Consider the following 52,010-nt stretch of genomic DNA (forward strand, 5'->3'; position numbering starts at 1 on the left):
CCTCGCGCGGGGTGCGGCCGGGATCGCCGCCCCGCGGACGGGACGGGCGAGCGCGCGGGGCGGGCCCGCCGGACCGCGGGGCGGCGCTGGCGCCGCGCGGGTCGCGGGAGCGGCCGTCGCGGGAGGAGCTCACCTGCGCCTCCCGCTGCACGGAGCGGCGGGACGGCGTCTGTGCCGGCCGTCGGGCCGGGCGGGCCGCGATTGCGGGCGTCCTGCGCGGCGGGGGCGCACCGGGCTCACTCCGAGCCCGCCTCGGGCTGGGCGCCGGTACCGGGCAGTCCGGAGTCGGCACCGCCGTCGTCGCCGGTGACGCGGCGCTCGTCCAGGTCCAGGAAGAGGGGGGCCTCGCCGGGCCGCATTCCCATCTCCTCGGCCTCCTCGGCGATGCGCTCGGAGGACTCCAGGCGCACGACCTCCTCGCGCAGCGCCTCCTCCCGATGGGCGAGCCGCTCGTTGCTCGTCTGGAGCTCGGAGATGGTGAAGGCGTCGGCCACCAGCACGGTGCGCAGCGCCAGCAGGCTGATCAGCGCACCGCTGAGCAGGCCGATCACCAGCAGCACGAAGGGCATGCGCGGCGCGCGCGGGGCGGGCCGCGCAACGGCGGGCGCGCTGCGGCGGCGGGCCGGCGCGGTGCGCGGCACGGTCCGACGCGCCGGAGGGGCCTCGGCGGCCTTCCGGGTCCGTGCGCTCTCCTCGGTGGCGCTGCTCATCGTGGTCCTCCCCGCTGTGTCTCCCGCTGGGTCCGCGGCCGGCCGACCGCCTCCGCCGCGGACGTGCTCACGGCCGGCGGACGCGCTCGGCGGCGCGCAGTCGCGCCGAGGCCGCGCGCGGATTGGCTTCGTTCTCCTCGTCGGCGGGGGATTCGGACCCCCGGGTCAGCAGCCGCAACTGGGGGCGGTGGTCGGGCAGCGGAACCGGAAGGTCCTGGGGTGTGGTGTCGGTGGCGAGCCCGCTGAGGGTCCGCTTGGTGATGCGGTCCTCCAGCGAGTGGTAGGAGAGCACGGCGATGCGCCCGCCCACGGCGACGCGGTCGACGGCGTCCGGCAGCGCGCGGGCGAGGATCTCCAGCTCGGCGTTGACCTCGATGCGCAGGGCCTGGAAGGTGCGCTTGGCGGGGTTGCCGCCGGTGCGCCGGGTGGCCGCGGGGATGGCATCGCGCACCAGCTCGGCCAGGTCGCGCGTCGAGTCCAGCGGCGCGGCGGCGCGGCGGCGCGCGACGGCCTGGGCGATGCGCCCGGCGAAGCGCTCCTCGCCGTACTCGCGCAGGATGCGCGTGAGCTCGGCGACCGAGTAGGTGTTGAGGACGTCGGCCGCGGTGCGCCCCTGGGTACGGTCCATGCGCATGTCCAGCGGGGCGTCGTGGGAGTAGGCGAAGCCGCGCTCGGACTCGTCGAGCTGCGGCGAGGACACGCCCAGGTCGAGCAGCACGGCCTGGACCTCGCGGATGCCCAGGCCGTCGAGGACGGCGGGGATGTCGTCGTACTCGGCGTGGGCGAGCTCGACCCGGTCGCCGAAGGGCGCGAGCCGGGTGCGGCTGCGCTCCAGGGCCGTGGTGTCGCGGTCGACGCCGACGAGGCGGAGCCGGGGGTGCGCGTCGAGGAGGGCGGCGGCGTGCCCGCCCAGGCCGAGGGTGCCGTCGACGAGGACGGCCCCGGGCTCGCTCAGGGCGGGCGAGAGCAGTTCGACGATGCGGTCGAGCATGACCGGCGTGTGTCCCGCACCGGGTCGGCCGCCGGTGTCTGCCATGAGCACAGTGCCCCCTCCTCACTGACCGCCCCGTGCCGCCGCGTGCGGCCGGCCGTCCGCGGACGCTCCCCCGATGTCCCGCGGCGGCCGCGGGCCGCTCCCCCGCCGCCGGTGCCTCCGCGCTCCCCTGCGGGGCATCGGCCGCGAGCGGAGTCGGCCCGACCGTGGTCGGCTCCGTCGTCTCCTGCTTCCGGCCTTCCGGCGTTGCCGCCGGTGCCGACCGTGCGTCCGGCAGCTGCTAGCGCGGCCTCACGGCGCACTCGCCCGCGACCGTCCGGCCGAGCCTCCAGGCGCGTGGCCTGCTGGCCGCGCTGCTGCGCGGCCGCCACCTGGCGCCGGGGAAGATGCGTCAGCTGACTGCGGCTCGCGCCTGAAGGCCTGGGTCCGGACAGGACGTGGTCGGCGTGGCTCGGCGGACCGGTGTGCGCGGGTGTCGAGGCCGGCACCGCGGTCGCGCGAAGTCACAGCACCCCCGGCAACACCTCCTCCGACAGATCCGCGAATGCCTGCTCCTGGTCGGCTTCGTAACGGGCCCACGCCGCGGAGTCCCAGATCTCCAGGCGCGTGTTGGCCCCGATGACGACACAGTCGCGTTCCAGGCCGGCGTAGGCGCGCAGGCCGGCGGGAACCGTGATGCGCCCCTGCTTGTCGGGAACCTCGTCGGAGGCGCTGGCGAAGAACACCCGGCTGTAGTCGCGGACCGCCTTGGCGGTGACCGGCGCCGAGCGGAGGGCCTCGGTGATGCGCTGGAACTCGTCCAAAGGAAAGACGTAGAGGCAGCGCTCCTGTCCCTTCGTGATCACCAGTCCCCCCGACAGTTCGTCGCGGTACTTCGCCGGAAGGAACAGGCGTCCCTTCTCGTCGAGGCGCGGTTCGTGGGTCCCCAGAAACAAGGCCCACCTCCCAAGCCCCCGGCAGAGCAGTCTCCTGCTCCACGATGCTCCACTGTACTCCACTCTTCCCCACGGTCAACAGTTTCAATCGCCGCCGCGGCACAGACCGCCGCGAGAAAGCGCAGGTCAATGCGGGTGGAGCGGAGTGGAGCGCCCGGGGCGCCCCGCGGCGGGCGCGCCACCGCGCCCCACACGCGCGGTGGCGCGTGTGACACAGCGCTCGGCACGCGGGCGCCCGCCGTTTTTGGGATTTGATTTGCTTTCGCCGACTTTGGCTCTAGCCTCGATTCCATCGGCTCCGGCTCCTGTCGAGAGGGGACACGTGTCACTGGGCACGCGGCAGAACACACAGGGAGACGGGATCCCGGACGGCGACGACGGCGTCATCGCCGTCGCGGAACGGATCCGCGACGCCGTCCAGACCGTGATCGAGGGCAAACCCGACGTCGTACGGATCGCGCTGACCGTCCTGCTCGCCGAGGGCCACCTGCTCATCGAGGACATTCCGGGCGTCGGCAAGACGATGCTGGCCAAGGCACTGGGCCGGGCGGTCGACTGCTCGGTGCAGCGGGTGCAGTTCACACCGGACCTGCTGCCGGCCGACATCACCGGCGTCAGCGTCTACCACCAGGACCGGCACGAGTTCGAGTTCAACCCGGGCCCCGTCTTCGCCAACATCGTGCTGGGCGACGAGATCAACCGCGCCTCGCCCAAGACCCAGTCCGCCCTGCTGGAGTGCATGGAGGAGATGCAGGTCAGCGTCGACGGCGAGACCCGTCAGCTGGAGCGGCCCTTCATGGTGGTGGCCACGCAGAACCCCTCCGACATGGAGGGCACCTATCCCCTGCCCGAGGCCCAGCGCGACCGGTTCACGGCCCGCATCGCCGTGGGCTACCCCGCGCCGCAGGCCGAGCTGGACATGATCGACGCCCACAGCTCGGACTCGCCGCTGGACCGGCTGGAGCCGGTGGCCACGGCCGCCGACGTACGCGCCATGGTCGACCGGGTCAAGGGCATCCACGTCGCCCCGGGCGTACGGCGCTACGCCGTCGACCTGGTCACGGCCACCCGCACCTCCTCGGCGCTGCGGCTGGGCGCCTCGCCGCGCGCCACGATCCACCTCGTCCGGGCCGCGCGCGCCTACGCCGCGCTGGAGGGGCGCCACTATGTCGTGCCCGACGACCTGCAGGCCCTGGCGGTGCCGGTGCTCGCGCACCGGCTGCTGCCCAGCCCCGAGGCGCGCATGGAGCGGCGCTCGCCCGAGCAGGTCGTCTCCGAGATCGTCGCCCGCCTGCCCATCCCCAGTCCGCGCTGAGCCCGGAGAGCGCGCGTGAGACTGCTGCCGGCCTTCACCGTCCGCGGCTGGGGACTGCTCAGCGGCGGGGGCGCGCTGATCGTCAGCGGCCTGGTCATCGGCGAGCGCGACCTGGTGGGCTTCGGCGTGCTGGTGTTCGCGCTCCCGCTGCTGACCTCGCTGACGTTGTGGGGCGCGCCCGGCCGCGTGGTGCACAGCCGGGCGCTCCAGCCGGCCCGCACCCCCGCGGGCGCCGACGCGCGCGTACTGGTGCGCGTGGCCAACGCCTCGACCGCGCTGCCGGTCGGCGGCCTGCTGGTGCACGACGACCTGCCGTTCCAGCTGGGCCAGGCTCCGCGGTTCAACATCGGCTTCCTCGGACCGCGCGCGGTGCGCGATGTGACCTACCGGGTGCGTCCCGAGATCCGCGGCTCCTACCCCGTCGGGCCGCTGGCCCTGTCCTTCACCGACCCGCTGAACTGCCTGCGGCGGCGGCGCTCCGTCGGCGGCCCGATGACCCTGCTGGTCACCCCGCCCGTCGTGGCCCTGCCCCACGTTCCGGTGCCCGGCGGAACCGCCGAGGACGGCGACAGCGCGGCGCGCTCGCTTGCCGGCGGTACGGACAACGACCCGGTACCGCGCGGCTACCGGCACGGCGACGACATGCGCCGGGTGCACTGGCGCAGCACCGCCCGCCACGGGGAGCTGATGGTCCGCCGCGAGGAGCACCGGCTCAGCGACCGCAGCGCCGTGCTGACCGACCTGCGCGCGGCCGCCCACGCCGGCGCGGGGCCCGACTCCTCACAGGAGGCCGTGGTCAGCGCCGCCGCGTCCGCGGCTCTGCACCTGCTCGGGCGCGGGCACGAGATGCGGCTGCACACCGACAGCGGCGAGGTCGCCGCCGCGACCGGGGCGGACGTGCTCGACGCCCTGGCGGTGGCCCCGCCCTCCTCCGCCACCGGCCTCGCCGGCGCCGCCGAGGCGATCGCCGGCTCCCACGTCAGCGGCCAAGGACTGCTGGTCGCGGTCCTGGGCGCGCTCTCGGCCGACGACATCGACGCGCTCTCCCGGCTCCCGGGCGGCCGGGGCCGGCACACGTGCGTCGCGCTGCTGTGCACCCGCGCCGCCTGGTCCGATCCCGACTCCGCGCGGCGCTCGGCCGACGCGCTGCGCGAGGCGGGCTGGCTCGCGGCCGAGATCGGCTCGGTGGAGGACCTGCCGCAGGCGTGGGGCTCGGCGGTGCCGGGCCGCGCCGGGGCGGTCGGCCGGTGAGCGGAGCACGCCGGCGGCCGAAGCGACCGCAGCCCGCGGACGCGCCCACGCCCGCTGCGCCGGTTTGCGCCCGGCGCCGGGCGGCGGTGCCGCGCCCGTCCCCCGCACGAACCGACTCCCCGGTTAGGAGGAACGGCGCACACCCCCGCCACCGCCGCCGGCGGACCGGTCAGGGGACCGCCGGCACACGATGATCGCAAAGGCCGCGCTGACCGTGGCGACCGCCGCCGCGCTGCTGCTCGCGCTGCCCGCGCTGGCGCCGCTGATCTCGGGCGGCTCCTGGTGGGGGCCCTCGGCCGCCGTGGTGGTCGCCTGCGCCCTGACCGGACTGGTCCTGCGCGCCGCTCGGCTGACCGTGGTCGTGATCCCGATCCTGCAGGCCGCCGTGGCGCTGGCCGTGCTGACCGCCTCGTTCGTGTCCTACGCGGCTCCGCTGGGCTTCGTGCCCATCCCCTCGGCGCTGGGCGAGCTGGTCGCCGTGTTCACCGAGGGCCGGGCGCAGATCGGCACGGAGACCACGCCCATCCCGGCGACCCCGGCCCTTGCGCTGGTGATCGCCGCCGCGATGGCGCTGCTGGCGATCGTCTCCGACTTCCTGGCGGTGACCGCGCGGGCGGCCGCCGTGATGGCGCTGCCCCTGGCGGGTCTGCTACTGGTGCCGCTGCTGGTGGACGACCAGGGCGTGGACGGCGCCGCCTTCGCCTGCGCCGCGGTGGGCTACGTGGGCGTGCTGGCGGTGGACGGCTGGGTGCGCGGGTCCGGCTGGGGGATCGCCGTGCGCCCCGACCACGACACCGCCGCGCCGGTGCTGGGCGGCGTCCAGCACATCGCCGCCACGGCCGGGGTCGCCGCGGCCGCCGTGGCGCTGGCGCTGCTCGTCCCGCCGGCCGTGCCCGGGCTGACGTCGAGCTCGCTGTACGCGCTGGCCGACGGCACGCGGCTCGGCGGCGAGACCATCACCACGACCCACCCCCTGGTCAGCCTGCGCCGGGACCTGACCTCCACCTCCGACCGGCCGGTGCTGAGCTACGAGACCGACGCCGAACGGCCGGACTACCTGCGCATGTACGCGCTGGACGCCTTCGACGGCCAGACCTGGACCATGTCGCGGCTGCGCGCCGAGGGCGACGGCGACCTCGGCGACGAGCTGCTGCCCTCCCCGCCCGGCCAGAGCCGGATCGACAGCCGGCGGGTCACCACCGAGGTCGCCCTCGCCGACCGCTTCGAAGCCGACTTCCTGCCGATGCCCTATCCGGCGCGGGAGCTGTCGGCCGCCGGCGAGTGGTACGCCGACCCCGAGACCCTGATGGTCTTCACCACCGGCGCCCCCGCCCGGGGCGACAGCTACGAGGTCACCAGCCTGGTGAACGAGCCCGACCCCGACACGCTGGCCGCGGACCTGCCCCCGGGAAGCGACCTGGACGAGCGCTACCTGGAGGTCCCCGACGGCGTCGACGAGCGCACCGCGGAGCTGGCCGAGTCGATCACCGCCCGAGCCGGCACCGCCCACGAGAAGGCCGTGGCGCTGCAGGACTGGTTCAGCGCCGCGGGCCGGTTCGACTACGACCTCAGCCCGCCCTCCATCCCGGAGGGCGAGGACCCGCTGAGCTACTTCCTGTTCGAGAGCCGGGTGGGCTACTGCGAGCAGTTCGCGGGCGCGATGGCGCTGCTGGCGCGGCAGGCGGGCATCCCCGCGCGCGTGGCCATCGGCTACACCGCCGGCACCCGGACCGGCGGCGACTCGTGGGAGGTCACCGAGTCCGACGCCCACGCCTGGCCCGAACTGTACTTCGAGGGCGCCGGGTGGCTGCGGTTCGAGCCCACGCCCGCCTCCTCCGGCGGCCAGGGCACCGCCACCGTTCCCGACTACGCCGACACCGTCCCCTCGGCGCCGCAGGGCGGTGCGGGCCCCGGTGCGCAGGCGGGCCGGCCGGGCGCCGATGCGGCGCCGTCGGCGCCCCAGGAGCAGGAGGAGCCCACCGCGTCCTCGGACAGCCCGGAGCCGACCGAGGAGGACGAGAGCGGATCCGGCGGCGGTCCCGGCGAGGGCCGGGGCGCCGGATGGTGGTGGGCGGCGCTGGTCCCCGCGCTGCTGGCCGTCGCGGCGGTCCCCGGGCTGGCGCGGGTCCTGGTGCGGCGCACGCGGTGGGTCCGCGCGGGCACACCCGCCCGGCGCGCCCGCGCCGCGTGGCGGGAACTGCGCGACGACTGCCGCGACCTGGGCCTTTTTTGGAGCCCGGCCGAGTCGCCGCGTGCGGTGGCGGGGCGGCTCGCCGCCGACCACGGGCCGGGCCCCGCGGCCGAGGCGGCGCTGTGGCGCCTGGCGATGGCCGAGGAGAGCGCCCACTACGCACCGGAGTTCCGCCAGGAGGGCTCGCCCTCCGACGACAGCCGGCTGGTGCGCTCAGCGCTGCGGGCGTCCCGCGGGCGCGGTGCCGCGCTGCGGGCGAGCCTGCTGCCCGGCTCGCTGCTTCCCGCGCCGCTGGGCGCGCCGGAGGCGCCGCGCGCCCAGCGGCCCGGCACCGCGGCGGGCTGAGGCGCCGGCGGGCCCGGTGCGGGGGCGGTCCTCGGGACCGCGGTCCTCGGCGGCCGTCCCGGGTGCGTACACGAGAACGCGCCCGCCGGTCGGGGCCGGTGGACGCGTTCTCGTGTACGGGCGCTCGCGCGCGGCCGGGAGCCGGCCGCGGTGCGAGGGCTACTTGTCGCCGCCCTCCTGGCGGCGGCGCCACCGCTCCTCGAAGCGGTGCATCATCCCGGGGCGCTGCTGGCGCTTGCGCTGTTTGGGCTCGGCGGACTTGCCCTGCGGCTGCTGCGCCTGGGCCTGAGCCTGGGCCTCGCCTCCGCCGCCGGCGACGCGCCGCCAGGCGGACAGGCCCCACAGCAGGCAGGCCAGCATGACGATGAAGCCGATGACGCCGACGATGACCTGCTGGAGGATCGCGCCGCCCATGAGGAGCGAGATCCCGACGACGAACCCGATCGAGGCCTGCACGATCGATCGCTTGTAGTGCACGGCCGGGTTCGTCTTGCTCACGGTGTTGGCGAACTTCGGATCCTCGGCGTACAGCGCCTGCTCGATCTGGTCGAGCATACGCTGCTCGTGTTCAGAGAGCGGCACGGCGCCTCCCAATGACAGTCCCTGCGTGGGGTGAGGTGTGCTGACCAACAGGCCGTTGTTCAGTGGTATGCCCAGAATAAGGCGCCTTAGCGCCTACTGAAAAGAAAAGATGAGCGTGCAGCTGGCCCACATGGGCCACATTACCCTCACCGTCTAACCGCAACACGGCTGCGCTCGCCCTTCTGCCGTCCCCTGCACTACCGCGGGACGCCGCCGACCGGTCGGGCCGGCCCGGCATCCCCGCCCCTATAACGGATTCAACCATCCGAAAGTTGCAGTACTATACGTCATCCTCCTCACGCTTGGCCAAGGCCGCCGGTCGGATGGCCCCCGCCCCGAACCGCCGCGTGACCGCGTCCATGGCCTGTTCGGCCTCGCGCCAGCCGGTCTCGGGCTCGTCCAGGCTGAGCTGGCGGTGGGCTTCTGCGACCGGCGCCAGCCCCTCCATGCGCACCCCCACCAGCCGCAGCCGCACCCGCTCCAGGCCCGCTGCGGCGTAGAGCTCGCGCGCGGCGGCGCTGATCTCGTGCGCGACGTCGGTGGACTCGGCCAGGGTGCGCGAGCGGGTGATGGTGGTGAAGTCGGCCCGGCGCAGCTTCACCACGACCGTGCGGCCCACGTGCCCGCCGGCCCGCATCCGCCGGGCGACCTTCTCCGACAGCCGCAGCAGCTCCCGCCGGATGACCTCGGGGTCGTCGACGTCGCGGGGGAAGGTCTCCTCGGCGCCGATGCTCTTGTCGGGAGAGGACGGCACGACCGGGCTCTCGTCGCGCCCCTGGGCGAGGGCGGCCAGGCGGTCGCCCAGCGCCGTCCCGAACTCGCCGCGCAGGGTGGCCGCCGAGACGCGCGCCAGGTCGCCCACCGTGCGCAGGCCCAGCCGGGCCAGGGTCTGCTCGGTCTTGTCCCCCACGCCCGACAGCGCGCCCACCGGCAGCGGGTGCAGGAACGCGGTCACCCGGTCGGGGGGCACCGCCAGCAGGCCGTCGGGCTTGCAGCGGGTGGAGGCGAGCTTGGCCACCAGCTTGCTGGGCGCGGCGCCCACCGAGCAGGTCAGGCTCTGCTCGTCGCGCACCCGGCGGCGGATCTCCTCGGCGATGCGCACCGGGCCGCCGAGGCGGCGCCGGGCACCGGAGACGTCCAGGTAGGCCTCGTCCAGCGAGACGCGCTCGACCTCGGGCGTCACCGCCAGCAGGATGTCCATGACCGCCTCGGAGACCCGCTTGTAGTGGGCGCCGTCGGGCGGGAAGACCATCGCGTCGGGACACAGCCGCAGCGCGCGCACCATGGGCATGGCCGAGTGCACGCCGTAGGAGCGGGCGATGTAGTCGGCCGAGGAGACCACGCCGCGCGGCCCGGTGCCGCCGACGATGATGGGCTTGCCGCGGGTCTCGGGGTGCACCAGCCGCTCGACGCCGGCGAAGAACGCGTCCATGTCGATGTGCAGGACGGTGCAGCCGGCGGTGTCCTCGCTGTCGTCCTCCGGCAGCGGCTCGACCCCGCCGGGCCCGATCATCCCGCGAAGCGCCTGACCGCGCTCGAGCTGGCGTCGGCTCATGCCACCAGTGTGCCGCCGCCGGCGCGGGCCGCGCCAGCGGCCCCGCTCCCCGGCCGCGTCACAGCGGCTTGCGGGCCAGCAAGTGGATCTGGGTGGCGATCCCCGACAGCGCCGGGTGCACAGCGGCCGCCTTCTCCAGTTCCAGCAGCTGCTCGCCGATCCCGTGCTCGCCGTCGAGCACCCGCCCGGGCAGCAGATCGGCGAAGACCCGCACACCGCGGATGTCGGCGCGGCCCAGCCCGGCCCGCTCGGCGAGGCCGACGAGCCGGTCGGCGGTGAAGCGCCGCGGCATGGGGTCGCCGCTGCCCCAGCGGCCCTCGGGGTCGTCGAGCAGGTGGCGGGCGTCGGCCAGGTGGCCGGCGAGCGCCCGGTGCAGCACCCCGGCCAGGGCGTTGGTGGCCAGCACGCTGACGGCGCCGCCGGGCCGGGTGAGCGCGGCGACGTCGGCCAGGGCGGCCGCCGGCTCCTCGACGTACTCCAGCACGTTGTGCATCAGCACCAGGTGCGCGTGGGACTCGGGCAGCAGCTGCGCCAGGTCGCCGGTCTCGCCTTGCAGCGCGCGCACGCGCACACCGGCCTCGGCGGCGCGGCGCTCCAGGGCCGCCAGCGAGTCGGGGCTGGGGTCGACCACGGTGACGCGGTGGCCGAGCCCTGCGAGCGGGACGGCCGCGCCGCCGGTGCCGCCGCCGGCGTCGACGATGTCCAGGCCGTCGCTGCCGGCGGGCTCCTGCTCCGCCAGGGCGGCGCGCAGCACCTGCCAGACGACCTCGGTGCGGGCTGCGCTGGCGGCGCGGTGCGGGCCGGAGCCCGCGCCGGGGTCGCTCGGGACGGTGCCGCCGTGGGGCTTGTCGCTCAACACCGGCTCCCCTTCTGCTTGCTGGTCGAATGCCCGCCGACCGGCGGCGCCGGTCAGGGCGCGAGCTGGGCCTTGTTCTCCATCAGCCGCGAGAGCAGGCCGTTGATGAAGGACGGGGACTCGTCGGTGGAGAGCTGCCGCGCCACGGCGACCGCCTCGGAGATCGCGACGCCGTCGGGGATGTCCTCGGCCCACAGCAGCTCGTAGGCGCCCATCCGCAGGATGTTGCGGTCGACCACCGGCATGCGCTCCAGCGACCAGTCGATCGCGTAGTCGTCGAGCAGGGCGTCGAGGCGTTCGCGGCGCTCGTCGACGGCGAAGGCCAGCTGCACGGTGAACTCGTTGATCGGCGGCTCGGTCTGGGCGCGGCGGCGCTCGACGACGTCCTCGACCGGGGTGCCGCGGACCTCGGCCTCGTAGAGGATCTCCACAGCGCGTCTGCGCGCCTTGCGCCGCGCGCCTCCGCCACTGCTCATCGCTGCTCCGCCCGCGGGCCCCGGATACCGATCGCGGTCGGCGCCATCAGTTGACGCGGCCGAGGTAGTCGCCGGTGCGGGTGTCGACCTTCACGCGCTCGCCCGTGGTGATGAACAGCGGAACCTGGATGACCGCGCCGGTCTCGATGGTGGCGGGCTTGGTGCCGCCGGTGGAGCGGTCGCCCTGCACGCCGGGGTCGGTCTGGGTGATCTCGACCTCCACCGCGGCGGGCAGCTCGACGTAGAGCGGGGCGCCCTCGTTCACCGCGACGGTGACCACGGCGCTCTCCAGCAGGTAGTCGGCGTTCTTGCTGACCACCTTGGCGTCGACGGGCAGCTGGTCGTAGGTCTCGGTGTCCATGAAGATGTAGGACTCGCCGTCGCTGTAGAGGTACTGCATCTCACGGCGGTCCACATTGGCGATCTCGACCTTGGCGCCGGCGTTGAAGGTCTTGTCGACGACCTTTCCCGAGGTGACGTTCTTCAGCTTGGTGCGGACGAACGCTCCGCCCTTGCCGGGCTTGACGTGCTGGAACTCCACGACGTTCCAGAGTTCGCCGCCGTCGAGCTTCAGCGTCGTGCCGTTCTTGAGGTCGTTCGTCGAGGCCACTTGGGTCGTCTCTCCAGAGGGTCGGGCTCGGTCGGTGGCGGGCGGGCGCCCGCAGCGCGGCCGCGCGGGGCGGCCTGCGCCGTCGTCACCGCAGTCTAGTGGGTTTCACCGGTGCGGGCGTTCACACTGGCCCGCAGGTCTCAGGTGCCGATCGCGGCGTAGGCCGCGTCCAGCAGCTCGGGGGCGGGGCCGGACAGCACCGCGGGCTCGGCGAGCGCGTCGAGCACGATGAAGCGCAACGTGGCGCCGCGGGCCTTCTTGTCGACGCGCATGGCGCGCCGCAGCTCGGGCCAGGGTGCGCCGGAGTAGGCGGTGGGCAGCCCGACCGAGGCGAGGATCTTGCGGTGCCGTTCGACCAGGGCGGCGTCGACGCGCCCGTCCAGGCGCGCCAGCTCGGCGGCGAAGACCATGCCCACGGCCACGGCGTAGCCGTGCCGGAACGTGTAGTCCTCGGCCCGTTCGACGGCGTGGCCGAGGGTGTGCCCGTAGTTGAGGATCTCGCGGCGGCCGCTCTCGCGCAGGTCGCCCGAGACGACCTCGGCCTTGACGAAGACGGCGCGCTCGATGAGCTCGCGGGTGTGGCGACCGTCGGGCCGGGCGGCCCCCTCGGGGTCGGCCTCGACGAGGTCGAGGATGGCGGGGTCGGCGATGAACCCGGCCTTGACCACCTCGGCCAGGCCGCCGATGTAGTCGGCCGCGGGCAGGCCGGCGAGGGTGTCCAGGTCGCACAGCACACCGGAGGGCGGGTGGAAGGCCCCGACGAGGTTCTTGCCCTCGGCGGTGTTGATGCCGGTCTTGCCGCCCACGGCGGCGTCGACCATGCCCAGCAGGGTCGTGGGCACCAGGACGCTGCGCACGCCGCGCAGCCAGGTAGCGGCGACGAACCCGGCCAGGTCGGTCACCGCGCCGCCGCCCACGCCCACCACGGCGTCGCTGCGGGTGAACCCGGCCTGTCCCAGCCGGCTCCACAGCCCGGCGGCGACCTCGGCGGTCTTGGCGGCCTCGCCGTCGGGCACGGCCAGCGGGTGGACGCTGCAGCCGGCCGCACCCAGCGCGGTCAGCGCGGGACGGGCCAGCTCGCCCAGGCCCTCGGGGTGGACGACCGCGACCTGCTCGGCCCGCTCGCCCACCAGCGCGGGCAGCTCGGCGAAGACCCCGCGGCCCACCACGACGTCGTAGGGGTCGGCACCGCCGACGCGGATGCGGGTGGCGCTCATCGGATGCCCTCCCGGTGACGGGGCAGCCCCTCGACGATGGCGTCGACGACCTCCTCGGGGTGGTATCCGCTGGTGGGCACGGTCGCCCGCGCCAGGCCCTCGTAGACGGGCAGCCGCTCCTCCAGCAGCTTGCGCAGCCGGGTGCGGGGGTTGCCGGCCAGCAGCGGGCGCGGGGTGTCCAAGCCGACCCGCTTGGCGGCGTCGGCGAACTCCACCTGCAGGTAGACCACGTGGTGGCGGTCCAGATCGGCGGAGGTGCCGGGGTCGAGGACCGCGCCGCCGCCCAGCGCGACCACACCGGCCCAGGAGGCCAGGGCCTCGGCCACGATCTCGCGCTCCAGCGCGCGGAAGGCGGGCTCGCCGTCCTCGACGAACACGTCGCCCACGGACTTGCCGGCGCGCGCCTCGACCTCGGCGTCGGTGTCGAGCAGGTCCACGCCCAGCCGCTCGGCCAGGGCCCGGCCGACCGTGGTCTTGCCCGCGCCCGGCGAGCCGATCAGGACCGCGACCGGTGTGCTCATCGGTGTCTCCTCGGTTGTCGTCGACCGGGCCCGCCGCACCCGGCCGTGCGCGCTTTCTAGGGGATCTCCAGCGTATCCAGGTAGGCGCGGGCGTTGCGGGCGGTCTCGGCCAGGGAGTCGCCGCCGAACTTCTCCACGGCGGCCTCGGCCAGCACCAGCGCGACCATGGCCTCGGCCACCACGCCCGCCGCCGGCACCGCCGTGACGTCGCTGCGCTGGTGGTGGGCCCGGGCCGGCTCGCCGGTGGCCACGTCGACGGTGTCCAGCGCGCGCGGGACGGTCGCGATGGGCTTCATGGCCGCGCGCACCCGCAGCGGATCGCCGGTGGTCATGCCGCCTTCGACGCCGCCCGCGCGGTTGCTGCGGCGGCGCACGCCGCCGGGGCCGGGCTCGATCTCGTCGTGGGCGGCCGATCCGCGCCGGGCGGCGGTGCGGAACCCGTCGCCGATCTCGACTCCCTTGATGGCCTGGACGCCCATCAGGGCGCCGGCCAGCCGGGAGTCCAGGCGGCGGTCCCAGTGCACGTGGCTGCCCAGCCCCGGCGGCAGGCCGTAGGCGAGCACCTCGACGACGCCGCCCAGGGTGTCGCCGGCCTTCCTGGTGTCGTCGACCTCGGCGACCATGCGCGCGCTGGTGTCGGGGTCGAAGCAGCGCAGCGGGTCGGCGTCGACGCGCTCCAGGTCGCCGGGCTCGGGCTGCACGGAGTCGGGGACGCTGATGGTGCCCATCGACACGACGTGGCTGAGCACCTCGACGCCCAGGGCCTGGCGGCAGAACGCGCGGGCGACCTCGCCGATGGCGACGCGCGCCGCGGTCTCGCGGGCGCTGGCGCGCTCCAGCACGGGGCGGGCCTCGTCGTGGCCGTACTTCTGCATGCCCACCAGGTCGGCGTGGCCGGGGCGGGGCCGGGTCAGCGGCGCGTTGCGCGCCACTCCCTCCAGCTCCTCGGGGGGCACGGGGTCGGCGGACATCACCCGCTCCCACTTGGGCCACTCGGAGTTGGCGACCTCGACGGCCACCGGGCCGCCCTGAGTGAGGCCGTGGCGGACGCCCCCGACCAGGGTCACCTCGTCCTGTTCGAACTTCATCCGGGCGCCCCGGCCGTACCCGGCGCGACGGCGGGTCAGCGCGGCGGCGATGTCGTCCGAGGTGACGGCGACGCCGGCCGGAAGGCCCTCCAGTATCGCGACGAGTGCCGGTCCGTGGGACTCCCCCGCGGTCAGCCAGCGCAACATGCCCCGATCATTTCACGGGCCGAGCGGGCGCGGCACATCGCGTCGCCCGCCCGCCGGGCGGCGGTCAGAGCGGTGTGCCGGCCGGCACATCCGCCAGCAGCACGGCCAGCGCGCCGCCGATCATGAACGGGCCGAAGGGGATCTGGGTGCGCCGGGTGGCGCGGCGCAGCGCCAGGAGGACGATGCCGTAGGCGGCCGAGGCCGCGAAGGCCGCGACCGTGCCCGCCACGACCGCGCCGGGACCGGCCCAGCCGAGGTAGAGGCCGACGAGCCCGGCGATCTTGACGTCGCCCCAGCCCATGCCGCCGGGGTGGATGAACCACAGCAGCCAGTAGAGGGCGGCCAGGCCCGCCATCCCGCCCAGCGGGTAGGCCGCGGCGAGCAGGTCGGTGCCGGTGAGCGCGGAGGGGCCGGGACTGCGGGCCGCGCGCTCCAACACGGCGGCGCCGAGCACCAGCGGGACGGCCGCGGGGTAGGCGGGGCCCACGATCGCGTTGGGCAGGCGGTGCACGCGGACGTCGATCGCGGCCAGCACCGCGCCCGCGGCCGAGAAGAACAGCAGCGCGGTGCACCACAGCGGGTTGGCGGCGGCTCCCGCTGCCCCTTGGGTGGCGCCGACCGCCGCGAACAGCAGCGCGGTCGCGGCGGCCGTCGCGGCCGAGGACGGGATCCGCCGGGCGCAGGCGGGGCAGCCGCCGGTGCGGGCGTAGCCGCGCACCCGCACCGCCGGCAGCCACGGGACGAAGGGGACCGGCGCCCCGCAGTGCGGGCAGGCGGGCGGGGGCGGCGGGGTGTCGTCGTCGGGGCCGGGCTCGTGGCGGGCGAACAGGGGCACGAGCCGGCCGGACGCGGCGCCGTGCGCCGCACCGGCGGCGCCCAGCCCCAGCGCCAGCGCGATGTCGGCGATTGCGGGCATGGGCGGAAACTAGCGGATCGCCGCGCGCGGCGCCCGCGCGGGGCGGCGGCTGTGGACGGCGCGCGCGGCGGCGCGCCCGGACCGCGGCTCAGCCGCGCCGGTCGGCGCGCACGACGGCGCTCAGCTCCACGCCGCCGGGCAGCACCGGGGTGAGCTCGGTGGTGAGGCGGTCGGCGACGCGGCGCAGCGACTCGTCGTCGCGGCGCTCCAGCTCCAGGCGGATGCCGATCTCGGCGCGGTCGGACTCGTGGACGCGCACGCGCTCGATACCGAACTCGGTGTGGGTGACCCGGTAGATGAGGGCGAGGATCTGCGGGTCGTCCTTGGGAGCGGGCACGGTGCCGTGCTCGGCCAGGGTGGTCAGGAACCGGCCCTGGACGGCGTAGGTGACGGGCCCGGCGACGTCGACGACCACGGCGTCGGCCCCCTCGTCGATGGCCGCGCGGCAGGCCTCGACGGCGGTGACCGGCACCGGGCGGGCGTCCTCGCGCCAGGCGCGGGCGGAGTCGACCGAGGTGAAGGCGAGCACGCCGCGGCGGCCGTCCTCGCCGATCATCAGGGGCAGGGCGATGTCGCTGGACTTCTCGCGCGTGCGGCCGTCGTCGTCCTGCTCGGTCTCGCCGGCCACGGCCACCACCGGCACGAGCACGCGGGAGTCCCCCAGCGCCGCGAGCACCTGCCGGTCGCCGGCCTCGCCTCGGGAGAAGGCGTCGAGCCGCGCGGTGACGGCGGGATCGGGCGAACCGTCGTCGTCGCGGAATCGCTGTGCGCCGGAGATGGTGGGGCGGGTCACGCGGCTGAAGACTCCTGACTGTTCGGGACGGATCCACCCCGGTCGGGAGGTCCAGGACCAGCTTAGCCAACCGGGCGGGCCGTCAAGCGGGAAAACGCCGCCGGGCGAGCCGCGGCCGGGCGCCGCCCGGCGTACGCGCAGCCGAAATCGGGCCGGGCCGCATCGTCACTTTTCGGAAGTTCACTATTACACTATGTGACGCCCCTCGACAACGACCAGCAAGGGGAGCCATGGACCAGCAGCTCACTCCGGGGACCTGGCGGATCGACACAGTGCACTCGGTGATCGGGTTCTCGGTGCGCCACATGATGGTGAGCCGGGTGCGGGGGCGCTTCGAGACGTTCGACGCCGAGCTCACGGTGCCCGAGGACCCGCTGCAGTCGTCGGTGCGGGCGACCATCGACGCGACCTCCATCAACACCGACAACGAGCAGCGCGACCACCACGTGCGCTCCGCGGACTTCTTCGACACCGGCACGCACCCGCAGTGGACGTTCCGGTCCACCGGAATCCGCACCTCCGGCGAGGAATTCTTGCTGGACGGCGACCTCACCGTCAGGGGCAACACGCGGCCGGTGGTGCTGCGGCTGGAGTTCAACGGCGTGACGCAGGACCCCTACGGCCTCACGCGCGCCGGCTTCCACGCCGAGACCGAGATCAGCCGCAGCGACTTCAAGGTCGACATCGAGATGCCCATGGACGGCGGCGGCGTCGTGGTGGCCGACCGGATCAGGATCGACATCGAAGCGGAGTTCACGCGCGAGGCGGACTGAGCGCCCGCCGCGCCGCCGCGCGGCACGTCCGGGACCCGGCGGCCCGGCGCCGGGCCGGATATGCTCGGGGCGCCGCGCCGGCGGAGGCGCGCCGCACCCGGAATCCGGCACCCGCACAGCCACGCCGAAGGAGCGCCGTGCCCGAAACACCGTTCACGGCCGAGGTCGTCTCGGCGATCACCAGGCACATGAACGAGGACCACCCCGGCGAGACGCTGGCGATCTGCCGGGCACTGGGCGGGGTCCCCGGGGCCACCTCGGCGCGGATGACCGGCGTCGACAGCGAGGGCGGCGACTACGCGGCCGTCGTCGGCGGCACGGAGGCCGCGGTGCGGATCCGCTGGTCGGAGCCGCTGACCGAGCGCGCCCAGGTCCGCCGCGAGGTCGTGCGGATGTACCGCGAGGCCTGCGAGCGGCTGGGCGGGTCCCCCGGAGGAGAGGGCCCCGGCGACCACTGACCGCGACCGGCCGGAGGCGCCGCCTCCGCCGAGCCCCCCGCCCCGCGGATCAGGGACGAATCCGGGTCGCGGGCCCCTCCCGACCGCTCGGGACTCGCCTAGTCTGGAAAGCGCCAAAGCCCGGAGCGGCGCCGTTCGCGGCGCCGCCGCCGCGGTGTCAGCGTCAGCCCCGAGAGCGCCGCAACCACGATGGTCGATCCCGAGTCCGCAGATCCCGACTCGCCCACACGCAACATCGAGCCGGCCGCCGCCACCACCCGGCTCGACGCCGACCGCGCCCGCACGCGGTGGGTCACCCGCGTCCTGCACCCGCTCACCGGCGGGTCCGGCGACGCGCCCGGCACGATCGCCGACGCCGCCCGCACCCGCGCCCTGATGCGCCCCGATCCGGCGGCCGACACCGAGGGCGCGGCCGGCGGATCGGCCCGGCCGTGGTGGCGCCGCCTGCTGTCACCGCTGGTCTCGTGGCTTCCGCGGCTGGTCGCGCGGGTGGTCGTGGGTCCAGCGGGCGAGATCGACTACGCGGTGCCCGCCGAACTGCGCCGCACCTACACCGTGCGGGAGCGCATCGGCGCCGGCGGCGAAGCCGTCGTCTACCTCGCCGAGCCCGCCGGAGCGGGGCGCGGGCGCGAAGCGGAGGGCGCCCAGGCCCCGCAGCGCCGGGTCGCGCTGAAGGTCTACCGCCCCGGCCACGACATCAACCGCGAGCTGCTGGACCGGCTGCAGGCCCGCGGCGAGGGCGACCCGCACACCCCGGCCATCCACGGCTACGGCCGCGCGCGCAGCTCCTGGGGCGAGGACGTGGCGTGGGAGGCCCAGGAGTACTTCCCGCAGGGCTCGCTGCGGTCGGTGCTGGACCGGGCCCCGTTGGACGACGCGGCCGCGCGCGCCGTCGTGGCGGCCGTCGCCGACTGCCTGCACCACTGGCAGGAGCAGCTGCAGCACAACCACACCGACGTCAAGCCCGAGAACCTGCTGGTCCGCTCCGTGGACCCGCCCGTGTTCGCGCTGACCGACTTCGGCGGCGCGGTGCGGGCCACGATGAGCCGCGTCTACGGCGGCCTGGCCGTCACGGAGGCCTACGCCGCACCCGAGGTCGTCGAGGGGCGCCGCGAGGCCCCCGCGGCGTGGTGGTCGCTGGGCGTCATGGTGCACGAGCTTGTCACCGGCCGGCGGCCGGAGCGCGGCGAGAACTGGCTGACCGCGCGCAGCACCGAGGTCGACGTCTCGGCCGTCGCCGACGAGTCCTGGCGGCTGCTGGCGCGCGGGCTGCTCACCCCCGCCCCGTCGGCGCGCTGGGGCTGCGCCGAGGTGCGGCAGTGGCTGGCCGGGGAGCGCCCGAGCATCGTCCGGCCGCGCGGGCACGCGCCCATCCGCTTCGCCGACGCCTCCCACGACGACCCGCCCAGCCTCGCCTTCGACCTGCTGGACCGCTGGGACCGCGGCGAGGTGTGGCTGCGCACCCACTGGCCGACGCTGCGCACCTGGCTGGACCGCGAGGTCAACGACTACACCTTCGACCGCACCTACCTGACCGCCCTGGACGCCCACCCCGAGCGGGTGCACCTGGCCATCAGCGCACTGGCGGCCAGGTTCGTGCCGGGGATGCCGCCCCGCTTCCGCGGGTTGGAGGTCGGTGCGGAGGGGGTGCTGGCCCTGGTCCGGGGCGGATCCAGTCGGCACGCCGTGCTGCGGGAGGCCCTTGAGCTGGGGGCGCTGGACCTGGCGGCGCGGCACTGGTGCGGCCATCCCGGCTGCCGCGCCGAGGGCGCCGGCCGCTGCGCGCCGCTGGAGCACGTCCAGCACGAGGTGCCGCTGATCATGCGCCAGGTCGAGGCCGCCGCCCGAGGGCTGGAGTCCGGGCCCGCCTCGGCCGCCGGCGTCGCCGACCTGCCCCGCCACGCCTGGGACGGCGCGTGGGCGCTGGCCGCCGAACTGGTGCTCGACCCCGAGGCGGCCGGGCGCGAGCGCGGGCGCCTGCGCGCGCAGTCCTGGCACCCCCGACGGCGCAGCGCGGCCCCGCGCGTGGACTGGTGGCGCCACCAGCGCGACACCGGGCTGCGCCGCCGCTCGGACGCGCTCGCCGCGAACGCGGCCCTGGTCACCGCCTCGCTGCTGCTGCCCGTCGCCGTGCGGCTGGGCGCCGCCGAGCGCGAGCGCGAGCGCCAGGAAAGCCGCGCGCGGCGCCGCGACCGGTGGGCGGCGTTGTCCGACGCCGTCTCCGACCGGTGGCAGCGGGTGCGCGAACGCGCGGGCGGCCCGGGCGCCGCGCAGCCGCAGGATCGGGCCGGGGCGGGGTGGGGCACCGCGCCCTACGAGCGGCCGGGTGCGCCCTACGGGCGCCCGCAGACCGAGTCCGAGCAGCGCCGGGCGCGCCGCCGCGAGGAGCGGGAGCGGCGGCGCGTCAACCGCAGCATGCAACAGCTCGAACGGGCCGAGGGCGCCGGGCGCTGCCGCAGGTTCGCCTACCCGGCCGCGCTGGCCGGGCTCGTCGACGGCGTGGGGCGGGTGATGCGCGCCGACGGGTTCTATCCCGACCGGCCGAGCCCGATCGCCGACGCCTACGCGGGAGTGGTCGAGTTCGCCCGCAGCACCGTCGTCTCGGCGGCGGCGGGCGCCGCCGACGCGGTGGTGGGCCTGCTCCCCGCGGGCATCGCCGGCCAGTGGTGGCTTCCGGTGCTGCTGGGCGTGCTGCTCGTCGTGCTGGGCCGCACGGCGGCGGGCCGCAGGCGCGCCCGTACCCGGCTGGTGGCCTACCGGCTCGCGGTGGCCGGCTCGGTGCTGATGCTGCTTGTGGTGCTCTCCAGCGGGCTGCTGATGGTGGGCGCGGGTGTGCTGATCCCGCTGTACAACCTGCTCGGCTGAGCCGCGCGCCGGCTTCCGCGGCGCGGCGGATCCCGGCCGCGCACGCGCCCGCCGCGGGGGTGCCGCACGCCCGAGGGCGCAACGGCGGGCACTATCATCGCCCGGGACCGGTAGCGGAGCGGGGAAGGGCGGCAGTGTGGTGGGCGATGCGATCGAGTTGGCGGCCGGCGACTACCGAGCGGCCGTCGGCCGCCGCGGTGCGGCGATGTGCCGGCTGGCCTACGGCGGGCAGGAGCTGATCTGGCGCGTCCCGCCCGACGAGCCGCCGCCGGCCTCGCACGGGCTGCTCCTGGCGCCCTGGCCCAACCGGATCCGCGACGGCCGCTACACCTTCAAGGGCGTCGAGCGGCAACTGGAGGTCACCGAACCCCGGCGCGGCACCGCCCTGCACGGCCTGGCCTACGCCAAGCCGTGGCTGCCGGTGGAGATCGGCTCCGACCGCACCCGGCTGACCTGCGAGCTCGACGGGAGCGACCCGGGCTATCCCTACCGCCTCGAACTGACCGCGGACTACGAGCTGGACGCGGCCGACGGGCTGACGGCGACCCTGGGGGCCCGCAACACCGGCGACGCCCCCGCGCCCTACGGCATGGGCGCGCACCCGTTCGTGTCCGTCGCGGCGCCCATGGACGACGCGGTGCTGAAGCTGCCCGCCTCGCGCCGGCTGCCCGTCGACGGACGGCTGCTCCCCTCGGGCGCCCCGGAGCCGGTGGAGGGCACCGAGCACGACTTCCGCACGCCCCGGCCCATCGGGGCGACGGCCTTCGACACCGCGTTCACCGGCCTGGAGCGCGACGCCGACGGCCGGGCCTGGACGGTGGTCGCCTCCGGCGGCACGTCGGTGGGCGTGTGGGGCGACGCGTCCTGCGGCTGGCTCCAGGTGTTCAGCGCCGAGGGCCTGCCCGAGGAGCTGAACCGGCGGGGACTCGCGGTGGAGCCGATGACCTGCCCCCCGGACGCCTTCAACTCCGGCACCGACCTGACCGTGCTGGAGCCGGGCGAGCGGACGAGCTCCCGCTTCGGGATCATGCGGTTGGCGCAGGCCGGCTGATGCCGGCGGGCGTGTACTCGTCGTCGATTGTGATCGCTCACAACTGCGACGGGTAGAGGGCTCCCCCCCCCCGGCACCGACCGCGCCGGCGGGAACGGGCCGGCTCAGGTGGGCCGGCGCGGGGCGGAGCCGCGGCCTTCGAGGCAGGCCTGGAGGCGCTCCAGGTCCTCGGGGGTGTCGATGTCCTCGGGGCTGGCCACGTCGTCGCAGGGCACGTGGGTGACCAGATGGGAGTAGGCGCTCAGGAACGGGCGCGCTCCCACGTCGCCCTCGGCGAGGGCGTGGACGCTTGGCCAGTGCTCGCGGCCCAGCAGTACGGGGTTGCGCAGGTTGCCGGCGTAGGTGGCGACGGCCGCGCGGGCGCCGTCGGCGTGTGCCTCCAGCAGCCGCCGCACCGCCGAGGCGGTCACCAGCGGCTGGTCGGCCAGCGCCACGACGACGGCGTCGACGTCCTCGGGCAGGGTGTCCAGCCCCACCCGCAGCGACGAGCCCAGACCGCTCTGCCAGCCGGGGTTGTGTACCGACGCGGCGTATCCGACGTCGACCTCCACCGCCCCGGTGACGACGTGGATCGGTCTACACCCGCCGTCGCGCAGCGTCCGCGCGCCCCGGTCGACGAGCCGCTCCCCCGCGACCTCCACCAGCGCCTTGGGGCGGCCCAGGCGGGACCCCTCGCCGGCGGCCAGCAGCAGCCCGGCGATCGGCGCCGCGCCCGCGCCGCTTTCGCCCCGCTCGCGTGTCGTCATGCCGCGATAATGCCACGCCCGGGCGCCCGACCGTCCGGTGGCCGCGGACACCTGCGGGCTCGGGAACGCCGCGTCCTCAGGCGCACCGGCAAATCCGGGCGTATCGAGCTGCGGGGTTACACCGAAAGCTGTCCGCTTCCGGCCTCCGCACCCGGGGCGGGCCCGGGCGTGTCGCGGCGATTCGGGCGGGTTGCGCGGCTCCGCCGCCCCACCGCGCTGTCACCGCGCGCGGCCGGCCGGCACCCTCGGTTCGGCGCCGTCGGCGCCCGGGGCGGCGAGCGGCTCGGTGTGGATGCGGCCGGAGGTGGTGGACAGCGGGCGCCCGCTACCGCCCCACCGCGTCTGGATCAGCTCGGCGGCGATGGAGACGGCGGTCTCCTCGGGGGTGCGCGCCCCCAGGTCGAGTCCGATGGGCGAGCGGACCCGCGCGAGCCGCTCCTCGCCCACGCCCGCCTCGCGCAGCCGCGCCAGCCGGTCCTCGTGGGTGCGCCGGCTGCCCATCGCCCCGATGTAGCCGGCCGGGGTGCGCAGCGCCGCCTCCAGTACCGGCACGTCGAACTTGGGGTCGTGGGTGAGCACGCAGATGGCGGTGCGCTCGTCGATCTGGGCCTCGATCTCGGAGAGGAAGACGTGCGGCCACTTCACCACCACCTCGTCGGCGCGCGGGAAGCGCTTGGCGGTGGCGAAGACCGGCCGGGCGTCGCACACGGTGACCCGGTAGCCCAGGTAGGCGCCGATGTCGGCGACGGCGGCCGCGAAGTCGATGGCCCCGAAGACCAGCATGCGCGGGGCCGGGGCGAAGGACTGCACGAACACCTCCAGCTCGTCGCCGCGCCGCTGGCCGTCGGCGCCGTAGCGCAGGATGCCGGTGCTGCCCTGGGCCAGCATCCCGCGGGCGTCGTCGTCGACCGCGGACTCCAGCCGCCGGCCGCCCAGGTCCCCCTCGGCGCGGTCGGGCCAGATGACGCGCCGCGCGCCCAGGCGGCCGGGGCCGCCGGCGACGGTGGCCACGGCGACCGGGCGGTGCGACTCGATGTCGGCGATGACCGAGCCCAGGTGCGGGTGGCGCGCGGGGTCGACCGGCTCGACCAGCACGTGCAGCGTGCCGCCGCAGGTCAGTCCGACGGCGAACGCGTCGTCGTCGCTGACACCGTAGGTGGCGCGGGCGGGCTCGCCGCTGGCGATGACCTGCTGGCCCAGCTCGTATACGGCGCCCTCGACGCAGCCTCCGGAGACGCTGCCGGCCACCTCCCCTCCGGCGCCCACGGCCATGGCCGCGCCCGCTTCGCGCGGTGCGCTGCGGTAGGTGTCGATGACCGTGGCCAGCGCGAACGTGTCGCCGGCGGCGTACATGTCGGCGACGGCGGTGCGGATGTCACGCACGGGGCCCTCCTCTTCCGTGCCGACCGCCGATCACGGCGGTGGCGAGCTGTTCCAGCGCGTCCAGGCTGTGGCCGGACACGAACTCGTCGATGTGCGGCCAGGCGGCCCGCATCCCCGCGGTCAGGGGTGCGTAGCCGGGCTGGGCCTTGTGCGGGTTCACCCACACCACGCGGTGGGCGAGCCGGGACAGCCGGGCCATCTGGGTGCCCAGCAGCGCGGCGTCGCCGCGCTCCCAGCCGTCGGAGGCGATGACCGCCAGCGCGCCGCGGGCGGCGCCGCGGCGGCCGTAGACGTCCAGGAACTCCTTGAGCTCGGTGCCCAGGCGGGTGCCGCCGTTCCAGTCGGGGATCGCCTCGGCGACGGCGGACAGCGCGGTTCCGGGGTCGCGGATGCGCATCTGGGGGGTGAGGCGGGTCAGCCGGGTGCCGACACTGAAGGCCTCGGTGTGGCGGGGGTGGCCGCGCACCACGACGTGGGCCAGGCGCAGCAGGGCGTCGGCGTAGGGCGACATGGACCCGCTGATGTCCACGAGCAGCACGACCCGGCGCGGCCGGGTGGAGCGGTGGCGGCGCGGCAGCCGGACGGGATCGCCGCCGGTGCGCATGGCGGCGCGCAGGGTCCGGCGGTGGTCCAGCCGTCCGTGCGCCGCGGGTTCGAGGCGGCGGGTGCGGCGCCGCGGGCGGTCGGCGCTGATGCGCGAGACCAGGCGCGCCACCTCGGCGCGCTCGTCGCGGGTGAGGGCGGCGATGTCGGCCGAGCGCAGCACCTCGGCCTCGCCCGCGGCGAGCAGGCCGGCGGTGTCGGCGTCCTCGCCCTCGGCCGCCTCGGGCGCGTTCCACATGGCGGTCGCGGCGATGGTGCGGGGGCGCGCGGGCCGGGACGGCCCGGGCCGGGCGCCGCCGAAGTAGTGGGCGAAGCAGGCGTCGTAGCGGGAGAGGTCGGCGCCGCAGGAGCACAGGGTCAGCCGGCCGGCCCAGTAGACGGGTTCGGGCCGGGTGACGTCGAGGGTGTCGACGGCGTGCAGGAAGGCCGCCGCGCGGCCGGTGTCGGCGCCGACTCCGGCCGCGCGCAGGGTGCGGACGAACCCCAGCAGGGTCTCGGTGGTGTCGCGGGCGGCCGGGTCCACCTCCCTCACCCCACCGGTGCCTGGTCGTGCCCGTTGAACAGGGACGCGAGCTTGAGTCGGACGGCCTCGTGGTCCTCGCGGTGCTTGATGAGCGCGCCGAGGCTGCGGGCCGCGGAGTCGGGGTCGAGCTCGCGGGCGCCCAGCGCCACCAGCGCCGCGGTCCAGTCGATGGTCTCGGCCACACCGGGCGGCTTGACCAGGTCCAGGCCCTCGCCGGAGGGTGCGCGCAGCCGCTGCCCGGCGGAGGCGACCTGGCGGACGAGGCGGTCGGCGGCGTCGGGCAGCCGCCGGCGGATGATGGCCACCTCGCGGTCGAAGCCGGGGTTGGGCATCCAGTGGTAGAGGCACCGGCGCTTGAGCGCGTCGTGGACCTCGCGGGTGCGGTTGGAGGTGAGCACGACGACCGGCGGGGTCTCGGTGCGCACGGTGCCCAGTTCGGGGATGGAGATCGTGAAGTCGGAGAGGAACTCCAGCAGGAACGCCTCGAACTCGTCGTCGGCGCGGTCGATCTCGTCGACCAGCAGCACGCCGGGGCCGGCCGCGCTGGCCTCCAAGGCGCGCAGCAGCGGCCGCGCCAGCAGGAACCGGCGGTCGTAGAGGCCCGATTCCAGCCGCTCGGCGTCGGTCCCGCCGCCGGCGGCCTGCGCCGCGCGCAGGTGCAGCAGCTGGCGCGGGTAGTCCCAGTCGTAGAGCGCCTGGGCGGCGTCGATGCCCTCGTAGCACTGCAGCCGGATCAGGGGCGCGCCCATGACGGCCGCCAGGGCCTTGGCCAGCTCGGTCTTGCCGACTCCGGCGTCGCCTTCGAGGAACAGCGGGCGGCCCATGCGCACGGCCAGGAAGCAGGCGGTGGCCGCGCCGTCGTCGGCGAGGTAGTCGTGCTCGTCGAGCCGGCGGGCGAAGTCCTCGGGGCCGGTCGTCGCCTCAGCGGTCTCAGCGGTCCCCGGTGCGTCAGCCATCGTCGGGGCCTCCCCTCCTCCTACGGCCCAGGCTATGCGCTCGGAAGGCTACGGCGGGAGCAGCGGAGGCGACAAGATCCGGCGGTGCGGCGGGCGCGCCGAAGGGCGCTCCGGGTAGGCGGGGGCGCACCGGTCCCCGCCCCGCCCGCGTGTCGGCGGGGCGGCCTGCGGGAGCCGCCGGCGGGCCCGTCAGAAGGCGAGCCGGTCCAGCAGCGCGTCGGCGGCGGCGATCCCGGCGACGGCCGTCCACAGCAGCGTCGTGGCCCGCGCGTTGCGGCGACGCGGGCGGTGCCGGGAGCGCCCTGCGGTTTCGGGGCCCATACCCCCAGACAAGCACCGCTGCGGGCCCGCGTCCATCCCCGCCGGCGCGGGCGGCGGCACGCGGCCCGCCGCCGTCACCGCGGGCCGCCGGGCTCCTGCGCCTCGCCCCGGGAGTGCAGGAGGCGCTGGAAGTCCTCCAGGGCCTGACGTGCCCGGGCCCCGTCGTTGCTCTGGATGCCCATGACCCCCAGCGTGGAGCCGTCGGCCAGGTCGACGGTGGGCCAGGGCTCGCCCAGCGGCATGCGGGCGTCGATGATCTCGGGCCACTCCAGCACGTGGGTGCGGATGCTGTTGACCACGGTCACGCGGGTCTCGGTGGCCACCAGGCGGGGGCGGGCGAGCAGGTGCAGGACGCCCGCGCCCACGGCGCCGATGGCGACCAGGCCCAGCCGGTCCGACAGCCGCCAGTGGTCCGGCAGCACGGCGGCCAGCGCGACCATCGTCACCACGACGAGCGCGGCCAGCGCGTAGCCGACGATGCGCATGTTGCGGGGCCGCCAGGTCACCGGCAGCTCGGGGACCGGCTCGCGGTGCGCGTCCTCGTCCACTGTGTAGGTGTCTCCTCGCCTGGATCGTGCCCGTCCGGCTTCGGCGCCCCGCGCCGGTGCTATCCGGGTACCCGCTGGTCGGCGCCCGCACGCAGGCCGCGCAGCACGGCGGCGGTGTCGACGGCGGCCGTGGCGGCCTCCCAGCCCTTGTCCTCGCGGCTGCCGGGCAGTCCCGCGCGCTCGCGGGCCTGCTCCTGGGTATCACAGGTGAGCACGCCGTTGGCGACGGGGGTGGACTCGGCCAGCGCGACCTCGGTCAGGCCCTGCGTCAGCGACTGGCAGACGTAGTCGAAGTGCGGGGTACCGCCGCGGATCACCGCGCCCAGCGCGACCACCGCGTCGTGGGTGCGGGCGAGCTGCTGGGCGACGACGGGGACCTCGATCGCCCCCGCCACACGGACGACGTCGGGCTCCTCCGCACCCCAGTGCGCCAGGGCCGTGCGGGCGCGGTCGAGCATGGGGTCGACGACCTCGGCGTTCCAGCGGGTGGCGACGATGCCCACGCGCAGGCCGGCGGCGTCGACCCGGGACTCCTCCGGGCGTCCTGTTCCGCTCATCTCGATCGGGTTCCTTCCGGGCTGGTTGCGTGCTGGTGTGTCGCGGTCGCCGCCGCGGCGCCCCGCGGCGGCCGCGGGGCGGGCGGCGCGCCGCGCGGACGGCGCTCCGCGTCAGGTGGCGGCGACGATTCCGGGCAGGTCATGGCCCATCCGGTCGCGCTTGGTCTGCAAGTAGCGCAGGTTGTCGGCGGTGACGGCGCTGGGCATCGGGATCCGCTCCGTGACACCGACGCCGTGCTCGCTCAGCCCCTCCGTCTTCTTCGGGTTGTTGCTCAGCAGGCGCACCGAGCGCACTCCCAGGTCGGCGAGGACGGCCGCGCCGGCGCCGAAGTCGCGGGCGTCGGCGGGCAGGCCCAGCTCCAGGTTCGCGTCGACGGTGTCGGCACCGGAGTCCTGCAGCCGGTAGGCCCGCAGCTTGTGCAGCAGACCGATCCCGCGCCCCTCGTGGCCCCGCAGGTAGACGATGACACCGCTGCCCTCGGCGGCGACGGCGGCCATGGCGGCCTCCAACTGGGCGCCGCAGTCGCAGCGGTGAGAACCGAAGGCGTCGCCCGTCAGGCACTCCGAGTGCAGGCGCACCAGCGGATCGGGGGTGTGGGCGGGATCTCCCAGGACCAGGGCGACGTGCTCCGCACCGTCGGTCGTGCCCCGGTAGCCGACGGCGCGCCAGTCGCCGTGGTTGTTGGGGATGCGCGTCTCGACCACGCGCTCCACCAGCGGGCCGCGGGAGGCGGGGCCGGCCGCGGGCGCAGCGGGCGCACCGCCGCCGACGGCCTCGATGTGGCGGACCAACTGGTCGATGGAGACCAGCCGCAGCCCGTGCTCGTCGGCGAACTCGCGCAGCCGCGGCAGCCGGGCCATGGTGCCGTCGTCCTCGACGACCTCGGCGATGACCGCGGCGGGACGCATGCCCGCGAGCCGGGCGAGGTCGACCGAGGCCTCGGTGTGGCCGCGGCGGGCGAGGACGCCGCCGGGCCGGTACCGCAGCGGCAGCACGTGGCCCGGCCGGTTGAGGTCGCCGGCCCGGGTGCCGGGGGCGGCGAGCAGGCTGACCGTGCGGGCGCGGTCGGCGGCGGAGATCCCGGTGCTGATGCCGGTGCGCGCGTCGACGGTCACCGTGTAGGCCGTGCGCAGGCCCTCCTGGTTCTCCGACGTCATGAGCGGGAGGTCGAGCCGGTCCAGGTCCTCGCCGAGCATGGGCGCGCACAGCAGGCCCGAGGTGTGGCGGACCGTGAACGCGAGCAGCTCGGGGGTGGCGGATTCGGCGGCGAAGACGATGTCGCCCTCGTTCTCGCGGTCCTCGTCGTCGACCACGATGACGGGACGCCCGGCGGCGATGTCGTCGATCGCGTCGGCGATGTCGTCGAGGAGGCTCGGGAGGGCGCCGGCGGAGGGGGCCCCGGGGGCCCGGTCGGCGCCGGCGGGGGCGGGTTGCTCGGTGGTGGTACTGGTCATCGCTGCGGTAACTCCTCGGCCGTTGCCTGCGGTGCGTGGTGCGGCTGCGGGAGCCGCCGGCGGGGCCGCCCCCCGGTGCGGGCGTCCGCCGCCGGCCTGCCCGCCCATCAGGCGCCCGCCTGTGAGCGGGGCATCAGGCGCTCGACGTACTTGGCGATGACGTCGGCCTCCAGGTTCACCGGCGCGCCGATGCCCTTGGAGCCCAGCGTGGTGAGGTCGAGCGTGGTGGGGATGAGGCTGACGGTGAAGCTGTCGGTGCCGACCGAGGCCACGGTCAGGCTCACGCCGTCGACGGTGATCGAGCCCTTCTCGACGACGTAGCGCGCCAGGTCGGCCGGCAGCGAGAAGCGGACGGTCTCCCAGCGGGAGCCGGTGACGCGCTCGACGACCTCGGCCCTGGCGTCGACGTGGCCCTGGACGATGTGGCCGCCCAGGCGGTCGGACACCTTCGCGGCGCGTTCCAGGTTGACCGGGGACCCCGCGGTGAGCGCTCCGAGGCTGGAGCGGTCCAGGGTCTCCTTCATCACATCGGCGCCGAAGGTGTCGCCGGAGACGGCGGTGGCGGTGAGGCAGACCCCGTTGACGGCGACGGAGTCGCCGTGCCGGATGTCGGCGGTCACGACCGGGCCGCGCACGGTCAGCCGTACGGCGTCGCCCTCGAAGTCGCCCGCCTGCTCGATCCCGGTGATCTCACCGAGTTCCTCGACGATTCCGGTGAACACGTCCCATCCATCCCCTTACCCGGATCAGGCTCCGGGGATGGCGTGCGGGCGGTCGCACCGCCCTGGGAGGACCGGGGAGAGCGGGCAGGCGCCCGCGGCTCGACCGATCCCACGCGTACTGCCTCCCATCCGGACTTTCACCGTCGGTACCGGAGTTCCACCGGTTCAACCGGCCGATGGCATCGGCCGGGTCGCGGACTGTCACCGCCGGTTCGGACTTTCACCGACCCCGGAGCACGCGTTGGTTCAACGTTTCTGGCAACAGTGTGCCATGCCGGGTCATTCCCGATCGGCAGCGGGCCCGTCCGACGGCGCGTCGGCGGTCCGTCCGGCGCCCGCGGCGGGGCTCGCTCCGGCGGGGCGCTCGGCCAGGCCCATGCGCAGGAAGAGCTCCGGCGCGCCCAGCGCGGACCAGGCGCCCAGCACGGCGAAGACCAGGTACTCGCGCAGCAGCCCCGCGGTGCCCGCGGCCCCGGGGACGGCGACGTCGACCGCCACGAGGATCAGCACGGTCCCGGAGATCCCGATCACATAGCGCGCGGCGCGCGAGACCGCCGAGCCCGCCGTGCTGTACCAGCCGCGCACGGCCAGCGCCGACAGCCCGAGCACACCGCCGAAGAGGCCGCCGGCGACGCCCGCCATGTACTCCAGCGAGGCGTGGTCGAGCCCGGGCGGCACCGAGCCGGTCCACTCCTCGGGCGGGCTCCAGTCGGCGTGGAACAGGGCCTGCCACCCGGCGGCCGCGAGCAGCGCAACCAGCGAGGCGGCGAGCGCGAGGCCCGTCTGCGCGGGCAGGCCCAGGCGCCGCCAGCGTGCCAGCAGCGCGTCCTCGTAGCGCAGCGCGGCCCACAGCACCGCCGCGCCCAGCAGCCAGCCGGCCAGCACGTCGGTGACGAAGTGCGCGCCGAGGTAGATCCGCGTCAGGCCGACCGCCGCGATGGTCGCGGCGGCCGCCCACCACGCCCACCTCCGGCGAAGGCGCAGCGCCGTGTACCCCCACAGCACCAGGGACGTCGTGGCGTGGGCGGAGGGCGCACCGAAGGTGGTCTCGCCGGCCAGCGGGCGCACGGAGAGGTGGAACCAGGAGGGCCGCGCACTGTGCAGGACGATCTTGAGCAGGCCGGCGACCAGAGCGGCGCCGGTGGCGATCAGGTAGAGGCGCGCGCCGACCGCCGCGTTCAGGCTCCAGAACACCAGGGGCACGAGCACCACCAGCAGCGCCTGGGAGCCGAGGACGCTCACGGCCTCCATGGGCGCCTCAAGCCATCGGCCCCAGCTCTGGATCCACTCGACCACGACGATCTCGACGTCCCACACCGCGTCCATGCACACCTCGCGTATCGCGATCCAGACCTCGGATTGTCCGACTCGTTCCGATCAGTGGGGGCCGTCGACTACGCGGCGCCCCCACGCCGCGCGGCTACCCGGCGGCCTTCTGCGCCCGGGCCCGCAGCGCCCGGACCGCGTCGGCGGGGTCGTCGGCCTTGTACACCGACGAGCCCGCGACGAACACGTCGGCACCGGCCTCCGCCGCCCGCTCGACGGTCTCGTCGGTGATGCCGCCGTCGACCTGCAGCCAGACCGAGCCCCCGCCGGCCGCGATCAGCTCGCGGGCGCGGCGGAGCTTCGGCAGCACCAGGTCGAGGAACGCCTGGCCGCCGAACCCGGGTTCGACCGTCATCATCAGCAGCATGTCGACCTCGGGCAGCAGGTCGGCGTAGGACTCCAGGGCGGTGCCGGGGTTCAGCGCGAGCCCGGCCCGCGCGCCCTGCCCGCGGATCTCCCGCAGGGTCCGCACCGGCGAGCGCGCCGCCTCGGCGTGCACGGTGACGCTGCCCGCTCCGGCCTCGGCGTAGGCGGGCGCCCAGCGGTCGGGGTCCTCGATCATCAGGTGGCAGTCCATCGGCACGTCCACGGACTTCAGCAGCGACTCCACGACCGGCAGGCCCAGGGTCAGGTTGGGCACGAAGTGGTTGTCCATCACGTCGACGTGCAGCCAGTCGGCCGCACCGGAGACCGCCGCGGCCTCGTCGGCCAGGTGCGCGAAGTCGGCGGACAGGATGCTGGGTGAGATCTGGATTGCCACGCGGCCGAGTCTATTAGCGGATCGGCGCGGTTCCCGCGCCGCCCGCGGCTCCCGCGCCGCCTCAGCGCTTGCGCAGCAGCGCCAGGAACATGGCGTCGGTGCCGTGGCGGTGCGGCCAGAACTGGACGTAGCGCCCCTCAGGCCCCGCCGCGACGTCGGGCACCTCGCCGAGGTAGTCGGCGGCGCGCAGCGGTTCGGCGTCGGAGCGTTCGGCCAGGACCCCTTCGACGACGCCGCGCGTCTCGGGCAGGTGCGGCGAGCAGGTCACGTAGGCGACCACGCCACCGGGGCGCGCGGCGTCCAGCGCGCGGGCGAGCAGGCCGCGCTGCAGCGGCTCCAGGTCGGCGGCGGTCTCGGGCGTACGCCGCCAGCGCGCCTCCGGGCGGCGCCGCAGCGCGCCCAGGCCGGTGCAGGGTGCGTCGACGAGCACCCGGTCGAAGGCGCCGTCGCGCCACGCCGGGCGCGTGGAGTCGGCCACCACGGTGCGGCCGGCGTCGCGCGGCGAGCGCTCCACCGCCCCGGCGACCAACCCCGCCCGGGCGGCCTGGACCTCGACCGCCAGCAGGCGGGCGTCGCGCCCGCCCGCGAGCCCGGCCAGCAGGGCGGCCTTGCCGCCCGGCCCGGCGCAGGCGTCCAACCAGCGGGCGTCGGCGCCGTCGAGCCCGACGCGGGTCAGCGCGAGCGCGACGAGCTGGCTGGCCTCGTCCTGCACTGCGGCACGGCGCTGGCGGACCTCGCGCAGCTGCGCGGGATCGCCCTCGGGCAGGTAGGCGCCGTAGGGCGAGTACTGCGCGCGCGTGGCTCCGCCGCCGACCAGATCCTCGACCGCGGCCCGGCCGGGCTTGGCGACCAGCGTCACCCGCGGCCGCTCGTTGTGCGCGGCGAGCAGGCGCTCGGTCTCGGCCATGGCCCCGCCCGGCTCCGGGTCGGCTCCAAAGGCGCCGCCCGCGGCGTCCTCGCCCAGGGCCGCGGCCAAGGCCTCCACGATCCAGCGCGGGTGGCTGTGGACCACGCTGAGGTGGCCGACGGGGTCGGCGGTGCGGTCGGGCGCCACGATCGCGGTCCAGTCGTCGAGGCCGCGGCGGCCCACCTTGCGCAGCACCGCGTTGGCGAATTTGCCCCGGTGGTGGCCGACCACCCGGCGGGCCAGGTCGACGGTCGCGCTGACCGCGGCGTGCGGCGGAATGGCCGTGGAGAGCAGCTGGTGGGCGCCCAGCCGCAGGACGGGCAGCACCTCGCTGTCGACCGATCGCAGCGAGCGGTCGATGCAGGCGTCCAGGATCGCGTCGTAGGTGCCCTGGCGGCGCAGGGCGCCGTAGGTGAGCTCCGTGGCGAGCGCGGCGTCGCGCCCGTGGAGCCCGCGCTCGCGCAGCAGTGAGGGCAGCAGCAGGTTGGCGTAGGCGTCGCGGTCCTGCACCGCCCGCAGCACGTCGTAGGCGGTCCGCCGCGCCGGGTCCTTCGGAGCGGGCGGCGCGGTCTTGCCGCCCTTTCCGCCGCTCCCCCCGTGCTTGCGGGGCGAGGAGCGGTGGGACGGACGGGAACGGTCACTCACAGGGAACTCTGCCTTCAGCCTCACCGGGGGGTCTGCACTCGGCCCGCGCGCCGACCCACCGGCCACGGGCGCAGGGGCCGGTTGTGGGCTCGGGAACGGGGGGACCGCCCTGTCGAGGATACTCACTCTGCGTACCCGATGCCCCTCCGCGGCCGGGATCGCGCGGTCCCGCGCCCGGTGCGGGGACTCAGTCGGCCCCCAGGACGTCGGCGTCCGCCGGGTGCACGCCGCGGGCCCAGTCCACGGCGGGCATGCGCCGCTTGCCCTGGGGCTGGACCTCGCCCAGTTCCACCGGGTGGGTGGCGGTGCCGGCGAAGACGCGGTCCCGGGTGACGCCGATGCGGCCGGGCGGCAGCGCGTCGGCGCCGATGACCGGCCGGACCGGGCCGAGCTTCAGGCGCCGGCCGCGGAAGGTCGTCCACGCGCCGGGAGCCGGGGTGCACGCCCGGATCAGGCGGTCGACGCGCATCGCCGGTGCGGTGAAGTCGACCTCGGCGTCGGCGGGAGTGAGCTTCGGCGCGAAGGAGACGCCGTCGCCGCTCTGCGGGCGCGGCGCCAGCTCGCCGGACTCGATGCCGTCCAGGGTGCGCAGCAGCAGGCCGGCCCCCGACTCGGCGAGCCGGGCGAGCAGGTCGCCGCTGGTGTCGTGCGGGCCGATGGGTTCGACGACGGTGCCGTAGACCGGGCCGGAGTCGAGGTCGGGCTCGATGAGGAAGGTCGCCGCGCCGGTGAGGTCGTCGCCGTGCAGCACCGCGTGCTGCACCGGCGCCGCGCCGCGCCACTGGGGCAGCAGCGAGAAGTGCAGGTTCACCCAGCCGTGGGCCGGGACGTCCAGGGCCTCCCGGCGCAGCAGCGCGCCGTAGGCCACCACCGGGCAGCAGTCGGGGGCGATCTCCCGCAGCCGACGGAGGAACTCCGGGTCGCTCGCCTTCTCCGGCTTGAGCACCTCGACGCCGGCGTCCTGGGCGACCTGGGCGACCGGGCTCGGCGCAAGGCGCCGCCCCCGCCCCGAGCGGGCGTCGGGCCGGGTCGCCACCGCCGCCACGTCGTGGTGGGAGCCCAGCAGCGTCTTGAGCGAGGGCACCGCCGCCTCGGGGGTTCCCGCGAAGACCAGTTTCATGCGACCGCTCTCCCTCACCTGTTCTCGTCCTGCGCAGCACCTTGTCTATCAGTCCGCCCGCGGGTGCGGGCTCCGATCCGCCGGTCGCGTCCGCTTCGGCGCAGCGCGGCGGGGGTGTCGGCGGGCTCTGGTAGACCTGTTGTCCGATGACTCCGCCGCCCGGCCCCGACGAGGGGACCCTGTTCGACGTGCCCCGCTCCGCCGCGGGGGCCGACGGGGTGCCGCCGCCGGCCGGGCGGGGCGCGGCGGAGCCCCCGGAGGAGGCCGCGAGCACGGGGGACGCGGGCGGGGCCGCTGCCGCCGACACAGGCGCGGCAAAGCCCGCAAAAAGCGCCAAGCGCCCTAAGCCGCAGCGTCCGGCCGAGCGCGATCCGGTCGCCCGTGTCGCGGTCGACACCCCGCTCCCCCACCTCGACCGGCTCTTCGACTACCGGGTTCCCCAGAGCATGGACGCCGACGCCGTCCCGGGATGCCGGGTCCGGGTCCGGTTCAACGGCCAGCTGCTCGCCGGCTTCCTGGTCGAGCGCCGCGCCGAGTCCGAGTTCCAGGGCCGGCTGGCCTACCTGCACCAGGTGGTCTCGCCCGAGCCGGTCCTCACTCCGGAGATCGCCGGTCTGGCCCGCGCGGTCGCCGACCGCTACGCGGGCACGTTCAGCGACGTGCTCCGGCTGGCCGTGCCGCCGCGGCATGCCCGGGTGGAGAAGGAGGAGGCCCGGGCCGCCGCGGAGGCCGCCGCGACCGCTGACACCGCCGCGGAGGCCGCCGAGGGCGCCGACGAGCCCGCGACGGGGGGCGGGGCCGCAGCGCCGGACGGGGGTGCGGACCGCGGTTCCCCCGGCGGTGCGCCCACCGAATCCGCCGGCTCCCCGGAGGGGGGGTCGGCCGCCGCTGACTCCGGCGGACCGGAACCGGACGGTTCCGCGGCCGCCCCCGACCCCGCCGACCGAACCGGTGGAGCCCACGACGCGCTCCCCGCTCCCGAGCCCGGACCCTGGGCCGCCTACACCGCCGGGCGCTCCTTCCTCGCCGCGCTGCGCTCGGGCACCGCGCCGCGCGCGGTGTGGAACGCGCTCCCCGGCCCCGACTGGGCCGACGCGATCGCCGTCGCGGCCGCCACCGCCGATGAGGCGGGCCGGGGCGCGGTCGTGGTCGTGCCCGACGGCCGCGACGTCGAGGCCGTCGACGCGGCCCTGAGCCGGCGGCTGGGCGAGGGCCGCCACGTCGCGCTGACGGCCGGCCTCGGTCCCGCCGAGCGCTACCGCCGGTGGCTGGCCGCGCTGCGCGGCCGCGTCCGCGTCGTCGTCGGGACCCGCGCCGCCGCGTTCGCCCCGGTGCGCGACCTGGGCCTGGCAGTGCTGTGGGACGACGGCGACGATGTGCACGCCGAGCCGCACGCGCCGTATCCGCACGCGCGCACGGTGCTGACCCTGCGTGCGCACCGGGCGCAGTCGGCGGCGCTGGTCGGCGGCTTCACCCGCACCACCGAGGGCGCCCGGCTCGTCGAGTCCGGGTGGGCGCACCCGCTGACCGCCGACCGCGCCGCGGTGCGCGGGCGCGCGCCCCGCGTGCAGGCCGCGGGCGATGACAGCGAGCTCGCGCGCGACGAGGCCGCCCGCACGGCCCGCATCCCCAGCCTCGCGCTGCGCGTGGCCCGCGAGGCCGCCACCGGCGGCCCGGTGCTGGTGCAGGTGCCACGCCGGGGCTACCTGGCCTCGCTGGCCTGCGGTTCCTGCCGGGCGCCCGCGCGCTGCGGCTCCTGCCAGGGCCCGCTGGCGGTGCGCGGCGCGCACGCGATGCCCTACTGCCGCTGGTGCGGCCGGATCGCCGGCGAGTGGGCCTGCCCGTCCTGCGGCGCGTCCCGGATGCGCGCGGGAGTCGTCGGCGCGCGCCGGACCGCCGAGGAGCTGGGGCGGGCGTTTCCTGCGCTGACGGTGCGCACCTCGGGGCGCGAGGGGGTGCTCACCGGCGTGGGCGGGCGCCCCGCGCTCGTGGTGGCCACGCCCGGCGCCGAACCCGCGGCCGAGGGCGGCTACGCGGCGGCGGTGCTGCTGGACGGCTGGGCGCTGCTGGGCCGCGCCGACCTGCGCGCCTCCGAGGAGGCGCTGCGCCGCTGGTGCAACGCCGCGGCCCTGGTGCGCCCGGCGGCCGAGGGCGGCCGGGTGGTGGTCGTCGCCGACGCCCAGCTGCCGGCCACCCAGGCGCTGGTGCGCTGGGACCCGGGCGGTTTCGCCGAGCGCGAGCTGGCCGAGCGCCGCGAGCTCGGGTTCCCGCCGGCGGTGACGATGGCCTCGGTCACCGGCGGAGCCGCGCCCGTGCGCGAACTGCTGGACCAGGTCGAGCCGCCCGCCTCCGCGGAGCTGCTGGGCCCGGTGCCCGTGGGCGGCGCCGGAGCGGAGTCCGACGACTCCCCCGCCGAGCGCGCCCTGCTGCGCGTGCCCCACTCCGACACCCTCGCGCTCGCCGCGTCCCTCAAGGCCGCGGCCTCGGCCCGCAGCGCCCGCAAGGACGAGCACCTCGCCCAGGTCCGCATGGACCCGCTCCACGTGGTTTAGGCCTGTTGGAGAAGGCGTGTCTGCCGGGCTTGACCGGCATGTCGGGGCTGCACATGAACGCGGCCTCCGGTAACCGGGACAGCGACCAGGCAGCCCGAACCGCCGCCGCCCCGCGGCAGCGGGCGCGGCGGACCGGCCGGATGGAGCCGCCGGCGGCTTCCGGACGGCATCCGCCGGCGCGCCCGCACCGGTGCGCCCTGGCGCGACTGCCCGAACGCCAGGGCCACCGGCTCAAGCGGGTCCGCGCTGTGGCCGCGCGCTACGACAAGCCGCCCTGCGCTACGAGGCCGCGGTCCGGATCGCCGTGCTCGGCATCCGGCTGCGCGACCTCGCAGCCACACCTTCGTGAACAGGACCTCATGCCGGTCGCCGCGGACGCGGATTCCGCGGCGCGGCGCGCGGCGGAGGGGGATTTCGCGCATGCGCGCTCGGCCGCTCTCCCGAGTCGGTGGAGTTCCGCGAAGCCGCCGCGAAACCGGTGCGCGCTCTGAATACTTGGTTCCATGCAGGCAAGGAGGCATCATGGTTGTCATGAGCATCGAGGAAGCGCATCCTCAGCAGCGCCCGTTGACGGTGAAGGATCTGGAGCGCATGCCGGACGACGGCAGCCGCTACGAACTGGCCGAAGGGCGGCTTGAGGTGTCGCCGGCTCCGACGTTCATCCATTCGCTCATCAACGACAGGTTGAGCTTTGCATTGAACAGGCAGGCCCCCAAAGGCTTCACGGTGGTGAGCGGGGCCGGCATCAATTTCGATGCCGACCGCACTCACCACCGAGTTCCCGACCTGTCGGTCATCCCACGCGCAGCTCGGGAAACCCCCTACCTTACGCAGGCCCCCCTATTGGCGGTGGAGATCGTCTCGAAATCGAGCGTCTTCCACGACCATCACACGAAGCGCACCGAATACGCCAAGTTCGGTATCGAGTCATACTGGATCATCAATCCGGACCTGGAGAATCCGGGGATTCTCGAACTCCGCCTCGAGGACGGTCAGTACCGCGATGCGTCACGAGCATTCGGATGCGACCTCTTCACGACCGAGGCCCCGTTCCCGGTTACGTTGGTTCCGTACTGGCTTGTCGCTGACAGCGACGACTGGCAGGACGAGATCGGCGGCAGCGACACATCCGAGGAAGCCTGAAGACCGCATAGCCGCAGTGCGTGGAGGCGGGTTCTCCCATCGGCAGGACTCGAACGGGGACCCGCCCCCGCGAGCCCACCTCACAGGGCGTCGTCCCGGTGGGCCGGGTGGGCGCGGTAGAGGTCGCGCAGCAGGGCGATCTCGGCGTGGTGGTGGATGATCTCGCGGTTGACGTGCAGGGCCAGCGCCGCGAACGGGCGCTGCGCCCACTCCGCGGTTTCGGCGGCTCCCACCGGGGCGGCGAAGTCGGCCTCGCTCAGCTTGCGCACCTCGCCGCACCAGCGCCGGTGGGCGCGCTCCAGCCGGTCGAGGGCCTGGGCGGCGCCGCCCGGCCACACCGGCTCCTCCGGCGGCACGGCGCTCCCGCCGAAGTGGCGGTCGATGCGCGCCTCCAGCACCACCACGATGACGTGGCTCAGCCGCCAGGCGATGGTGGTGACCGGAGGAGGGTCGGGCTCGGGCCGGGCGAAGTCGAGCCCGAATCCGCCGTCGGGGCGCGGGCGCACCGACCAGCAGCCCTCGACCGGCTCCCAGAAGTACTCGTCGTCGTCGAGCCCCTGCAGCCTGGGCCGCATGGTGCGTGCCCAATGGGACTCCAACTGGCCGAGGATCTCCGCACCCCACTCCGGCGCCGCCATGGCCGCCCCTTTCCGTGCCGCTCCGCCGATCCCGATCCGCCGTGCTCCCGCTTCGCCGACCCCGGCGCCGTCTCCCATTCCCGCGCCTCCCACCGGCCTCTCGGACGGACGGCCTGCTCAGCCGCTGCGGCCGAGTCCGGCGAGGACGCCGGTGGGCTCGCCGCTCACCTCCTCGTCGGGGTAGGGCCACCAGGCCATGTCCGCGAGTCCGGGCTCCACGAGGGTGAAGGGCTCGAACACCGACGCCGCGATCTCCCGGCTGTGCGGGTCGCGCGCCTCGGGTACGGGCTGGGCGATGGCGACGTGCCCGCCGCGGCCCATCCGGGCGTGCAGCGCGCGCACCAGGTCGTGGACGAGGACGCCGTCGCGCCGCAGCGCCGTGGTGTCGGTGATGAGGACGCCGACCGGCTCGGCGAAGTCGACGAGGCCGCGCTCCGCGAGCCGGTCCGTCAGCGCGCCGGGGTCCATGCGCTCAACGGCGACCACGACCGCCGCGGTGTCGTCGGCGCCCGCGCGCCCGGCGCGCAGCGCGGCGCTGGACTCGGCGTCGACGTAGACGACCCGGGAGCCCGGCGCGTACTCGCGCGCGGCGCGGCCGACGCCCTCGTCCACCGGCAGGCGCGATCCCAGGTCGACGAACTGGCGGACGCCGGCGTCGGCGGCGAGATAGCCCACGGCCCGGCGCAGGAACCCGCGCCGGGCCTCGATCAGGGTGCCGCCGACCTGCGCCGGCACGCGGCCGTGCGCGCTCGCGGCCGGTCCGGCGGCTTCGCCCGCCCCCGCCGAGCGGCCGCCGGCTCCGGGCCCTCCCGGGTCCCGGCGCGCGGGGTCGGTCGGCGGCCCGAACGGCGCCCGGCCCCGGCGCTCGGCCATGTCCACTACGCGCTGGTCACCGACCTCGGCCGCGGGCCGCTCGTCGCCGGTGTGCACCGCTCGCCGGTGGTCAGTCACGGTCGCGCTCCCCGGGCCGTCGGCCGGTGCCGCGGGCGCCCGGCGCCGCCGTGGGGCGCGTGGTTCGCACGGCCCGCGGGGTCCGGGACGGTGGCCGGTCGCCGCCGCACCTTCAGTTAGCGCCCGATGTTACCGGTTGTGAGGCAGATCATTCACCATCGGAAAACTTCACGGTTCTTTTCCCGGCGGCCCCCTGGCGCTCCGGGCCCGAGGCCCCCGCACCGGCGCGGCGCCCCGCCGGGCGCGGCCCCCGATTGACACGCCGCGGCGCCGGTCGGGAATACTGTGAGGCGCCTGCCCTCCCGCCGAGGGCGCCCGGCTTCCCCCGGCCGCCCCATCAGGCGCGAGACTCCAGCACACCGGGAGATCCGCATGTCCCAGGGGCATGTGACGCGTAGCGTCGCCGCCGACGGGCGGCGGCGGGTTACGGGAGGGGGCGCTGTGCGCGCGAACGACGGCATCAGGCCGCTGCTGGATGATCCGGGGATCATCCTCGTCTCCGGCTATGCCCGGCTGCCCGACACCGTGGCGAGCCATTCCCAGTACGAGCGGCTGGGCGTCGTGCTCGCGGTCGACGTGGCCGACGGCAGGATCGTCGCCGCCGACACCACCCTGCTCACCGACCTGGCCAAGGAGTTCTTCCGCGCGCTCGTCGAAGGGCTGTCGGTGACGCGGGACATGACCGAGATCGTGGACCGCGTGCAGCGCCGCTACGCCGGGCAGTCCGGCGGCGCGCTGGCCACCGCGCTGCGCCGCTGCCTGGAGGCCTTCCACCAGCGGCGCGCGGCCGAGCCGGCGCAGGGCCCCGGCGCGAGCGGGCCGGCGTGACCGGGCAGGAGCGCTCCGCGCCGGGGGCGCGGCACGCGTCCTCCCCCTCCCCCGCCTCCGACCAGGGCCCCGCCACGCCCGGGCGCCCGCTGGAGGGGGTGCGGGTGGCGGACCTGTCCCGCGTGCTGGCCGGCCCTTACGCGACGATGCTGCTGGCCGACATGGGCGCCGACGTGGTCAAGATCGAGCACCCCGGCCGCGGCGACGACACGCGCGCGTGGGGCCCGCCGTGGGCCGGCGGCGAGGCGAGCTACTTCCTCGCGGTCAACCGGAACAAGCGCAGCCTGGCCGTGGACCTGAAGGACCCCGAAGGGCTCGCCGCGGTGCAGGAGGTCTGCGCGGGCGCCGACGTCGTCGTGCAGAACTTCCGCCCCGGCGTGGCCGACCGCCTGGGACTGGGCTACGCCGGCGTCAGCGCGCGCAACCCCGCCGTCGTCTACTGCTCCATCAGCGGCTTCGGACCGGAGCACGAGCCGGCCGAGCGGCCCGGCTTCGACCTCATCGTGCAGGCCGAGAGCGGGTTCATGGCCGCCACCGGCGAGCCCGGCGGCCCGCCCGTCAAGGCCGGTGTGGCGATCACCGACGTGCTCACCGGGCTCAACGCCGCTGTGGCCGTCCTGGGCGCACTGGTGCGCTCGCGCGCCACCGGCCGCGGCGAGCACGTCAGCGCCACCCTGGTCAACTCGGCCCTGTCGGGGCTGGCCAACGTCACCCAGCAGGCGCTGGTCACGGGCACCGAACCCGAGCGGGTGGGCAACACCCACGGCTCCATCGTGCCCTACCAGGCGTTCGCCACCGCCGACGCCGACATCGTGGTCGCCGCCGGAAACGACGCGCTCTACGTGCGGCTGTGCTCGGTACTGGGCCGCGACGATCTCGCCGCCGACCCGCGGTTCGCCACCAACCCCGACCGGGTGGCCCACCGCGCGGAGCTGGTCGCCGAGATCGCGGCCGAGCTGCGCACCCGGCCGGCGGCCGAGTGGCTGGATGCGCTGCTGGCGGCCGGGGTCCCGGTCGGGCGCGTCCGCGGCGTCCTCGACGCCGTCGGCAGCGCCCAGTCGGCCGGCGACGACGTGCTGCTGCGCGCCGAGCACCCCGCGGCGGGACCGCTGGACCTGGTGCGCGCCGGGTTCCGGCTGGATTCGGCGGCCGCAGGCGAGCGCACCGCCGCCCCTCCGCCGCTGCTGGGCGAGCACTCTGCGCGGGTACTGGCCGAGTCCGGCGTGTCCGACGAACGCGTCGCCCGGCTGATCGACCGGGGTGCCGTCCACCAGGCCCGGCGCGAGGGCGCCGGCCCCGGCGGCGCTCCGCCGACCGGCTGACCGCCCCGACACCCCGCCGGGACCCGCCGCGCCGCCGGCTCGGTCCCACGACCCGACCGCCATTTCGAGGAGGCACCGCCCAGATGAGCGACCAGCACCGGCCCCAGGCGCCCGACCCGCAGGACTTCCTCGCGCTCGACGCGACGCTCTCGGCGGAGGAGGCCGACATCCGCGACACCGTCCGCGCCTTCGCGAACCGCGAGCTGCTGCCGCACGTCGCCGACTGGTACGAGGCCGGCACACTGCCCGATCCGCGCGGCCTGGCCCGGGCCTTCGGCGAGCTGGGCGTGCTGGGTATGCACCTGGAGGGCTACGGGTGCGCGGGCGCCGGGGCGGTCGCCTACGGCCTGGCCTGCCGCGAGCTGGAGGCGGTCGACTCCGGGCTGCGCAGCTTCGTGTCGGTGCAGGGGTCGCTGGCCATGTACGCCCTCCACCGTTTCGGCTCCTCGGAGCAGAAGCGGGAGTGGCTGCCGCGGATGGCGGCGGGCGAGGCGATCGGCTGCTTCGGGCTGACCGAGCCCGACTCCGGCAGCGACCCGGGGTCGATGCGCACCCGTGCCCGGCGCGACGGCGCGGACTGGGTCCTCGACGGCACGAAGATGTGGATCACCAACGGCTCGGTCGCCGACGTAGCGATCGTGTGGGCCGCCACCGACGAGGGCGTCCGCGGGTTCGCGGTGCCCACCGACGCCCCCGGCTTCACCGCCAACACGCTGCACCGCAAGCTGTCCCTGCGCGCCTCGATCACCTCCGAGCTCGTCCTGGAGGGGGTGCGGCTGCCCGGCGACGCGCTGCTGCCCGGATCCGCGGGCCTGGGATCGCCGCTGTCCTGCCTCAACGAGGCCCGGTACGGCATCGTGTGGGGCGCGGCCGGCGCCGCGCGCGCCTGCTACGCCGCGGCGCTGGACTACGCAGGTACGCGCGAGCAGTTCGGCGGGCCCATCGCCGGCTTCCAGCTGACCCAGCGCAAGCTCGCCGACATGGTGCTGGACGTGAACCAGGCGGGGCTGACCGCGATGCGCATCGGCCGACTCAAGGAGGCGGGCGCCTGCCACCGCAACCACATCAGCCTGGGCAAGTTCGGCAACGTCGCCGCCGCCCAGCGGGTGGCGCGCGCCGCCCGCTCCCTGCACGGCGCCAACGGGATCACCCTGGAGTACCCGGTGATGCGGCACATGGCCAACCTGGAGACGGTGGCCACCTACGAGGGGACCGAGGAGATCCACGCGCTGAGCATCGGCCAGGCGGTGACGGGCGTCTCGGCGTTCCGGTGAGGCGCCGCAGGTGCGGGCGGTCCGCGGAAGCACCAGAATGGGGGACAACCGAGCAAGGGAGACGTCGATGCCAGACCAGGCCGGCCGCTTTCCCCGTACACGGCTGCGGCGCACCGCCAACGCCGTCATCGCGGGCTTCATCACCTACGGCATCAGTCCCGGCGAGATGCGGCTGCTGACCACGCGCGGCAGCAAGTCGGGCTTTTTGCGGACAACGCCCGTCAGTCTGGTGGAGAACGACCAGGGAAGGTTCCTCGTCGGCGCGTACGGCGAGACCGGCTGGGTGCGCAACATCCGCCGCGACGGCTTCGCCACGCTGCGCCGCGGCGGGTGGATCGAGCTGATCAGCGTCGTAGAGACCGGGCCCGAGCGCGCGGCGCGGGTGCTCAAGGAGTACCTGGACCATCCGCGCGCCGCGGTGGTGGCCGGCGAGTTCACCGCCGCGCCGGACTCCCCTGTCGAGGCGTTCGGGCAGGAGGTCGAGACCCACCCCGTCTTCGAGATCGTCCGCAGCACCACGGTGCGCCTGTAGGGCGTGTTCGAGGGGTCCCTCCGTAACGGGCGGCGCACGCGGATGCGCCCCGCGCTCCGAGCGCGAAACGCCGCTTCGCGGCGCGAGTCGCCGCCGCAGGGACCGGTACCGCTCTCGCACGGCCGGTGAAGGAGTCGGGGCGGGTCCCCGGCCCACGGGCACGCAGCGGGAGCGGTGCCGGCGCGCCGCGCAATGGGCCGGCGGCCCGCCGAACACGCCCGAGAACAGGGGGTCGGCCGCCCGCGCGGCGTACGACCAAAGCAGCACACCGCCTCGGCACCCGGCAGGATGTCTCGGACAGCTCCGTGCGGCCACGCTGGGCGTTCGGGAAGGGCACTCTCCCCTTCCGGACGTCTTCCGCGGCGCACGAACGGAGCATTCAACGATGGACACCACCTCCGCCGGGGCCCGGGCCCGCCCGGCGCCGGGGGCCGTACGGGGGCGGCTTCCGCTGCTGGACGTGCTGCGCGGCGCGGCCATCCTCGGCACGCTGGCGACCAACATCTGGGTCTTCACGGCCCCCGGCGCCGAGATGAGCCTGCTCAGCGGGTCGGTCCAGTTGGTCGACGTGCGCGGGGTGCTGTCCGACCCCTCGGCGGGGGCCGCGGCCGAGGCGCTGATGCGCTTCGCCGCCAACGGCAAGTTCCTCGCGCTGCTGACCCTGCTGTTCGGTGCGGGTCTGGCGGTGCAGTTCGGCTCGGCCGCCCGCCGGGGGCGGCGCTGGCCGGGCCGCTACACGTGGCGTGCGCTGTTCCTGTTCGTCGAGGGGACCGTGCACTTCATCCTGGTGTTCGCCTGGGACGTGCTGATGGGCTACGCGGTGGCGTCCCTGGTGGCGGCCTGGGTGCTGACCCGGTCGGCGCGTGTCCGCTCGGCGGTGATGTGGGGGGCGGGCGCCCTGCACGCCGCGGTGATGGGCCTGCTGACCTGGGCGCTGGCGGCGGCGCCGACCGCAGTCGCCGGATCGGGGCCGTCGCCGGAGGTGGTCCGCCTCTACGCCGAGGGCGCCTACACCGAGCAGGTGGCGGCCCGGCTGCAGAACGCGGCGGTGCTGCGGATCGAACCGGTGCTGACGTTCTTCCTTCTGCTGTTCTTGTTCCTGGCGGGTGTCCGGCTGCTGCGGGCCGGGGCCTTCGACCCCGGCCCCGCGGGCGCGGCGCTGCGCACCCGCCTCCTGGCGTGGGGGCTGGGCGCGGGAGTGCCGCTCAACGCGGCCACCACGCTGGCCGGCGACGCGTTCTTCCTCGTCGACCGCTACATGGCCGCACCGGTGGTGGCGCTGGGCCTGGTCGGGCTGGTCGGCACGCTGCTCGACCGGTCCGGCGGCGACGGTTCCGGACCGCTCTCACGGCCGCTGGCCTGCCTGGGCCGGACCGCACTGACGGGCTACGTGCTGCAGAACGTGCTGGCGACGGTCCTGTGCTACGGGTTCGGGCTGGGCCTGGCGTCGCGCCTGGCGGGGTCGGGGCCGTGGTGGGTCATCGGTCTGTGGGCGGGCATCTGCCTGTTCCTGCTGGCGGGCTCGGTGCTGTGGCTGCGCCGCTTCGACCAGGGCCCGCTGGAGGCCCTGCAGAAGGCGGTGCTGAACCGGATCCCCGAGCGCGAGCGGTCGGCGGGGGCGCGGGTCAGCCGGTGAACAGGCGCGCCGCCGTGGTACTGACGCGCAGGACGGCGTAGCCGAGGAGTATTGCCACCACCGCCCACGACGCCACGAGCAGCGGGAGGGTGCTGCGCGACGCGCCCTCGCCGGTCCGCGGCGCTGCTCCGCTCGGGTCGGGCGCCGCGGCAGCCTCGGCCGCCGGTGCCGCCGGCGCGGACTCCTGCTCGGCGGGCTCGAAGAAGCGCGCGTTCACGCGGCGGATCAGCAGGTTGGCGGTGAACCCCACGACCAGCAGCCCGACCATCGTGAACAGCGGCGCCTGATAGGCGTCGCGAGTGAGGGTGCCGGGCTCGCCCTGGGCGTCGAGGAACGCGTTGATGATGAGCGGTCCGGCGATGCCCGCCGCCGACCACGCGGTCAGCAGCCGGCCGTGGATGGCGCCGACCTCATAGGTGCCGAAGAGGTCGCGCAGGTAGGCCGGCACCGTGGCGAACCCGCCGCCGTAGAAGGAGATGATGATGCCCGCCGTGGCGACGAACACGATGGTGGAGGTGCCGCCGACGGTCGCCATCAGGATGTAGAGGATGGCGCCCGCGCCCAGGTAGAAGGCGTAGATCGGCTTGCGCCCGACGATGTCGGAGGTCGAGGACCACACGAACCGGCCGGCCATGTTGAACAGCGACAGCACTCCCACGAACCCGCCGGCGGCGGCCGCGGTGACGGCCGAGGTGCCCGAGGCGTCGCGGAAGAAGTCCTGCAGCAGCGGGCTGGCGTGCTCCAGGATGCCGATGCCGGCGGTGACGTTGGTGAACAGCACGGTCCACAGCAACCAGAACTGCGGCGTGCGCAGCGCGTTGTTGGCCGAGACCCCGTCGGAGCCGGCCACCGGAGCGTGGTTGTTGGCGGCCGGGTCGTACCCGGCGGGCCGCCACCCCTTGGGCGGCACGCGGACCAGCGCCACGCCCATCATCATCAGCGCGAAGTAGCCCAGTCCGAGGGTGACGAACAGGCCCACGAGCGCGCCGCCGGAGGCCACCGAGCCGGGGACCGTGGCGTCGTAGGCGGGGTCGTAGAGGGCCATAAGCTGGTTGGACACCGGCGAGGCGACGAGCGCGCCGCCGCCGAAGCCCATGATCGCCAGTCCGGTGGCGAGCCCGGGCCGGTCGGGGAACCACTTCATCAGGGTCGAGACCGGGGAGATGTAGCCGATCCCCAGGCCGATGCCGCCGAAGAAGCCGTAGCCGAGGTAGAGCAGCCAGAGCTGGCCGGTGGCGATGCCGAGCGCGCCGACGAGGAACCCGCCGCTCCAGAACGCGGCCGCGACCAGCATCGCCTTGCGCGGCCCGTTGTGCTCGACCCAGGTGCCGCCCAGCGCCGCCGACAGCCCCAGCATCACGATCGCGATGGAGAAGATGATGCCGATCTGGGTCTGGCTGGCGTCGAAGTGCTCGACCAGCGAGTTCTTGTAGACGCTGGTGGCGTAGGCCTGCCCGATCGACAGGTGCACCGCCAGCGCAGCGGGGGGTATGAGCCAGCGGTTGTAGCTCCGGGGAGCCACGGATCGTTCCCGGTCCAGCACACTCAACGCGGACAAGCGGCCCCCTCAGCGCGGTCTCGGGCCGTCTCGGCCCGGGGTTTGGGCACACTGCGCCGGGTGCATGCGGCGCGCACACTAGTTCGCATACCGCATACAGCCGACTGCCGGAATGATGCCACGAACCGAACATTGAGGGAACCCGCGCGCTCGGGGGAAGTGTGCAGCCCTGCCGCCCCGGGCCGGCCATCCTGACGTCGTCGCCTGAGACGGATGCCGGTGATATCCGTGGGGCGGCCGGCCCGATAGCGATCCTCAGCCGATGAGTCGGCGGCAACGCGGGAACCCGGCCGCGTTCGGAATGAGCTTCCCTTCCGGCAACGGGAGTTCGATGCCGTCACAGAAGTCGTGACCCGATTTCTGCGCGTAAACGCCGTGGGAAGGCTCGGAGTAGGCCGTGATATCGCCCGTGCGGGGGTCGACCAGCAGGTACACGGGGATTCGCCACAACGCGTACACCTCCGGAAGGACATGGAGATCCTTCGTGGCGTTGCTTGGGGGAACGACTTCGGCGACGAGGTGCATCTCCACCGCGGGGAGCACCTGGTTTCCGGTATCGAAAACCTCCTTCGGCGCCACGATGAGGTCCGGCACCGCGAAATCGCCCCCGGTGACGTAAGGAGCGATGGCCGCACCGGCGGTGGTCGAGCGCATGGAGCGCGGCAACTGCTCGTAGAACTGCTCCGTCGTCTCGCTCGCGATGACGACGTGCTCAGCAATCGGCGCTGCGGTCAGGTGGATGCGTCCGCCGAGAATCTCCACCTTTGAGCCCTCGGGAACCTACATCTGCTCGGCGATCTCGCGAACCAGGTCGACCTCGACCGTGTGCGGACGCTCGCATAGTCCCATGGTCGCGGGCATTCCCTTCTTCTTCCCGTTCACGCTAGCGAGACGGTCCGACCATCGGATCCTGCTTACGGCGACTGACCGGATACGGCGAATATCCGCGTTCCGCCATCATCATGTCTGCGACCATGCTTACGCCCTGCCGTCCGCATGCCGGAAACCGTGGAACCGCGCCGGTTGGGCGCACGCGAAAACGCGCCCGGCCGCGGCCCTCGACGGGCCGCGGCCGGGCGTGCGTCGGTGCCGGGCGCCCCCGGAATCGGCGGGCGCTCGCGCCGGATTTCGGGGTTAGGCGCCCGCGGCGGACTTCAGGGCGGCCGCGCGGTCGGTCTGCTCCCAGGTGAACTTCGCGTCCTGGCGGCCGAAGTGGCCGTAGGCGGCGGTGCCGGAGTAGATCGGGCGCAGCAGGTCCAGGTCGCGCACGATCGCGGCCGGGCGCAGGTCGAAGACCTCGTCCACGGCCTTCTCGATGACCTCGGGGGCGACCTGCTCGGTGCCGAAGGTCTCGATGAAGACGCCGACCGGGTGCGCCTTGCCGATCGCGTAGGCGACCTGCACCTCGGCGCGGTCGGCCAGGCCGGCCGCGACGATGTTCTTGGCGACCCAGCGGGTGGCGTAGGCGGCCGAGCGGTCGACCTTGGACGGGTCCTTGCCGGAGAAGGCGCCGCCGCCGTGGCGGGCGTAGCCGCCGTAGGTGTCGACGATGATCTTGCGGCCGGTGAGACCCGCGTCGCCCATCGGGCCGCCGATCTCGAAGCGGCCGGTGGGGTTGACCAGCAGCCGGTAGTCGTCGGCCTCAAGGCCGTAGCTCGCGACGATCGGCGCGATGACGTGCTCCTTGACGTCGGGGGTCAGGAGCTCGTCGATGTCGATGTCGGGGGCGTGCTGGCTGGAGACGACGACCGTGTCCAGGCGGACCGGCTTCTGGCCCTCGTACTCCACGGTGACCTGGGTCTTTCCGTCGGGGCGCAGGTAGGGCACGGTCCCGTTGTGGCGGACCTCGGAGAGGCGCTCCGCCAGAGCGTGGGCGAGCTTGATCGGCAGCGGCATGAGCTCGGGGGTCTCGTTGTTCGCGTAGCCGAACATCAGGCCCTGGTCGCCGGCGCCCTGCTTGTCGAGCGCGTCGTCCTCCTTGTCGACACGGGCCTCATAGGCGGTGTCGACGCCCTGGGCGATGTCGGGGGACTGCGCGTCGAGGGAGACCGAAACCCCGCAGGACTGGCCGTCGAAGCCCTTGGCGGAGGAGTCGTACCCGATCTCCAGGATCTTCTTGCGGACGATCTCTTGGATGTCGACGTAGGTCTTGGTGGTGACCTCACCGGCCACGTGTACCTGTCCGGTGGTGATCAGGGTCTCGGCGGCGACCCGGCTGGCCGGGTCGTCCTTGAGCATCGCGTCGAGGATCGCGTCACTGATCTGGTCGGCCATCTTGTCGGGGTGGCCTTCGGTGACCGACTCGGAGGTGAAAAGGCGACGGGACACGTTGAGTGACTCCTTGCAGCGGCTGCTGGCTGACAGTTGTCGGCTCGGCTCGGCCATCACGGAGGGGAAGGGGGTCTCCTCCGCGAAACCGACCGACGCGGTTGGTTTCTGGGGACCACTGTAGTGGGGCGGTGCTCGGCGCGCTCGGGCGGCCTCGCCGCTCGGGCCGCACAACGTCGGCCCCCGAGGCGGGGCGGCATCGCCACGTCAGCGCGGAATGCCTACTCAGGCGGCAACCCGCGGAGTGTGACGCACGACACAGCCGAATTTCCGATACCGCCCCGATCATGCCCTTGTGCTGGGAATTTCCGTAGCGGAGAGCGAAACGGGAAGCTAGACACGCAACACGGAGCCCGGCGCGGGGCGATCGCGGAGTGGTCGGACCACCGCCGTTTCGATCACCCGGGGTAACCGGTGCGGCCGCTACGGGACCGTGTCGGCGGGAGCCAGGCGCGGGACCACGAGGTCCCAGACGCGGTCGGCCAGATCCTCCTTGGGACCGCTGCCGACCTCGGTGGCCGACCCGTCGGCGGCCAGCACCACCGCCTGGTTGTCCTCGGTGCCGAAGGCCCGGCCCTCGCCGACCTGGTTGACCACCAGCAGGTCGCAGCCCTTGCGGCGCAGCTTGGCGCGGCCGTTGGCGAGCACGTCGTCGGTCTCGGCGGCGAAGCCCACCACCACCTGGCCGGGGCGCCCCCGCTCGGCGGACAGCCGCAGCAGGACGTCGGGGTTCTCGACGAGCTCGACGGGGGCGGGCCCCTCCCCCGTCTTCTTGATCTTTCCGGTCGCGGTTTCGGTCGGCCTGAAATCGGCGACGGCGGCGGCCATGACGACGGCGTCGGCGTCGCCGCTGCGGGCGAGCACGGCGTCGCGCAGCTCGCGGGCGGTGCCGACGCCGACGACCTCGGCGCCGGCGGGCGGCGGAAGCGCGACGTTGGCCGACACCAGGCTCACGCGTGCGCCGCGGGCCAGTGCGGTGGCGGCCAGCGCGTAGCCCTGGCGGCCCGAGGAGCGGTTGCCGATGAAGCGCACCGGGTCGATGGGCTCGCGGGTGCCGCCGGCGGTGATGAGCACGTGGCGCCCGGCCAGGTCCGCGGGGAGGCCGCCGCGGGCGAGCACGCGGCGCGCGGCCGCGAAGAGGGCGTCGGGCTCGGGCAGCCGGCCGGGCCCGGTGTCGGCGCCGGTGAGCCGCCCCGCGGCCGGCTCGACGACCACGGCCCCGCGCGAGCGCAGCGTGGCGACGTTGGCGCGGGTGGCCGGGTGCTCCCACATCTCGGTGTGCATGGCCGGGGCGAAGACGACGGGGCAGCGCGCGGTCAGCAGCGTGTTGGTGAGCAGGTCGTCGGCGAGGCCGTGGGCGGCCCTGGCCAGCAGGTCGGCGGTCGCCGGTGCGACGAGCACCAGGTCGGCGCGGCGGCCGATGCGCACGTGCGGGACCTCGTGCACGGACTCCCACACCCCGGTGGCGACCGGGCGGCCGGAGAGCGCGGCCCAGGTGGGCTCGCCCACGAACCGCAGCGCGTCGGCGGTCGGTACGACGTGGACGCTGTGCCCGGACTCGGTGAGGCGGCGGAGGAGCTCGCACACCTTGTAGGCGGCGATACCCGCACCGACGCCCAGGACGACCTCGGGCCTATTGTCGATGTTCACCAGGAGATCCCAGCAGATGGGCCCGCGCGCCGCGCGGGCCGCCCCGGCCGGACGGTGTTCCGCGAGCGCCGCGCCTGTGCGGGCGGCGGCGGAACACGCCCGGGGGAAGGGTCAGGCGCCCTCGTAGGGCTCGGCGGTGAGCAGGCCGCTCTTGACCTCGCGCAGCGCGATGGACAGGGCCTTCTCCTGGACCTGGGTCTCGACCAGCGGGCCCACGTACTCCAGCAGCCCCTCGCCGAGCTGGGCGTAGTAGGCGTTGATCTGGCGGGCGCGCTTGGCGCTCATGGTGACCAGGCTGTACTTGCTCTCGACGCATTCGAGGAGGTCGTCGATCGGCGGGTTGGTGATGCCTTCGGCGACGGGCTCGGTGCCTGCCACGTGCGTCCCCCTGGAGGGTCGGACGGCCCCTGCCGGGACCTGCGGAATCTGACTCGGCTACAAGGATAGTCGACTGCGGGCTCCGCTCCGGCCGCCGCGCGTCCCGCGCGGCGTCGGCCCGCCGCGCGCTAGGCGGGCGCCCCGGGAGCGGCGTCGCCGCGGACGCCGATCAGGGCCAGCAGCCGCTCGCGCACCTCGTCCACGGAGGTGTTGACGAGGGTGACGTCGAACTCCTTCTCCGCCGCGAGCTCGACCCGGGCGGTGTCGAGGCGGCGCTGGACGACCTCGGGCGGCTCGGTGCCGCGCCCCGTGAGCCGGCGCACCAGCTCCTCCCACGAGGGCGGCGCCAAGAACACCTGGAGCGCCTCGGGCATGGTCTCGCGCACCTGGCGGGCGCCCTGCAGGTCGATCTCCAGCAGTACGGGCCGGCCGCCGCGCAGGCGCTCCTCGACGGGTGCGCGGGGGGTCCCGTAGCGGTTGCCCGCAAACTGCGCCCACTCCAGCAGCTCCCCGGCGGCGATCATCGCGTCGAATCCGGCGTCGTCGGTGAAGTGGTACTCCACGCCGTCGGTTTCGCCGGGCCGGGGTGCGCGGGTGGTCGCCGAGACCGACAGCCACACCTCGGGGTGCTCGGCGCGGAGTTCGCGCACGACCGTGCTCTTGCCGACTCCCGAGGGGCCGGACAGGACAGTGAGCCGCTGCGCCCGGCCGGAGCGCCGGCCTCCCTCGGCACGGGAGGCGGAGGCGGAGTCGTAGGACACGTGCGGATCTAACTCTCGAAAGGAGGGCCGGCCGCGTCGCGGCCGACGGCGGCCCCGACGGGTGCGGGCGGGTTCGGCGCTTCTCGCCGCCGGCTCACCGCGCCCGGCCTGCCCGGCGCTCGCGGCGCGGGCGGGGCGCCGTCCGGCGGAGCCGGTGGCGATTGGTCTTTTATACCACCGCGCCGACCGCGGTCCGGCCGCTGCGCTGAGCACGCGGCGGCGCCGGCCGGGGCGGCGC

The 52,010-nt window shown here is 75.2% G+C and carries 48 protein-coding genes and 1 riboswitch; of the genes, 14 read left to right on the plus strand and 34 right to left on the minus strand.

Annotation, left to right across the window (positions count from 1 at the left end; genetic code table 11):
- Positions 1–236 precede the first annotated feature (236 nt).
- From ftsL to mraZ, 3 genes are all read right to left on the minus strand, one after another.
- The gene (gene ftsL, locus ABD284_RS24430; RefSeq protein ID WP_344148344.1) at positions 237–710 is read right to left on the minus strand and encodes a cell division protein FtsL; all 474 of its coding nucleotides are present in this window, start codon (positions 708–710) and stop codon (positions 237–239) included.
- A 67-nt stretch (positions 711–777) separates the two neighbouring features.
- A complete protein-coding gene (gene rsmH / locus ABD284_RS24435; protein ID WP_344148471.1) occupies positions 778–1,746 on the minus strand; it encodes a 16S rRNA (cytosine(1402)-N(4))-methyltransferase RsmH in 969 nt (322 codons plus the stop codon).
- A 461-nt stretch (positions 1,747–2,207) separates the two neighbouring features.
- Positions 2,208–2,639, minus strand: a complete 432-nt coding sequence (gene mraZ / locus ABD284_RS24440; RefSeq protein WP_344148347.1) for a division/cell wall cluster transcriptional repressor MraZ — start codon at positions 2,637–2,639, stop codon at positions 2,208–2,210.
- A 322-nt stretch (positions 2,640–2,961) separates the two neighbouring features.
- Here mraZ and ABD284_RS24445 point away from each other — a divergent pair, with 322 nt between their 5' ends.
- The 3 genes from ABD284_RS24445 (at position 2,962) to ABD284_RS24455 (ending at position 7,741) form a co-directional block, all read left to right on the plus strand.
- Positions 2,962–3,954, plus strand: coding sequence for an AAA family ATPase (locus ABD284_RS24445; protein WP_344148350.1), 993 nt, complete (start codon positions 2,962–2,964; stop codon positions 3,952–3,954).
- Between the two features lie 15 nt (positions 3,955–3,969).
- On the plus strand, positions 3,970–5,205 hold the full coding sequence (locus ABD284_RS24450; RefSeq protein WP_344148353.1) for a DUF58 domain-containing protein: 1,236 nt from the start codon (positions 3,970–3,972) through the stop codon (positions 5,203–5,205).
- A gap of 190 nt (positions 5,206–5,395) precedes the next feature.
- A complete protein-coding gene (locus tag ABD284_RS24455; protein WP_344148356.1) occupies positions 5,396–7,741 on the plus strand; it encodes a transglutaminase TgpA family protein in 2,346 nt (781 codons plus the stop codon).
- 159 nt (positions 7,742–7,900) lie between these two features.
- Here the strand turns inward: ABD284_RS24455 and ABD284_RS24460 are convergent, their stop codons facing one another.
- The 10 genes from ABD284_RS24460 to ABD284_RS24505 all read right to left on the minus strand — a co-directional run bounded on the left by ABD284_RS24460 (position 7,901) and on the right by ABD284_RS24505 (position 16,502).
- Complete coding sequence (locus ABD284_RS24460) at positions 7,901–8,323, minus strand: DUF3040 domain-containing protein (protein ID WP_344148359.1); 423 nt, start codon at positions 8,321–8,323, stop codon at positions 7,901–7,903.
- Between the two features lie 280 nt (positions 8,324–8,603).
- Complete coding sequence (gene dinB, locus ABD284_RS24465; protein WP_344148362.1) at positions 8,604–9,878, minus strand: DNA polymerase IV; 1,275 nt, start codon at positions 9,876–9,878, stop codon at positions 8,604–8,606.
- A 58-nt stretch (positions 9,879–9,936) separates the two neighbouring features.
- Positions 9,937–10,734: a methyltransferase gene (locus ABD284_RS24470; RefSeq protein ID WP_344148365.1), complete on the minus strand. Its 798-nt coding sequence runs from the start codon at positions 10,732–10,734 to the stop codon at positions 9,937–9,939.
- Positions 10,735–10,787: 53 nt separating this feature from the next.
- A complete protein-coding gene (gene nusB / locus ABD284_RS24475; protein WP_344148368.1) occupies positions 10,788–11,210 on the minus strand; it encodes a transcription antitermination factor NusB in 423 nt (140 codons plus the stop codon).
- A gap of 46 nt (positions 11,211–11,256) precedes the next feature.
- The gene (gene efp, locus ABD284_RS24480) at positions 11,257–11,820 is read right to left on the minus strand and encodes an elongation factor P (protein WP_344148371.1); all 564 of its coding nucleotides are present in this window, start codon (positions 11,818–11,820) and stop codon (positions 11,257–11,259) included.
- A 140-nt stretch (positions 11,821–11,960) separates the two neighbouring features.
- Positions 11,961–13,037 (minus strand): 3-dehydroquinate synthase, encoded by a 1,077-nt coding sequence (gene aroB / locus ABD284_RS24485; RefSeq protein WP_344148374.1) that lies wholly within the window; start codon positions 13,035–13,037, stop codon positions 11,961–11,963.
- The gene (locus ABD284_RS24490) at positions 13,034–13,558 is read right to left on the minus strand and encodes a shikimate kinase (protein WP_344148377.1); all 525 of its coding nucleotides are present in this window, start codon (positions 13,556–13,558) and stop codon (positions 13,034–13,036) included. The genes aroB and ABD284_RS24490 overlap by 4 nt, the downstream gene beginning before the upstream one ends.
- 56 nt (positions 13,559–13,614) lie before the next feature.
- Positions 13,615–14,793: a chorismate synthase gene (aroC, locus tag ABD284_RS24495; protein WP_344148380.1), complete on the minus strand. Its 1,179-nt coding sequence runs from the start codon at positions 14,791–14,793 to the stop codon at positions 13,615–13,617.
- A gap of 64 nt (positions 14,794–14,857) precedes the next feature.
- Positions 14,858–15,709 (minus strand): prepilin peptidase, encoded by an 852-nt coding sequence (locus ABD284_RS24500; RefSeq protein WP_344148383.1) that lies wholly within the window; start codon positions 15,707–15,709, stop codon positions 14,858–14,860.
- An 88-nt stretch (positions 15,710–15,797) separates the two neighbouring features.
- Positions 15,798–16,502 (minus strand): SseB family protein, encoded by a 705-nt coding sequence (locus ABD284_RS24505; protein ID WP_344148386.1) that lies wholly within the window; start codon positions 16,500–16,502, stop codon positions 15,798–15,800.
- 230 nt (positions 16,503–16,732) lie between these two features.
- Here ABD284_RS24505 and ABD284_RS24510 point away from each other — a divergent pair, with 230 nt between their 5' ends.
- The 4 genes from ABD284_RS24510 to ABD284_RS24525 all read left to right on the plus strand — a co-directional run bounded on the left by ABD284_RS24510 (position 16,733) and on the right by ABD284_RS24525 (position 21,649).
- Positions 16,733–17,275: a YceI family protein gene (locus ABD284_RS24510; RefSeq protein ID WP_344148389.1), complete on the plus strand. Its 543-nt coding sequence runs from the start codon at positions 16,733–16,735 to the stop codon at positions 17,273–17,275.
- 137 nt (positions 17,276–17,412) lie between these two features.
- Positions 17,413–17,733 (plus strand): DUF2470 domain-containing protein, encoded by a 321-nt coding sequence (locus ABD284_RS24515; protein ID WP_344148392.1) that lies wholly within the window; start codon positions 17,413–17,415, stop codon positions 17,731–17,733.
- A 189-nt stretch (positions 17,734–17,922) separates the two neighbouring features.
- A complete protein-coding gene (locus ABD284_RS24520) occupies positions 17,923–20,598 on the plus strand; it encodes a protein kinase domain-containing protein (RefSeq protein ID WP_344148395.1) in 2,676 nt (891 codons plus the stop codon).
- A 139-nt stretch (positions 20,599–20,737) separates the two neighbouring features.
- Complete coding sequence (locus ABD284_RS24525) at positions 20,738–21,649, plus strand: aldose 1-epimerase family protein (protein ID WP_344148398.1); 912 nt, start codon at positions 20,738–20,740, stop codon at positions 21,647–21,649.
- Positions 21,650–21,753: 104 nt separating this feature from the next.
- Here the strand turns inward: ABD284_RS24525 and ABD284_RS24530 are convergent, their stop codons facing one another.
- From ABD284_RS24530 to fmt, 13 genes are all read right to left on the minus strand, one after another.
- Complete coding sequence (locus ABD284_RS24530; protein ID WP_344148400.1) at positions 21,754–22,395, minus strand: nucleotidyltransferase family protein; 642 nt, start codon at positions 22,393–22,395, stop codon at positions 21,754–21,756.
- Between the two features lie 219 nt (positions 22,396–22,614).
- On the minus strand, positions 22,615–23,778 hold the full coding sequence (locus tag ABD284_RS24535) for an XdhC family protein (protein WP_344148402.1): 1,164 nt from the start codon (positions 23,776–23,778) through the stop codon (positions 22,615–22,617).
- Positions 23,771–24,904, minus strand: coding sequence for a vWA domain-containing protein (locus tag ABD284_RS24540; protein ID WP_344148405.1), 1,134 nt, complete (start codon positions 24,902–24,904; stop codon positions 23,771–23,773). The genes ABD284_RS24535 and ABD284_RS24540 overlap by 8 nt, the downstream gene beginning before the upstream one ends.
- Positions 24,905–24,909: 5 nt before the next feature.
- Positions 24,910–25,860, minus strand: a complete 951-nt coding sequence (locus ABD284_RS24545; protein WP_344148408.1) for an AAA family ATPase — start codon at positions 25,858–25,860, stop codon at positions 24,910–24,912.
- A 189-nt stretch (positions 25,861–26,049) separates the two neighbouring features.
- Entirely contained in the window at positions 26,050–26,181 is a 132-nt protein-coding gene (locus ABD284_RS24550; protein WP_344148411.1) for a hypothetical protein, read from the minus strand.
- A 74-nt stretch (positions 26,182–26,255) separates the two neighbouring features.
- On the minus strand, positions 26,256–26,666 hold the full coding sequence (locus ABD284_RS24555; protein ID WP_344148474.1) for a PH domain-containing protein: 411 nt from the start codon (positions 26,664–26,666) through the stop codon (positions 26,256–26,258).
- A gap of 122 nt (positions 26,667–26,788) precedes the next feature.
- A complete protein-coding gene (ribH, locus tag ABD284_RS24560; protein WP_344148414.1) occupies positions 26,789–27,286 on the minus strand; it encodes a 6,7-dimethyl-8-ribityllumazine synthase in 498 nt (165 codons plus the stop codon).
- A gap of 111 nt (positions 27,287–27,397) precedes the next feature.
- Positions 27,398–28,741 (minus strand): bifunctional 3,4-dihydroxy-2-butanone-4-phosphate synthase/GTP cyclohydrolase II, encoded by a 1,344-nt coding sequence (locus tag ABD284_RS24565; protein WP_344148417.1) that lies wholly within the window; start codon positions 28,739–28,741, stop codon positions 27,398–27,400.
- A gap of 107 nt (positions 28,742–28,848) precedes the next feature.
- Entirely contained in the window at positions 28,849–29,463 is a 615-nt protein-coding gene (locus ABD284_RS24570) for a riboflavin synthase (RefSeq protein ID WP_344148420.1), read from the minus strand.
- A 111-nt stretch (positions 29,464–29,574) separates the two neighbouring features.
- Positions 29,575–29,705: riboswitch (FMN riboswitch) on the minus strand.
- Between the two features lie 37 nt (positions 29,706–29,742).
- The gene (locus tag ABD284_RS24575) at positions 29,743–30,789 is read right to left on the minus strand and encodes a phosphatase PAP2 family protein (protein ID WP_344148423.1); all 1,047 of its coding nucleotides are present in this window, start codon (positions 30,787–30,789) and stop codon (positions 29,743–29,745) included.
- A 94-nt stretch (positions 30,790–30,883) separates the two neighbouring features.
- Entirely contained in the window at positions 30,884–31,549 is a 666-nt protein-coding gene (gene rpe, locus ABD284_RS24580) for a ribulose-phosphate 3-epimerase (RefSeq protein WP_344148426.1), read from the minus strand.
- A gap of 61 nt (positions 31,550–31,610) precedes the next feature.
- Positions 31,611–33,101, minus strand: a complete 1,491-nt coding sequence (locus ABD284_RS24585; RefSeq protein ID WP_344148429.1) for an RsmB/NOP family class I SAM-dependent RNA methyltransferase — start codon at positions 33,099–33,101, stop codon at positions 31,611–31,613.
- 187 nt (positions 33,102–33,288) lie between these two features.
- Entirely contained in the window at positions 33,289–34,221 is a 933-nt protein-coding gene (gene fmt / locus ABD284_RS24590; protein ID WP_344148432.1) for a methionyl-tRNA formyltransferase, read from the minus strand.
- 146 nt (positions 34,222–34,367) lie between these two features.
- Between fmt and ABD284_RS24595 the strand changes: the two genes are divergently transcribed.
- Positions 34,368–36,773, plus strand: coding sequence for a primosomal protein N' (locus tag ABD284_RS24595; RefSeq protein ID WP_344148435.1), 2,406 nt, complete (start codon positions 34,368–34,370; stop codon positions 36,771–36,773).
- 522 nt (positions 36,774–37,295) lie between these two features.
- Positions 37,296–37,916, plus strand: coding sequence for a Uma2 family endonuclease (locus tag ABD284_RS24600; protein ID WP_386699080.1), 621 nt, complete (start codon positions 37,296–37,298; stop codon positions 37,914–37,916).
- Positions 37,917–37,996: 80 nt separating this feature from the next.
- On the opposite strand, the gene ABD284_RS24605 is transcribed toward ABD284_RS24600, so the two are convergent.
- Together ABD284_RS24605 and ABD284_RS24610 are read right to left on the minus strand one after the other, a co-directional pair.
- Entirely contained in the window at positions 37,997–38,554 is a 558-nt protein-coding gene (locus ABD284_RS24605; protein ID WP_344148441.1) for a DinB family protein, read from the minus strand.
- Between the two features lie 117 nt (positions 38,555–38,671).
- Complete coding sequence (locus tag ABD284_RS24610; RefSeq protein ID WP_344148444.1) at positions 38,672–39,505, minus strand: SAM-dependent methyltransferase; 834 nt, start codon at positions 39,503–39,505, stop codon at positions 38,672–38,674.
- A 441-nt stretch (positions 39,506–39,946) separates the two neighbouring features.
- Between ABD284_RS24610 and ABD284_RS24615 the strand changes: the two genes are divergently transcribed.
- The 5 genes from ABD284_RS24615 (at position 39,947) to ABD284_RS24635 (ending at position 45,097) form a co-directional block, all read left to right on the plus strand.
- Positions 39,947–40,333, plus strand: a complete 387-nt coding sequence (locus tag ABD284_RS24615; protein ID WP_344148447.1) for a DUF3870 domain-containing protein — start codon at positions 39,947–39,949, stop codon at positions 40,331–40,333.
- Positions 40,330–41,655, plus strand: a complete 1,326-nt coding sequence (locus tag ABD284_RS24620; protein WP_386699081.1) for a CaiB/BaiF CoA transferase family protein — start codon at positions 40,330–40,332, stop codon at positions 41,653–41,655. Before ABD284_RS24615 ends, ABD284_RS24620 begins: the two co-directional genes overlap by 4 nt.
- 83 nt (positions 41,656–41,738) lie before the next feature.
- Complete coding sequence (locus tag ABD284_RS24625; protein WP_344148450.1) at positions 41,739–42,929, plus strand: acyl-CoA dehydrogenase family protein; 1,191 nt, start codon at positions 41,739–41,741, stop codon at positions 42,927–42,929.
- 67 nt (positions 42,930–42,996) lie between these two features.
- Positions 42,997–43,461, plus strand: coding sequence for a nitroreductase/quinone reductase family protein (locus tag ABD284_RS24630; protein WP_344148453.1), 465 nt, complete (start codon positions 42,997–42,999; stop codon positions 43,459–43,461).
- 385 nt (positions 43,462–43,846) lie between these two features.
- Entirely contained in the window at positions 43,847–45,097 is a 1,251-nt protein-coding gene (locus ABD284_RS24635) for a DUF418 domain-containing protein (RefSeq protein ID WP_344148456.1), read from the plus strand.
- Here ABD284_RS24635 and ABD284_RS24640 read toward each other — a convergent pair.
- The 6 genes from ABD284_RS24640 to gmk all read right to left on the minus strand — a co-directional run bounded on the left by ABD284_RS24640 (position 45,087) and on the right by gmk (position 51,772).
- The gene (locus tag ABD284_RS24640) at positions 45,087–46,646 is read right to left on the minus strand and encodes an OFA family MFS transporter (protein ID WP_344148480.1); all 1,560 of its coding nucleotides are present in this window, start codon (positions 46,644–46,646) and stop codon (positions 45,087–45,089) included. The genes ABD284_RS24635 and ABD284_RS24640 overlap by 11 nt on opposite strands.
- Before the next feature lie 264 nt (positions 46,647–46,910).
- The gene (locus ABD284_RS24645; protein WP_344148459.1) at positions 46,911–47,417 is read right to left on the minus strand and encodes a Uma2 family endonuclease; all 507 of its coding nucleotides are present in this window, start codon (positions 47,415–47,417) and stop codon (positions 46,911–46,913) included.
- Between the two features lie 372 nt (positions 47,418–47,789).
- Positions 47,790–48,983 (minus strand): methionine adenosyltransferase, encoded by a 1,194-nt coding sequence (gene metK / locus ABD284_RS24650; RefSeq protein WP_311543525.1) that lies wholly within the window; start codon positions 48,981–48,983, stop codon positions 47,790–47,792.
- 423 nt (positions 48,984–49,406) lie between these two features.
- Complete coding sequence (coaBC, locus tag ABD284_RS24655) at positions 49,407–50,633, minus strand: bifunctional phosphopantothenoylcysteine decarboxylase/phosphopantothenate--cysteine ligase CoaBC (protein ID WP_344148464.1); 1,227 nt, start codon at positions 50,631–50,633, stop codon at positions 49,407–49,409.
- 111 nt (positions 50,634–50,744) lie between these two features.
- On the minus strand, positions 50,745–51,011 hold the full coding sequence (gene rpoZ, locus ABD284_RS24660; RefSeq protein WP_131098133.1) for a DNA-directed RNA polymerase subunit omega: 267 nt from the start codon (positions 51,009–51,011) through the stop codon (positions 50,745–50,747).
- A 128-nt stretch (positions 51,012–51,139) separates the two neighbouring features.
- Entirely contained in the window at positions 51,140–51,772 is a 633-nt protein-coding gene (gene gmk, locus ABD284_RS24665; RefSeq protein ID WP_344148468.1) for a guanylate kinase, read from the minus strand.
- Positions 51,773–52,010 lie beyond the last annotated feature (238 nt).

This window comes from Streptomonospora arabica, from assembly GCF_039531585.1.
Lineage (GTDB): Bacteria > Actinomycetota > Actinomycetes > Streptosporangiales > Streptosporangiaceae > Streptomonospora > Streptomonospora halophila.

Coding starts and splice junctions, on each gene's coding strand:
- ftsL (WP_344148344.1), bottom strand. CDS start 710: ATGAGCAGCGCCACCGAGGAGAGCGCACGGACCCGGAAGGCCGCCGAG.
- rsmH (WP_344148471.1), bottom strand. CDS start 1,746: ATGGCAGACACCGGCGGCCGACCCGGTGCGGGACACACGCCGGTCATG.
- ABD284_RS24455 (WP_344148356.1), top strand. CDS start 5,396: ATGATCGCAAAGGCCGCGCTGACCGTGGCGACCGCCGCCGCGCTGCTG.
- dinB (WP_344148362.1), bottom strand. CDS start 9,878: ATGAGCCGACGCCAGCTCGAGCGCGGTCAGGCGCTTCGCGGGATGATC.
- nusB (WP_344148368.1), bottom strand. CDS start 11,210: ATGAGCAGTGGCGGAGGCGCGCGGCGCAAGGCGCGCAGACGCGCTGTG.
- aroB (WP_344148374.1), bottom strand. CDS start 13,037: ATGAGCGCCACCCGCATCCGCGTCGGCGGTGCCGACCCCTACGACGTC.
- ABD284_RS24490 (WP_344148377.1), bottom strand. CDS start 13,558: ATGAGCACACCGGTCGCGGTCCTGATCGGCTCGCCGGGCGCGGGCAAG.
- aroC (WP_344148380.1), bottom strand. CDS start 14,793: ATGTTGCGCTGGCTGACCGCGGGGGAGTCCCACGGACCGGCACTCGTC.
- ABD284_RS24500 (WP_344148383.1), bottom strand. CDS start 15,709: ATGCCCGCAATCGCCGACATCGCGCTGGCGCTGGGGCTGGGCGCCGCC.
- ABD284_RS24510 (WP_344148389.1), top strand. CDS start 16,733: ATGGACCAGCAGCTCACTCCGGGGACCTGGCGGATCGACACAGTGCAC.
- ABD284_RS24520 (WP_344148395.1), top strand. CDS start 17,923: ATGGTCGATCCCGAGTCCGCAGATCCCGACTCGCCCACACGCAACATC.
- ABD284_RS24530 (WP_344148400.1), bottom strand. CDS start 22,395: ATGACGACACGCGAGCGGGGCGAAAGCGGCGCGGGCGCGGCGCCGATC.
- ABD284_RS24545 (WP_344148408.1), bottom strand. CDS start 25,860: ATGGCTGACGCACCGGGGACCGCTGAGACCGCTGAGGCGACGACCGGC.
- ABD284_RS24550 (WP_344148411.1), bottom strand. CDS start 26,181: ATGGGCCCCGAAACCGCAGGGCGCTCCCGGCACCGCCCGCGTCGCCGC.
- ABD284_RS24555 (WP_344148474.1), bottom strand. CDS start 26,666: ATGCGCATCGTCGGCTACGCGCTGGCCGCGCTCGTCGTGGTGACGATG.
- ribH (WP_344148414.1), bottom strand. CDS start 27,286: ATGAGCGGAACAGGACGCCCGGAGGAGTCCCGGGTCGACGCCGCCGGC.
- ABD284_RS24565 (WP_344148417.1), bottom strand. CDS start 28,741: ATGACCAGTACCACCACCGAGCAACCCGCCCCCGCCGGCGCCGACCGG.
- ABD284_RS24575 (WP_344148423.1), bottom strand. CDS start 30,789: ATGGACGCGGTGTGGGACGTCGAGATCGTCGTGGTCGAGTGGATCCAG.
- fmt (WP_344148432.1), bottom strand. CDS start 34,221: ATGAAACTGGTCTTCGCGGGAACCCCCGAGGCGGCGGTGCCCTCGCTC.
- ABD284_RS24595 (WP_344148435.1), top strand. CDS start 34,368: ATGACTCCGCCGCCCGGCCCCGACGAGGGGACCCTGTTCGACGTGCCC.
- ABD284_RS24600 (WP_386699080.1), top strand. CDS start 37,296: ATGGTTGTCATGAGCATCGAGGAAGCGCATCCTCAGCAGCGCCCGTTG.
- ABD284_RS24605 (WP_344148441.1), bottom strand. CDS start 38,554: ATGGCGGCGCCGGAGTGGGGTGCGGAGATCCTCGGCCAGTTGGAGTCC.
- ABD284_RS24625 (WP_344148450.1), top strand. CDS start 41,739: ATGAGCGACCAGCACCGGCCCCAGGCGCCCGACCCGCAGGACTTCCTC.
- ABD284_RS24630 (WP_344148453.1), top strand. CDS start 42,997: ATGCCAGACCAGGCCGGCCGCTTTCCCCGTACACGGCTGCGGCGCACC.
- ABD284_RS24635 (WP_344148456.1), top strand. CDS start 43,847: ATGGACACCACCTCCGCCGGGGCCCGGGCCCGCCCGGCGCCGGGGGCC.